Raw genomic sequence first — 55,328 nt, 5'->3', positions numbered from 1 at the left:
TCCCAAGCCCTATCGGCGGCCTGCAGGAGCTCGTGGATGGGCTCGCCGGGCACGTTGCGGTGGATGAGCACCTTGGGCAGGCGCTCGGCCACATCGGAAGGCCGAGCAACGTCGAAGGGATCCCACGCGAGCGTCAACGTCTTTGGGCCATGCTGATCGAGCAGGATCCACGCCGCGCGCCGGCCCAGTTCATCGCAGGTACCCTCCACGAAGAACCCGCCGGGGGCCAAGCGTGAGCACACCGTCTGCCACGCCTCCGCAACCTGGTCTACGTCGTATTGGCGCAGCACATTAAAGGCGCGCACCACCTGCGGCCGGTAGTCAGCGAGCTCAAATCCGCCCAGCTCAAAGCGGACGCCATCGCGCGGCGGCAGTACCCTGTCCGGGTGGATTTCCAACCCGCGCACATCCACGCGGGGGTTGATGCGGCGCAGCCACCGCGCCCACTCCACGGTGGTGGTATGGGAGGCGCCGTAGCCCACGTCGAGCGCGAGCGGGGTGCGCACGTGGCGCAGCAGGGCCGAAATCTCCGGGTGGGCTACTATCCACCTATCGCAGCGCCGCAGCCGGTTGTAGTTGGTGGTGCCGCGGGTAATAACGCCAAAAGGCCGACCCGCTGCTGCGCTGGCGCGCAGGTTATGAGCGTGGTCGGCCATGGGCGTGAAGGAATTCTAAGGGGTGAGTGCCTTAGGAGTTGTCAGAAATCCACTGTTCGGTCAGCTTGCCCTCGTTATCAAAGAGCTCTGCCAGGGATTCGCCCACCTTTGGCTCGATGGCTGCGCCCATCATCGGGATCTTGACGGAGATCTCGTTGGTGTAGGTCAGCTTGGTCATCTCGCCCTCGCCGGCCAGGGAAATCTCGCCCTTGAAGTCCACCGGGGTGCCCTTGACGTCTGCGGTGTAGTTGACGTCAGCGGCCTGGCCGTTGAGCTCGCCCACGGTGACCACGCGCTTGACCTTGAGGTCCTGCGAGACCATGGCGCGCACTGCCTCTGGCAAGAGGTTGGTCGGCAGGACCTCGTAGAGAGTTGCTACGTTATCGGAGAAATCGTGAACCTGGCCTGCCTCAGGGGAAAGGTTTGCCACGATGTACTCCCAGTACCCCTGGGTGAGCAGCGCCTTGTGAACCATGTCGATAGGCTGATTGATGGTTACGGTGTTTTCACTACGAGTTGACATGCTTAACAGACTACCTTGGTATACGTGCTTGATAAATTTTTTACGCAACAACTCACAGCAATCGACGGCGTAGACGTGGATCCCACGGCGAGCTTTGCCGATCTCACCACCTTGCGCGTGGGGGGAAAGCCGCGGGTCACGTTGCGTTGTTCGCGGCCTGAAGCAGCGGTTGCAGCACTGCGGTACCTCGAGAAAGAAAAAGTTCCTTTCATCGTGGTCGGCGGCGGTTCCAACCTGTTGGTTTCTGATGGCGAGGTAGACGTGGTCGCCGTCGTCCTCGACTTTGCCGTGGTGGACATGGATACCGAGACTGGCCTCGTGCGCGCCCAAGCCGGTGCGGTATGGGACGAGGTCGTGGCGGAATCCGTGGCACAGTCCCTGGGCGGCATCGAGTGCCTTTCCGGCATTCCCGGCACGGTGGGCGCGGTGCCCGTGCAAAACGTGGGTGCCTATGGAGCCGAGATTTCTGAGGTCTTGACCCGCGTGCGCCTGTATAACCTGCGCACCGATGCCGATGAGTGGGTTCCCGTCTCCGATCTTGATCTGGCCTACCGCTACTCCAACCTGAAATTCACCGGCCGCGCGGTGGTGCTCGAGGTCGAATTGCAATTGACCACCGATGGGCTGTCGCGCCCACTGCGCTTTGGGCAGCTTACCGATGCCCCCGGCGAGCGCCGCCCCGTCGCCCAGGTCCGCGAAGAGGTCCTCGCGCTGCGCCGCGGCAAGGGCATGGTGCTTGATGCCGCCGACCACGACACCTGGTCTGCCGGCTCCTTTTTCACCAACCCCGTGGTCGAGTCCAGCGTCGCTGATGCCGTCCAGGACAAGGTGCGCGCCACGCTTGGCGATGCCCTCGCCGACCGCATGCCCCGCCATCCCGCCACCGCTTCAGCACAGGGCGAACCGTCCCCGCACGAAAAGCTTTCGGCAGCCTGGCTTATCGATAACGCAGGATTCACAAAGGGCTACCCCGGCTCCGGCCCAGCAACGCTGTCCACCAAGCACACCCTGGCGCTGACCAACCGCGGAAACGCGACCGCCGCAGACATCGTCGCGCTGGCCCGCACGATCCGCGACGGCGTGCGCGAAGCCTTCGGCGTCGAGCTCGTGCCCGAGCCGGTGTGGCTGGGCGTATCCATGGACGAAGACTAGGCCGCACGCATATAAAAACGTCCAAAACAACCGCGTTCTTCTAAAATTCGTCCTCATTTTTGACGAAACGCGGTTGTTTTGGACGTAATCGTTGCTTGTGGCCGGCACAGGCAGCACGGGCGGCGCAAAAGCCGCCCCGGCGCAGTCTTAGGCAGCCATGACCTCGAGCCACTCCGGCTTGGCGTCCAAGAACTTGCGGGCCGCATCCTGTGCGCCCTTCAAGCTGTGGTGTGCGCCCCAACCGCACTGCTCCTCGTTGGCGGCGGGAACCTCGGTGGCGGTAAGGATATCGTTCAGCGCACCCTCAACGGCGCGCAGCAATTCATCCTGCTCCATGCCATTGGTAATGGCGTAGAAGCCGGTGCGGCAGCCCATGGGAGCAAAGCCGATGAGCTTATCGGTGTAGTTGCGCATAAAGTTGGCCATCATGTGCTCCACGGAGTGCAGCGCCTCCGTGTCCAGGTGCTCCTTATTGGGCTGGCAAAAGCGCAGATCGTACTTGATAATTTCTACGCCGCCGCCCAAATCGGTGCGGTCAGCCACGCGGATATAAGGCGCGCTGACGAGGCGGTGGTCGAGCTCGAAGGACTTGACGTTAATCTTTTCTTGGTTCTGTTCAGTCATACTCCCCAGCCTAATCGCTGCGAGTGTCACTTCCCAGAATAGATTCTTAAGCCGCATACGCTTCGTAACTATGAGTGCCTTGGACGATGCCCCCGCAACCGGCAACAAGCTAGCCCGGAAGCAGACTGCCCAACAGCAAAAGATTGTGCCAAGCACCGTTACCAGCCTGGTCACCGTGGAAAGCCCGGCCGCCGATGTTGATCCGTGGGCGCGTGGCAATCGTCTGTGCAAGGACAGCTGGGGCTTGGTGATGCGGCGCGTGTGGGCAGATTTCTTCCACGATGCCCTCATGGACCGCGCCGCCGCGATGACCTACTTCACCCTCATGGCCTTTGCCCCCACCGTCCTGGCGGCATATTCCATTGCCACGCTGATCTTTTCTTCGCGCCGGGGCGAAGTGGAGGCACTGACTGCGCAGTTCATCGATACGTACGTGCCCCGTTCTATGGCGGAGGAAGCCGGCACCATTGTCAGCTCCATTATCGGATCCACAAGGGAGGGTACGTTTGCGCTGGTGGTCTCCGTAATGATTTCGCTATTCGCCGCCTCGGCGTATGTGCGGGCTTTTTCGCGTACCGCCAATACGGTCTACGGACGGGTGGAAGGCCGCGGAACCATCCGCACATGGGCATTGATGTGGGCCATTACCGTGATCCTAGTCATCGGCGCGGTGGTGGTACTGTGTGCCAATTTATTGCGCGATACCGTCGTGGACAGCGTCATCGAGCCCGTGGCACTCCGGCTGGGGTTGCACGGCACAGTGGACTTTATCGGCGGCATTTTTATGCCCGTGTGGAATTGGTTGCGCTTCCCTATAACGGTCGTGGTGGCGCTGGCACTCATTGCCGTGTGGTACCACTTTGCACCCAACGTTCGACCTAGCCGCTTCCGCTGGATTACCTTGGGCTCGGTGGTAGCGCTTCTGACTAACCTGGTGGTGTGGGGCGTATTCTCCCTCTACATCAAGTATCTGGCCGGGGTGAGCATTTACGGGGCATTCGGTACGGTCATGGCGGTATTTATGACTGTCTGGCTGTCCAATACGATGCTGATTTTGGGTATCAAGATCGATGCGGAGGTCCTGCGCGCCAAGGAGCTACAGCTGGGGCTGCACGCCGAGCGCTATATTCAGGCCCCACCGCGCTCCGAATTCGCGGCGCAGCAGCAGGTGCGCGCGAAGAGGAAACTGGAAGAGCGCTCGGGGCGCATCTTTGCTGGTGCTACCCGCAGCGAGCACCGCACCCGCGCCGGGGAGTAGTTTCTCCGGCGCGAATTAGCGGGAAGCAACCTCTGCCATCAAGATCTCCTGCACCTGGCGGCGGCGCAGCTTGCCTAGCTGATCGGTGGGCAATTCCTCGCGCACCACGAAATGGCGCGGGACCTTATAGCGGGCCAGGAGGCCGCGGCAGTGCTCGCGCAGCGCTTCCGCATCGAAGGTGGCGCCGGGGTGGAGCACCAGGCAGGCGGCAACGTCCTCGGAACCATCGGCGCGCGGGACGCCTGCCACCGCTGCTTGGCCCACCGCGGGGTGGCTCAACAGTGCATGTTCCACCTCGCTGGGAAAGACGTTAAACCCACCGGTGATGATGACCTCTTTAATCCGGCCCACCAGCCGGAAATGGCCATCGGCCTCGCGCACCCCCATATCGCCGGTGCGCAGCCACTCGCCGTGGAATGCCTCCCGCGTGGCGGTGGGATTATCGAGATAGCCCGCAAAAACTTGGGGCCCGCGGGCGAGGATCTCACCGGGCGTGCCATCGGGTTGGCTGCGGTCCAGGTCACCCGGATCCCCGATGCGCAGGTCGGTATCGGCAAGCGGCTTGCCGATGGTCCCCACGCGCCGCCCCTCACCAAGCGGGTTAATGGTCAGCACGGGTGAGGCCTCGGTGAGCCCGTAGCCTTCGACGAGCATGCCGCCGGTGCGGTCTTGCCAGGGCTCGATGATGCGCGCGGGCAGCGATGCAGCCCCGGAAATGGCGTAGCGTACTCCGCCCAGGTCCGCGGCTGGTTCAGCGGCCTGCTCGTTCATGGCGCGCTCATAAATGGTGGGAACACCCGGCATCCACGTCGGGCGGCGCTGTGCCAAGGCGCTGACCACGGCCGCGGGGCGCGGGGAAGGCAGCAGGACGATCTCGGCGGCGCAGCGCATCGCGAGCAAGACGCTCATGGTCAGTCCATAGGAGTGGAACATCGGCAGCGTGGCGAGGAAGCGCTCGTGGCCGGGGCGCAGATCGACCTGGGCCTCCAATTGGATGCAATTGGCGGCGAGGTTGTGGTGCGTGAGCACCACGCCCTTAGGCTGGCCGGTGGTGCCGGAGGTGTAGAGGATAAGTGCGGCATCGGCAAGCGCGGCCTGGCGGTGGGGAACTGGGGCGCCGGAGAGGGGAAGGTGCACCTCCAAAGACACGGGGATCACCGTGCTGGCCAGGCCATCGACCACGGCGGTGACCTGATCCCAGACCAGGGCGATGCTGGCGCCGTGGTGGGCAAAGAGCGGGGCCAGCTCGTGGGCGGTGTACTGAGGGTTATGTTCGACTACGACCGCGCCCAGGCGCAGCACCGCGAAAAAGGCAATGAGGTGCTGCGGGGAGTTGGGCAAGACCAGCGCTACCCGGTCGCCGGGGCGGATTCCCATCTCCCGCAGGGCGCCGGCGGCAGCGGCGATGCGGGTATCCAGCTCCGCGTAGCTCAAGGTCTCGCCGCCGAAAAATGTGGCGGGACGGTCGGGGAAGTTGGCTACTGCGGTGGCGAGGAAATCCGTCAGCGTGGCTTCGTACTCGAGGTCTGACATGGTGGTTAATACTAAGCCTTCTGTTTGAGGAGATCGAGGAGATCCTGCTGCACCATGCGGCGGCGGACCTTGCCCAGCTGGTCCGAAGCCAGCTCCTCAAAGTGGTAGAAGGTGCGCGGAACCTTGTAGCGGGTCAGGCGCTCGCGGCAGAAGGATTTGAGGCCTTCTGGGTCCAAAACGGCGCCATCGCGCAGGATGAGACAGGCGACGACGTCCTCGGAGCCATCCTTGCGCGGGCGGCCCACCACGGCGACCTCCTTGACATCTGGGTGCTTGCGCACCACCTCTTCGACTTCGGCCGGGTAGACGTTAAAGCCGCCGGTGATGATGATTTCCTTGATGCGGCTAACCAGCTTGACCCAGCCGTCCTCATCCATGGTGGCCATATCGCCGGTGCGGAACCAGCCGTTGTGGAAGGACTCCTCGGTGGCCTTTTCGTTATTGAAATAGCCCTGGAAAATCTGCGGCCCGCGAGCCAGCATCTCGCCCGGCTCGCCATCTGGCTGGGTTTCATCGAGGTTATCCGGGTTGCCAATGCGCACCTCGGTATCGGGAAAGGGCAGGCCCACATAGCCCGGGCGGCGGTTGCCGTTCATGGGGTTGCCAATAAGCACGGGGGAGGTCTCGGTCATGCCGAAGCCCTCCACGAGGCGGCCGCCGGTCATGGATTCCCAGCGCTCCATCACGTCAACCGGCAGGGTAGCGGCGCCAGAGAACGCGTTGCTGATGCCGGCGAGATCCACGCCCTTGTCCTCGGCGGCGTCCATGATCTTCTCGTACAACGTGGGCACGCCCGGCAGCCAAGTGGGAGTGTGCTTCTTAATGATGTCCATGATGAGCGGCATCTGCGGGGACGGAACCAAGATCAGCTCGGCGCCGAAGTAGATGCTGAGCACGCACAGCGTGGTCATGCCGTAGGCGTGGAAGAGCGGCAAGGCGGCGAGGAAGCGCTGCTCGGTGGCGTCCATATTCGTCAGCCAAGCCTCGCCCTGCACGCAGTTGGCGATGAGGTTGCCGTGCGAAAGTAACGCGCCCTTGGGCTTGCCGGTGGTGCCGGAGGTGTAGAGGATAAGCGCGATATCGTCCTGCGTGACCTTGGCAATCTCGAGGTCCTTGCCGTCGCCGCCGATGGCAGAACCGATAAGCGTGGACCAGGCCACGGTATTCGGGGCCGCGCCGGTCAGTTGCTCGCGCTTGGCGGCCAACGGCGGTAGGGGAATCCGGAGCGCGAGGCGCTTGAGTGGTGGCATCGCGTCGATCATGTTGACGGACACGATGGTCTCCAGCGGGGTGGTGGCGCGAATCTTTTCCAAGGTGGTGGCGGTTTTATCCCAGGCGATGACCACGCGCGCGCCGTGGTCCTGGAAAAGCCCCTCGAGTTCGTGAGCGGTGTAGAGGGGATTGTGCTCTACCGCGGTGGCTCCCAGCAGCTGGATGGCATAAAACGCCACCACGTGTTGGGGGCAGTTGGGCATGACGATGGCGACCCTATCGCCAGGCCGAATGCCAAAGGCCTTAAGGCCTGCGGCGGCTGCGCGCACCTGTGCGTCTAGCTCCGCGTAGTTCTGCGTATTGCCAAAGAAGTAGGTAGCGGACTTATTCCCATTGATGCGGAGGTTATTGACGTAGTAGTCAACGATGGTTTTATCGCCATAATCAAGCGTGGCGGGGGTCCAGTCGCTGTAGTGCTTAATCCAGGCCCGGGATTCGTATGCAGACACGCGCTACCCTTTCGTTTGGTAAAGAAAAATATTACAAAGGGCGAGTATACCCAGAACGTTAGGAAATCCTCTAGTTTTCTTCGAGTGTCAGCAAAAAACGCTTGATATCCAGGCCGCCGGCATAGCCACCGAGCGTTCCATCGCTGCGCAGCACGCGGTGGCAAGGCCGAATGATCGGCAGGGGATTGGCGCCGCAGGCGGTGCCGACCGCCCGGGTAGCAGCGGGACGCCCCACGGCGGCGGCGAGCTCGCCATAGCTTGAGACCTCGCCGTAGCCGATGGTGTCCAGTTGCGCGTGAATTTGGGCGCGAAATTCCGTCGTTGGCTCCGGGTTGAGCGGCAGGTCGAACTCGCGGCGGCGCCCGGCGAAATACTCCGCGAGCTGCTCCTGCGCCGCATCTAAGATGTCTGCACCGCGCTTGTCGATGCCCCCATTCACCACGCCGCTCACCTCGCCGCGAACCTGATTGGTTTCGCGGTGTCCCTTGCTTTCCTCGTCGCGACCCGACTGGATCGCGACGAAGTCGACGCGGGACAGTCCGTCTGCGTCTGCGGTGAGCAGCAGCGGGCCGATGGGAGTATCGATGGTGCGCAGCATGGTGGTGTGAACGCTAGTTCTTAGGCGTTCTTCTCTGCTTCGAGGCGGTTGATGAGGTCTTCTTGTACCTCGCGGCGGCGGATCTTGCCCATTTGGTCCTTGGCCAGTTCCTCGAAGTGGTAGAAGGTGCGTGGGACCTTGTAGCGGGTCAGGCGCTCGCGGCAGTACTCCTTGAGGCCTTCGGGGTCGAGCGCGGCGCCATCGGCAAGATCGAGACAGGCCACGACGTCTTCGGAGCCGTCCTCGCGCGGGCGGCCCACCACGGCGGCGTCGTCGACGCTGGGGTGCTCGCGCAGGATTTCTTCGACCTCGCCTGGGTAGACGTTGAAGCCGCCGGTGATGATGATTTCCTTGATGCGGCTGACCAGGCGGATGAAGCCGTCTTCTTCCATGATGCCCATGTCACCGGTGCGGAACCAGTCACCGTGGAAGGCGGTATCGGTGGCTTCCTGGTTATTGAGGTAGCCCTTGAAAATCTGCGGGCCGCGGGCCAGCACTTCGCCCTCAACGCCGTCCGGCTGGGTTTCATCCAGGTTATCGGGGTTGGCGATGCGCACCTCGGTATCCGGGAAGGGAATGCCCACGTAGCCGGGGCGTCGGTCAGTGCTCATGGGGTTACCTACGATGATTGGCGAGCACTCGGTTAGGCCATAGCCCTCTACGAGCAGGCCACCGGTGGCGTTTTCCCACTTATTGACGGTCTCAGAAGGCAGGGTGGATGCGCCGGAGAAGGCTGCTCGCACGCCCTTGATGGGTACTTCTTGCTCCTCGGCGGCCTTGACGATGCGCTCGTACAAGGTAGGAACGCCCGGGACCCAGGTCGGGGTGTGCTTCTTCATCAGCTGCATGATGAGCGGGATCTGCGGCACGGGGAGAATGACCAATTCGCCGCCGATGAGCTGGGCCAAGGTGACGTTCATGGTCAGTCCATACGCGTGGAAGAAGGGCAGGGCGGCGAGCATGCGCTCTGGCTTATCGCCTAAGCCTGGCACCCACGCCTTGCCCTGGAGCAGGTTGGATACGAGGTTGCCGTGCGAGAGCATCGCGCCCTTGGGTGCGCCGGTCGTACCGGAGGTGTACATCACCAGCGCGATGGTGTCCTTATCAATGTCCTCCGGCGTCTTAATATCGCTGCCGTTGCCACCGATGGCATCACCAATCAGCGCCTCCCACGGCACGGTATTTGGTGCCGGGGCAGAAAGCTGCTCGCGCTTGGCCTTGAGCGGGGGAAGCGGCAGGCGCAGCGCGGCGCGCTGCAGGGTGGGCATGGCGTTGATCATGTTGATGGACACGACCGTTTCCAGGTTGGTGGTAGCCCGCAGCTTCTCCAGGGTGGGGGCGGCCTTGTCCCAGGCGATGGCGATGCGCGCGCCGTGATCCTGGAACAGACCCTCCAGCTCGTGGGCGGTATAAAGCGGGTTGTGCAGCACAACCTGGGCGCCGAGCTTCAAGATGGCATAAAAGGCCGCGATGTACTGCGGGCTATTGGGGGCAACGATGGCTACGCGGTCACCGGGGCGCACGCCAAAGGCCTTCAGGCCGGCTGCGGCGGCGCGCACTTGGCGGTCCAGCTCGGAATAGTTTTGGCTGCGTCCAAAGAAATACGTGGCTGACTTATCGCCATTGACCTTGAGGTTATTGTCAAACAGGTCCAACAGGGTGGTGTTGCCATAGTCGAGGCTATGCGGCGTCCACTCCGGGTAATACTGGAGCCATGCCTTTGATTCATAAGCGGACAATGCGTGACCTTTCGGTAGCGTAGGTTGTTGGCAGGGGTCAGTATAGCGCCGCTAAGATGAGTTACCATGCGCATCGCCATGATTTCTATGCATACTTCCCCCATTGAGCAGCCTGGCTCCGGGGATGCCGGCGGAATGAACGTCTACGTTTTAAATATTGCCTGCCAATTAGCCCAGCTTGGTGTCGAGGTGGATGTCTATACCCGCGCTACCCGCCCCAGCCACAAAGAAATCGTGGAAGTGGCCCCCAACCTGCGGGTGATCAACATCGTGGCCGGTCCCTTTGAGGGGCTAGAAAAAGAAGATCTACCTACCCAGCTGGCAGCTTTTTCCGGCGGCGTAATGCAATTTGCCAAGTGGCAGGGCAAAAAATATGACCTTATTCACTCCCATTACTGGCTTTCCGGCCAAGTGGGATGGCTGCTTCGCGATCTATGGGGCATCCCCCTCGTCCACACCGCCCACACCTTGGCAGCGGTGAAAAACGCTTACCGCACCGCCGAGGACACCGTGGAATCAGAGGCGCGGCGCATCTGCGAGCAGCAATTGGTGGATAATGCCGATCTCCTGGTGGTCAATACCGATCAGGAAGCCCGCGATCTGGCGGAGCACTACGATGCCGAGCGCGATATCATCCGCGTGGTCTCCCCAGGTGCTGACGTGGGGCTATTCACCCCAGGTACCGACCGCAACACTGAGCGTTCCCGCCGCGAGCTGGGCATCCCGTTGCATACCAAGGTCGTGGCCTTTGTGGGGCGGCTACAGAAATTCAAGGGGCCCGAAGTTCTTATCCGCACCGCCGCCGAGCTGTGCCACCGCGAGCCCACCCGCGATTTTAGGGTGCTCATCTGCGGCGGGCCATCCGGGGCCAATGCCTCGCCGGAGGCGTATAGGGAATTGGCGCGGGAGTTGGGCGTGCAAAAGCGCGTGCGCTTTTTAGGACCCCGCCCACCCGAGGAGCTGGTAGGTGTGTACCGCGCCGCGGATATCGTGGCGGTGCCCAGCTACAACGAGTCTTTTGGTCTGGTGGCGCTCGAGGCTCAGGCCTCTGGCACGCCGGTCGTCGCCGCGGCAGTGGGTGGGCTGCCCATCGCCGTCGTCGATGGCGAGACCGGGCTGCTGGTGCCGTCCCACGATCCGAAGGACTGGGCGGATTCCTTGAGCCAGCTGCTTGATGATGACGCCCGGCGCATCGCCATGGGCGAGGCCGCCGTCGCGCATGCCGCGCGATTTAGTTGGACCAACACGGCCCGAGAGCTGACGGAAATTTATGACGAAGCCCGGCAGATTCCCGTGCCGGACTGCCACCAACGTCGGGCGAAGGGAGACTAGCTTCACTGACGCGCCGGGCGGTTTCGTGGCATGCTGGAGGCATGACTAACGGAAAACTGATTCTTCTTCGCCATGGCCAATCCACCTGGAATGAATCCAACCAATTTACTGGTTGGGTCGATGTTGATCTGACAGAAAAGGGTGAGGCAGAGGCCAAGCGCGGCGGCGAGCTGCTCGCGCAAGAAGGCATCCTGCCCAACGTGCTGTACACCTCCTTGCTGCGCCGCGCCATCCGCACCGCCAATATCGCGCTGGATGCGGCCGACCGCCACTGGATCCCGGTCATTCGTGACTGGCGCCTCAATGAGCGCCACTACGGTGCGCTGCAGGGCTTGAACAAGGCCGAGACCAAGGAAGAATACGGCGAGGACCAGTTCATGGCATGGCGCCGTTCCTATGACACGCGCCCGCCCGAGCTTGCCGATGACGCCGAGTACTCCCAGGCAAACGACCCCCGCTACGCGGACCTGGACAAGGTCCCACAGACGGAGTGCCTGAAGGACGTAGTCGAGCGCTTCGTGCCTTATTTCGAGGAAGAGATTCTGCCGCGGGCTAAGAAGGGCGAGTCCGTCATGATTGCAGCGCACGGCAACTCCCTGCGCGCGTTGGTCAAGCACCTCGATGGCATTTCCGATGATGACATCGCCGGGCTGAATATCCCGACCGGTATCCCGCTGGTTTACGAGATTGCGGAGGATGGCTCCGTGGTCAACGAGGGCGGCACCTACCTGGACCCAGAGGCCGCCGAGGCCGGGGCCGCTGCCGTTGCCGCGCAGGGTGGCAAGTAACCCGCTACTGCATATAAGTCCCCGGGGAGGTGCTCCCTGGGGACTTTCTAATGATTAGGCTTAATCACGTGGAATTAATTTTTGTCTTTCTCGCGGGCGTGCTTGCCTGCGCGGTGGCGCTGCCATTAATTTCCCGGGTGCGCGAGCGTATGGCACGCCGCCAGCGCGCCAGCGACGCCCAGGCAAACCAGGTCACCAACGTGAGCCAAGGCCTGCACCTCGCGGTCCAGGGCTCTCCTACGGCGCTGACGGTGCTCGATAGGAATCAGGAAATCATCCTGTCCAATCCCGCGGCGCACGAGATGTCCGTGGTCCACGATCGCGCCGTCAATCCGGAAATCTGGAAGACCGCAGAGCAGGTCTTCGAGGATAAGGAAACCCGCACCGTGGACCTGGCAATCCCCAAGCGCCGCACTGGGCACCGCGTCACTCAGGTCAAGGCCGTTATCAAGCCGCTGACGCTTAACGATGGCCGCTTTATCATCATCTACGGCACCGATGAGAGCGAAAACGTGCGCATGGAATCCGCGCGCCGCGATTTCGTAGCTAACGTCTCCCACGAGCTGAAAACCCCGGTGGGCGGCATCGCACTGCTGGCCGAGGCCCTGCTGCAAGACCCCGAGGATCCGGAGCACGTGAAGTACTTCGGCAACAAGGTGCAAAAAGAGGCCAACCGCATGGCGGATATGGTCAGCGAGCTTATTTCGCTGTCCAAGCTGCAGGGCGCCGAAGCGCTGCCGGAAATGGAACCGCTTTACGTGGACGATCTCATTGACGAGGCGATTTCGCGCAATCAGCTCGCCGCAGACGCGCGCTCCATCAGGCTGACCCAAGGTCCCTCCGAGGGCGTGCAGATCAGAGGCGACCGTTCTCTCTTGGTAACGGCGCTGTCTAACCTCATTTCCAACGCGATTAATTATTCGCCGGAGGAATTGCCGGTCTCCGTCTCACAGAAAGTGGTGGGAGAGGACGTCGTGTTGATCCGGGTGACGGACCGTGGCATCGGTATCCCACCGGAGCATCATAAGCGCGTCTTCGAGCGCTTTTTCCGCGTTGACCAAGCCCGGTCGCGGCAGACGGGAGGCACTGGCTTAGGATTAGCAATTGTTAAACACGTGGTGGCGAACCACGGGGGCAATATTAAGCTGTGGTCGCGGCCTGGCACGGGCTCTACTTTTACCATCGAGTTGCCCATATATAAGGAAGAGAAGCCAGCGCACGAGGCCGACTTGCAGGATAATGAAGACAGGGATTCCGTCGATGCGGCGGCTCCTGGGCTCCAGCGTGCGGTAGCACGCGTTGCAGCACGTCGAAAGGATAAAGCACAATGACCACCATCCTCATCGTGGAAGATGAAGAGTCGCTGGCCGATCCGCTGGCATTCTTGCTCCGCAAGGAAGGCTTCGAGCCGATTATCGCCCTCGATGGCCCATCGGCGCTGGAGAAATTCGCCGATAATGACATCGACATCGTGCTGCTTGACCTTATGCTTCCCGGCATGTCCGGCACCGACGTGTGCAAGCAGCTGCGCGCCACCTCCTCCGTGCCGGTCATTATGGTCACCGCGCGCGATGCGGAAATCGACAAGGTCGTGGGCCTGGAGCTGGGCGCGGACGATTACGTCACCAAACCGTATTCCTCCCGCGAGCTCATTGCCCGCATCCGGGCCGTGTTGCGTCGCGGCAACGATCGGTCCTCCCACGCGGATGCTGCGGAGAGCACCGAGGCAGAAGACGAGCAGATCCTGTCCGGCGGCCGCGTGAAGATGGATGTGGAGCGCCACATCGTCACCGTGGCAGACGAGCCTGTGGCCATGCCGCTCAAGGAGTTTGACCTGCTGGAATACCTCCTGCGCAACGCCGGGCGCGTGCTGACCCGCGGCCAGCTCATCGATCGCATTTGGGGTGCCGATTACGTGGGCGATACCAAGACGCTAGACGTGCACATCAAGCGCCTGCGCACCAAGATTGAGGAGCACCCCTCCCGCCCGAAGCACCTGGTGACGGTGCGCGGGCTGGGCTATAAATTCGAGCTCTAATACCAGCCGGCCTTGATACTGGCTGGGTGCTGGCTAAGCTTTACGCCGTGCTCGGCGGCTTCCGCGCGGGCACGGCATTGTTGAGCCAAAATATCGTAGCTTTCGCGCCCCATGAGCGCGACGAGCTCGTCCTCGTGCGATTGCCACATCGGCAGCGGATTGGCGTGGCAGGCGCCATCGGTAGAGCAGTACCAATCAAAGTCTTCGCCGCCATTTCCCCAACCGCGGCGGTCATATTCGCCGATGGTGGTGCGCAAAATCTCCTGCCCATCGGGGCGTTCTTCATAATCCTCGTAGCGCCGCAGCGGCAGCTGCCAGCACACCTCCGGCTTGACCACGGTCAGCTCCTCGCCGCTATCGACGGCCCATTGGTGCAGCGCGCAGCCGGTGCCTGTTTCCCAGCCAGCGCGGTTGGCAAAGATGCAGGCGCCATCCACGATGGGCGTTTTTAGCGCCGGTTCCGGTTCGCCGTCCTCGCCATCGAGCTCGTCCCATTCCAACCAGGGCTCTAGCTCATTGGTGTTTTCTTGCGCCAGGAACTCATCTACCCCCGCTGGGCGCAGCTGCCAATAGCGCGCGGGCATGCGGGAGACGGCATCGTAAAGCTGGTCGTGGTCTTGTTCATCGGCCATATATGCACCGTGCACGCAGCAGCCCACATAGGGTTGGCTCTTATCGATGCCCCGGCACGCCGACGTGCCAAATTGGCAGCTGTAGTGCGATTCCACCCACGTGAGATCGATGGAAAAGACATGGTAAGGGTCGTTTGGGTTGGTAAATTCGAACCACTCCCGCGGAAAATCTGGGGCTTCTTCGCGCCCGGCTTTAATCGATGCCGCCGCTGGCGAGCTCGCGGGAAAACCTAGGTAAACGGTGTCAGATTTTGGGCGATTCACACCTAACCACGGTAGACCTACTACGCTATTAGTGTGCGATTAGGTGTATTAGACGTTGGAAGTAATACCGTCCACCTCGTTGCGGTCGATGCCGCAATGGGGGGACGGCCTACTCCGATGAGCGATTGGAAGACCCCACTCCGGCTGGTTGAACAGCTGGATAAGAAGGGAAACATCCACGAAAAGGGGCTTAAAAAGCTCGTGTCCGCCGTGGGTGAGGCAAGTGAGCTGGGTGAAAAACTCGGGTGCTCCGAATTTATTGCCTTCGCGACCTCCGCGGTCCGCTCTGCCCCTAACTCTGAAGCGGTACTCGATGAGGTGGAAAAGCAGACCGGTGTGCGCCTGCAGATCCTCACGGGCGTGGAAGAAGCGCAGCTTACCTTCCTCGCGGCTCGTCGTTGGTACGGCTGGTCCGCTGGGCGCATTACCAACCTGGACATCGGCGGTGGCTCCTTGGAGCTATCTACCGGTACCGATGAACACCCTGACCTGGCTTTCTCTCTCGATCTGGGCGCAGGGCGGCTGACCCACAACTGGTTCGATACCGATCCGCCTGAGAAGAAGAAGGTCAGTGCGCTGCGCGATTTCATCGATGCGGAGCTTGAAGATGCCGTCACACAGATGAAGGCGATGGGTCCTGCCGGCCTGGCCGTGGGTACCTCGAAAACCTTCCGCACCCTGTCGCGGCTGACTGGTGCGGCGCCCTCGTCTGCGGGGCCATACGTCAAGCGCACCTTGACCGCACCGGGCCTGCGCCAGTTGATTTCATTCATTACGCGCATGACTGCAGCAGACAGAGCGGACCTCGAGGGTGTAAGTTCGAACCGATCGCACCAAATCGTCGCCGGCGCTTTGGTTGCCGAGGCAAGCATGCGAGCTCTGGGTATCGAGAAGTTGGAAATCTGCCCATGGGCGCTGCGCGAAGGTGTTATTTTGCGCCGGACCGACAAGGGATTGGAATAGGAAGAGATCATGGCTGACGAAAAACAGTTGACCGTGGCCGAGCTGCTGGCTCGCAACAAGAAGGACCGCACGGACAAGGACGAGAAGACCTCTCGCCGCCGTCGGCGGAGCCTCGATGAGGGCGGCGTATCCGTTGCTGAGCTCACCGGCAGCCTGAAAAAGGTAAAGTCCACCCCGCCTGAGGCGAAGCACACCAACGTATCCATCGACGATGACGCCCCTGTCATCCGGGCGCCGAAGTCCAAGGACGAGCAGGCCGCTGAGAACAAGGCCGCGGAGTCCAAGGCCCAGCAGGCGAGCGGTTCCGCGGCGAAGCCGACCGGCTCCAAGCCTGCAGCGGGCAAGCCAGCCGCGGGCACGCAGGAAGGCTCGAAGCAGGGCGTGGGTCAGTCGGGCATCGGTAAGCCTGCGCAAACCAAGCCATCCCAGCCGCAATTCGCTTCACCCAAGCCGGCTGCAGAGAAGCCTTCCGCGGCTACCCCAACCGCGTCCCCGGCGCCGAAGCAGAACGGCAAGCCGAGCGGGCCTACCGCCTCTCCCAAGCCGGCAGCGGGGTCCGCCTCGCAGCCGACGGCTAAGCCTGCCCCAGCACAGAAGGCAAACGCGCAGGAGGAAAAGAAGCCTGCGCAGTCGAAGCCGGAGGACAAGGCGAGCGCAAAGGACGCCGAGAAGAAGTCCCATCAGCCATCCGCGGATGACACTGCGGTGATGCAGCGCATCGGCAAGTCGCAGTCCTTGCAGGACAAGCGGAAGGACGCCGCTGATGCCGCTGAATCCAGTGCTAAAGAAACAGCGGGCGCAGCTGGCGCTGCCGGGACAGGTGCCGCTGCAGCCACCGCAGCGGGCGCCAAGGACGCTGGAACCAAGGGCAAGGCCGCCGCGCCTGCGCAGAAGCCTGTGGCGGCCGCGAAGAAGCCTGACGATACCGGTGAGCTGTCTCAGGTGCGGGACGAGGAAGTTACCGAAGAGCACGAGAAGCTCAACCCCATGTCTATCCTCATCATGGTGGTCGTGGGCATTGTCTTGGCTATTGTTATCTTCAAGGGCTTTGAAGTTCTTTGGGATAACTTCCCGCGCATCGTTGTGGCCATCTTGGCACTCGGCGTGACCGCAATTATGGTCGGAGTTACGCATGCGCTACGCACCGCCCGCGATGGCTTCTCCATGTTCCTTGCGGGCCTTACCGGCCTTATATTGACCTTTGGCCCACTGCTTTTGGTCATGCTCTAAACCGGCGAATTGCTGAGAACCACCCGGCTGCTTCCTTCGTGGAGGTAGCCGGGTGGCGTTATTTTTGGCATTGTGGAGACCATGACAAAGATTGCAATTTTAGGTGGAGGACAAATCGGTGAGGCTTTGACCTCGGGTCTTGTGGAATCGGGCTTTAATGCTTCCGATATCACGGTGACTAACCGCACAGCCTCCCGCGGTGAAGAGCTCAAGAGCAACTATGGCGTTAATGTCACGACGGATAACGCCGAGGCGGTGGACGGCGCGGACTATATCTTCGCGTCCGTCAAGCCTTACGCCATCTTGGACCTGCTGGGTGAGATTAATCCAGCCAAGGACGCCGTGGTGGTCTCTATGGCAGCTGGGCTGACGCTGGAGGCCCTGCAGGCCGCTGCGGGCGAGGGCGTGCCGGTCGTGCGCGTTATGCCCAATACGCCGATGCTGGTGCGCCGCGGCATGTGCACCTGCGCCGCCGGCGAGCACGTCACTGAGGCCCAGATGCAGGGCGTGAGAGAGCTGCTCGAGGCCGTTGGTGAGGTCGCGGTCATCCCAGAGAAAAACATCGACGCTGCGACCGCCCTGGCTGGTTCCTCGCCGGCGTACTTCTTCTTCGTGGCAGAGGCGCTTGTCGATGCCGGCGTGCAGCTCGGCCTTCCCCGCGATATCGCCGAAAAGCTCGCCGCCCAGGCGGCTGCCGGCTCCGGCGATATGTTGGCCAACTCCGGCCGCTCGGCAACGCAGCTGCGCGCAGGCGTGACCTCGCCAGGCGGCACCACTGCCGCGGCCGTACGCGAGCTGGAAGAGTCCGGCCTGCGCGGTGCGTTCTACCGCGCCGCCGAGGCGTGCTCTGATAAGGCTAAGGAGCTGGGCTAGAAGCCCACCTAATGCGGCCAGTTCCCCGTGGTGGGGGTGTAGTTACCTCACACCACGCGGGGGCCGTACGGGAGCCATGGGGCGGTTGTTACGCAGCGCTTATGACGGTGAACTGAACAACTGCTGTGAAAAAATTTGGCACTTGGGTCGCATTAGTCACATGTTTCACGATAGGCTGGGACGAGCACGTGCGTGAAGTCCTGTGGGAGGGGAAGCCTACAGCGCGTAACGAGCTGAAGGGTTAGATAATTATGGCAAATGAAGAAAAAGGAACCTTTCTGACGATCGCGGAGGTCGCCGAAATCATGCGCGTCTCTAAGATGACTGTCTACCGTTTGGTTCACGCAGGCGAAATGCCGGCTGTGCGCGTCGGACGCTCTTTCCGCGTTCACGAGTCTGCCGTTAACGAGTACCTCGAGGCATCCGTTTACGGAGCGTAGGTTCTCGCGCCTTTAAGGCAGCGCCCACTTCTGTTGGCCACTCTTGGTCAGCGGTGGTGGGCGCTGTCTCGTTTTCCCGCGCGCTTCCTTTTGCCGGCGTCGCCATCGGGGCCACTTTTGGAGACGCGCTGGGGACTAGGTAAGATGGATCGCATTCGTGTCGGCATGCCGTGATGGCCCGCATATGTGCGGCCAAGGTGGCAAAGAGTGCACCTTTGTCGTTTCAGGCGCCGGCAGGTTCACAGTACGTACTAAAAGAAAGTGAGGACGCCTGTTATGGGTTCTGTCATCAAGAAGCGCCGCAAGCGCATGTCCAAGAAGAAGCACCGCAAGATGCTGCGCCGCACCCGCGTGCAGCGTCGTAAGTTGGGTAAGTAAACCCAATAGCCTAGGATTCCTCCGCACCGTGCCTTAGCGCGGCGGCGGAGGTTTTCTGGTTTTAACGCCGAGCTTGGATTTCCGGTCGTGCCTCCGCTGCACCTCTCCACATACGGTCGATTGTTTTGAGCTGTAGAATCAATTCAACCCAGAAAAGCTGGGTCATGCGATGCTTCATGTGTTTAGCATCTGTTTCAAGGGAGGTTCCTGAGTGGGGTCCTTATCTGTATTCGGTACGTATTTATTAGCCATCGTTTTGATCGGCGATGCCGTGCTTTCTGTGAAGCCGCCCAAGTTCATTAGTCGCTGCCTTAGCGGAGTCAATTTTCCGCAAGATTGGTGGTGGGCGCTTATCGGAATTAAGGCACTCGCTGCGCTTGGCTTGATCGTCGGAGCAGTTTTGAATAATCCGTCGATTACAACCACTGTCTCCGTCGGCGTACTTGCTTACTTTATTTTCGCCATTATCGCTCATATCAAGGCGAATTTCGTGGGTAAGGAGTTTTGGGTAAATTGCCTCGGGATGACGATTCTTAGTGCGGTTGTGCTCGTGTTGAACTTTGCGGCGATGGGGGAGCAATAGCCACACCGACGGGCTTAAGAAAGTAATTTGCTGAGCGACCGTTTAGAGTCGGCAGTGCTGGCTGTATTTCTACTTCCGGAAATAGCGCCAGCCGCCATAGGAAAAGGCGGCCGTGACAAGCGCTGGAAGGCCATAGGTGCGAATAGCGCGGCGGATGGAGCGGTAGTCGCGGACGATCCAGCCGCGCTTCTCTGCAATGTTGCGCAGCTTGCGGTCCGGGTTGATGGCTACGGGGGTGCCCACCATGGTGAGCATGGGCATGTCATTGGCGGAGTCGGAGTAGGCGGTACACCGGTCTAAATCTAGGCCCTCGATGGTAGCGAGGGCGGCCACGGCGTGCTTCTTGCCTGGGCCGTGGAGGATATCGCCCACCAAGCGGCCGGTGAACTTGCCGTCTTCTACCTCCGCGACGGTGCCGAGAGCGCCGGTAAAGCCAAAGCGGCGCGCCAAGACCTGGGCGAGCTGGACTGGGGTAGCGGTAACGAGCCACACCTGTTGGCCGGCGGCTAGGTGCATCTCAGCGAGCTGCGTGGTGCCGGGATATGCGCGGCGGGCGAGTGAGGCTTCGACAATATCCTCGCAGAGCTCAATGAGCTCGTCTACGCTGCGGCCTTTGACAAACTCCAAGGCCTGCGCGCGGCCTTCGGCAACGTCTTTTGCATTCTCCGCGCCAGAGAGGCGGAATTTTAGTTGCTTCCAAGCAACCGGAAGTATCTCAGAGATGCGGATATAGCGCCGGCGGGCGAGCCCAAAGCCGAATTCCACCAAGGAGGAACCCTGAACGAGGGTATTGTCTACGTCGAAAAAGGCGGCGGCGCCGACATCGACGGGGACGTCCGGATCCTGGTCCGTGATGCGCTGGGAGCCTGCGGCGTCATAAGAGCCGGAGACGGAGGCTATGCCGGAGGCGAAGTCCTCGAGCTCTAGCCCGAACTCTTCTAAAGCGGCGGCAGCGGCCGCCTCACCTGCGGCGCGCTGTTCTTTTTCGCCCAAGGGGGCCAGCGCTTGGTTTTCTAAGAAGTTGCGCAGATTGCCGCGCGAGGCCGTCCAATTGGCCAAAAAGTCGCGGGGAGATTCGGGGAATCCGGGGGGAGGTATAGCGGACACGAGTGGAATAAACAGCTTTCGCAAACGCGGGGTGGACTAATATGTCCATAGTAAACGTTTCCACCGTCGGCGTCCTTATGAGGAGAATCCCGCCCCTATGTCCCAGCATCTAGTCGAGCTCATGGTGCGCCCCACCTGCGGTTCCTGTAAACGGGTAAAAGAGCAGATTACCCCCGTTATCCAGGAGGCCGGTGCCCAGCTGGAAGTGCGCAACGTGGAAGATAGCCGCGAGCTCGAGATGGAATTCGGTGACCGCGTTCCCGTTGTAGTGATAGACGGAGAAGAATTCGCCTGCTGGGAAGTCGATAACGAAGAGTTGGCTGCGGAGCTGCGCTGACGATTCGGGTTCCGCGCCCACGCGGGGTAGTCTTTGGAACCATTGCGGTCAATCAAAAGGTTGAGGAGTGTGGAGCATGAGCGTGCTCGTTGTGGGAATGTCCCACCAATCGGCACCCGTGGCGTTGCTGGAAAAATTGAGTATGGACGATGTGGTGCAGCATTCCGCTTGCGGGCGGTTGGTTGACACCGAGTCCCTTACTGAGGCGATGATCATTTCCACGTGTAACCGCCTCGAGGTCTATACGGTGACCAATTCCTTCCACACCGGCGTGCAGGACGTCATCCGGGTGCTGCAGGAAGTCTCCCACGTCGATGAGGAAGAGCTGCGCAATTACCTTTACGTGCGCTATGCCGATGCCGCCGCGGAACACCTCATGTCCGTTACCTCCGGCCTGGATTCGATGGTGGTGGGCGAGCAACAGATCATCGGTCAGGTGCGTTCTGCCTACCAGTCCGCCTCCGAGCAGGGCACGGTTGGCCCGCGTATCCACGCCTTGGCGCAGTCCGCGCTGCGTGCCGGCAAGCGCGTGCACTCGGAAACGGAGATCGATAAGGCCGGCGTCTCGATGGTGACTTTCGCCTTTGACCAGGCGCTGCAGCGCCTGAATGTGGAGGATCTGCAGGGCAAGTCCGCGCTCGTGCTCGGCGCCGGGGCGATGGCCTCGCTTGCGGCTACCCACGCCGGCAGGCTGGGCATCGGCGAGCTGGTGATTGCCAACCGGACTCGCGAGCGCGCCGAGCGCCTTGCCGGCCACGCTGAGGAGGCCGGGGTCCACACCCGCGTGGTGGATTTTGAGGATCGCGCCGCCGCGCTTGCCGATGTCCACCTCGCCATCTCCGCCACCGGCGCCGAAGGCTTTACCATTACCGCGTCCGACATTCCGCCCGCGCACCTGCTGATGCTCATTGACCTCTCCCTCCCGCGCGATATCGATGACGCGGCAACTGAAATCGATGACGTGGACCTGGTGAATATCGAGCGCCTCAGCAAGTCCCTGTCGGCGGCAGCGACTGATGTCGCGGCGGGCACGGACCCGCACGAGCAGGCCCGCACCATCGTGGACGAGGAGCTTGCCGCCTATACCTCTGCCCAACGCGTGCGCGATGTGGCACCTGCCGTTAGCGCCCTGCACCGCCGCGCGGCGGATCTCGTGGAGTGCGAGGCGGCTCGCCTGCAGCAAAAGCACCCGGAGCTAGAGGGCAAGCAGCTTGCCGATGTCCAAGGTGCCCTCAAACGCGTCGCCGACAAGCTGCTGCATGAACCGACGGTGCGGGCGAAGAAGCTGGCGGCATCGGATAGCAGTTTTAGCAGCGAAAATGCCCTGCAGGAACTCTTTGGCCTGCAGCTGGAAGGCTCTGGCGTTGCCGTGGCCGTCAATGAATTGCCCACGCTGAATAAGGAGGCGTAAATGTTCCAGATTGGTACCCGTGGCTCCAAGCTTGCCACCACCCAGGCAGGACACGTCCGCGATTGGCTTATCGATGCCGGATTCGATTCCGAACTTCACATCGTCACCACCGCCGGCGATACCAATATGGCCCCGGTCGAGCGCATCGGCGTGGGCGTATTCACCCAGGCGCTGCGCGAGGCGCTGTACAGCGGCGAATGCGATATCGCCGTGCACTCTTTCAAGGACCTGCCCACAGCCGAGGATGATCGCTTCCGTTTGGTCATCCCGCAGCGCCAGGACAGCCGCGAGGTGCTGGTCGCCCGTGACGGGATGAGCCTGATGCAGCTGCCGGAGGGCGCGCGGGTGGGAACCTCGGCGCCGCGCCGCATCTCCCAGCTGGCCGCCCTGCGCCCGGACCTGGAGATCCGCCCGCTGCGCGGCAATATCGATACCCGCATGTCCAAGGTGACCGATGGCGAGCTCGATGCCGTGGTGTTGGCCTATGCTGGCTTGCTGCGCGGCGGCTACGAGGACCGGGCGAGCGATATCTTTGACCCAGAATTATTCATGCCCGCTCCTGCCCAGGGTGCGCTCGCCATCGAGGCCGTCGCCGGCACTGAGGCGGCCGCGGCGCTTGACGCTGTTGTCGATGTTCAAGCCACCTCCGCTGCCCTTGCCGAGCGCGCCGTTCTCGCCCGCCTCGAGGCCGGCTGCACCGCGCCCGTGGCCGCTACGTCCCGCTGGAACGGCGATCAATTAACGGTGCGCGGCGGCGTCTTTGCGCTGGATGGTTCCCGCCAATTGACCGTCACTGCCTCCGGTACCGCGGCGGAAGCTGCGGAGTTGGGCGCGCGGGTCTCTGATGAGCTTTTCGCCCAAGGCGCGGCCGATCTGCTAGGTCAGTAATTTCTACTTTAAGCGCTAATAATTTAAGGTGTAGATACCATAGATCATTTTTTGCAATGATACCCGGCCCCCTTTAAGGGCATCCCAGGACGTAGCGCCTGGGATTTTGGCCGTTATGACCTTGATACCCACCGACGGCGCGGGGAGAAACACTGCAGGCGATCATGTCCGTGTGCGGTGCCGCGGGCCCAGATCTAGAAAAGAACTTTATGAGCAATGCTGTGTCAGACACCCAGTTGGGCAAGATCGTCTTCGTGGGCGCTGGTCCGGGAAACCCAGACCTGCTGACCGTCCGCGCCCGCGAAGTTCTGGCCAATAACGCTATCGCCGTGACCGATCCGCAGGTCATGCAGGGCGTGCGCGATGCTGTCGCCACCGCGCTGCCCGTCCCGCAAGAGCTGCTGGATGCCGCGGAAGAGGAATACGCGCAGATGTGCGCCGATGCCAAGGCCAAGGGCGCGCGCCGCAAGCCGCCCCGCCCACCGGCACCGACCGCCGCGGTGCTCTACGCACCGGGCGAGGACATCGTAAGCCAGCTGCGCGAGTGCCTTGCCGAGGCCGATGGCGAGGACGTCATCCGCCTCGTAACCGGTAACCCGCTCAACCGCGAATCCATCAAGGCCGAAATCAACGCCGTGGCCTCCGCAGGCCTGGAATTCCAGGTCGTGCCGGGCATGTCCCTGCCCTCGACCGTGCCGTCTTTTGCCGGACTGGCCCTGGGGTCGACGTACACCGAGGCCGATGTCACCGATGGCGCCGACTGGGACGCGCTCGCCAATGCCACCCAGCCCATCGTCTTGCAGGCCACCAAGGACGACCTCGCGGAGATTTCCACCGAGCTGCAGCAGCGCGGCATGCCGGCGGAAACCGAGGCGTTTGTGACCGTCCACGGCACCACGCGCCTGCAGCGCACGTATGAGGCAACGCTGGGGACCATCGCCAAGCTGGACGCGGACCTGTCCGGCCCGCTGGTGGTCACGCTCGGCCGCAGCATCGATGACCGCACCAAGTACTCGTGGTGGGAAAACCGCCCGCTCTACGGCTGGTGCGTGCTGGTGCCGCGCACCAAGGAACAGGCCGGGCCCATGTCCGCGCGCCTAGCCGGCTACGGCGCCATCCCGCAGAACGTGCCGACGATTTCCATTGAGCCGCCTCGCAACCCGGCGCAGATGGACCGAGCCATCAAGGGCATCGTCGAAGGCCGCTACAAGTGGATCGTTTTTACCTCCGTCAACGCCGTGACCGCCGTGTGGGATAAGATTTCCCAGCTCGGCCTGGACGCCCGCGATTTCGCTGGCGTGCACCTTGCCGCCGTGGGCACCAAGACCGCCGATGCCATCCGCGCCAAGGGCATGGTGCCGGAGCTTTTGCCGCACAAGAAGAAGCAAAACGCCGAGGGCCTGCTCGAGGTCTTTCCCAATTACGTCGAAGACATCGACGCCGTTAGCCGCGTCCTCCTGCCGCGCACCGATATCGCCGCCGATACGCTTGTCGATGGCCTCCAGGCGCTCCAGTGGGACGTCGATGACGTCGTGGCCTACCGCACCGTGCGCGCCGCCCCGCCTTCGGCCGAAATCCGCGACATGATTAAGACTGGTGGCTTCGACGCCGTGGCCTTTACCTCCGGATCCACCGTGCGCAACCTGGTGGGCATCGCCGGCAAGCCGCACCAGCGGACGATCATTGCGTGCATCGGGCCATCGGCAAGCGCGGCCGCAGAAGAGCTGGGCCTGCGCGTCGATGTCGTGCCGGATGTTGCGGACGTGCCCGCGCTTGTCGATGCCCTCGCTAGCCACGTCGCCGCCCTCCGCGCCGCCGGTAACCTGCCCGCGCCCCGCAAGAAGCGTCGCGCGCGCAAGAAGACTACTAAGGTCGAGAAGGCGTAAGTTTTTAGTCTCGCTCTAAGGAGTACCCAATGAGCTCATTTCCTGCCCGCCGCCCCCGCCGCCTGCGCTCCACGCCGCAGATGCGCAACCTCGTGGCCGAAACCACGCTGCGCCCATCGGACTTAATTCTGCCGATGTTTATCGCAGACGGCCTCGATGAGCCGAATGAGATTTCCTCCATGCCCGGCGTGTACCAGCACACCTTTGATTCGTTGCGCCGCGCGACCGAAGAAGCCCTCGAGGCCGGCGTTACCTGCGTGGACCTCTTCGGCGTTCCGCTGGAAAAGGACAAGGACGCCACCGGCTCCGTGGCCTGGAATCCCGACGGCATTTTGAACCGCGGCATTGCCGCCCTGCGCGAGGAATTTGGCGATGACCTCATCATCATGGCCGATACCTGCCTCGACGAGTTCACCTCGCACGGGCACTGCGGTGTCCTCGATGACCAGGGCCGCGTGCTTAACGATGAATCCGTCCAGCTCTACCAAAAAATGGCCCGCTCCCAGGCCGAAGCCGGCGCGCAGATCATTTCGCCGTCTGGCATGATGGACGGCCAGGTTGCCGCCATCCGCGCTGATCTCGATGAAGCCGGCCGCGATGACGTATCCATCATGGCCTACTCCGCGAAGTACGCCTCCGCCTTCTTCGGCCCCTTCCGCGAGGCCGTCGGCTCCTCCCTCGAGGGAGACCGCCGCACCTACCAGCAGGACCCGCGCAACTTCCGCGAATCCCTGTTGGAGGCCGAGCTCGATATCGAAGAAGGTGCCGACTTCGTGATGGTCAAGCCGGGCCTGCCGTATTTGGATGTCCTGTCCGCAATAGCCGAGACCTCTTCGGTACCCGTCGCCGTGTACCAAGTCTCCGGCGAGTACGCGATGATCAAGGCCGGTGCCGCCAACGGCTGGGTCGATGGCGAGGCCATCATGCTCGAATCGCTCACCGCCTTCAAGCGTGCCGGTGCCGATCAGATCCTGACGTACTTCGCCACCGAAGCCGCACGCCTGCTCAAGTAAAGGATTCTTGTGACACAGCCTTCTTCTCGTCCGTCGCCGCGCCCCGAGTCGCCGCAGCCCGAGTCGCCACAGGCCGGCAATCCTGGGCCACAGCGCGATAAGCAGCGAGAGCCTCAACGAGAATCGCGGCCTAAGCTGCAGCCTGGGTCGCCGCAGCCCGGTGACCCGCGTGAACAGCGCGGCAAGGGCTCGCAGGGCGGTTCCAAGCGCCCCGAGACCGTGGTCTACATGCTGTGGCTTTGGCTGGGCGTCGTCGCCGGGGAGACCGTCCACCAGATCCTCAACGTGGTGCTGACCCTGCTCAACCACGATGTGCTCATGGCACAGGCCAAGCAGATGGTCGAAAGCACCTCGGGTGGCGAAGACGGCGAAGAAGTTTCGGACTCCTTAATTGAAATGGCCGCCTATGGGTCGGTGGCGCTATCGGCTGCCATTGCCATCGGCGTGCTGGTGCTGCTGCTCTTTTTGCTGAAGTCGCTGGCGGGGCCATCAAAACGCGCGGGCACTTCGCGCCGCATCTGGTTCGCCTTTTCCATTTACTTCGGTTTCCGCATCCTGCTGACTTTCATGGTCACGCCCACGGGTGCTGACGTCCCCGACTGGCTCTTTGCCGCTGACGGCATGGTACAAATCTTGGTCGGCGTCGCCGCCGTATTGGGGCTCATTTTTTCCATTAAGCCCGACACCCTCGACTACACTGGCGAACTCGCGCAAATGCGCGAGCTGGAAAAGGAACTCGAGCAGGCGCGCCGGGATAAAGAGCGTGAGAAGCGCGAAAAGCAGGAAGCCAAGGAGAAGGGTGCCAAGGATCGGGGTAAGGAAACTTCCTCCCAGCAATCGCTTGGCGATGACCACAAGGACAACCGATGACCAGTATGTTCCCCGGCCACGGCCGGCGCGATGACGGTCAAAGTGACGATGCTGCGGATAAGAATCAACGCCCAGGCCCCCGCGACTATAACCGCCCCGTACAAAACATCACCCAGGAACAAGACCTGTCCGTGTGGCCGCGCCCTCTCCAGTGGGCGTATTGGGTGCTCGTTGTTGCAGCCGTCATCATGCTGGTTAGCGGCATGGTCGGTATCTTCGGCGGGGGCGGCGAGCAGATGGAGCCCTCGGATTCGGGCATCGCCGAGTACGTGCGGTCGAACCGCTTATTCGTCTCGGTATTTAATATCATCGGCGCAATCATTCTGGCGCTCTTTTCCGCGCAACTCGCCAATGGATCGAAGTGGGCGCGCCGCATTATTTCAGTCGTCATTGCGATTGCCCTCTTTTTCAATATCGCAGCTTTGGCGCTTGGTATCGGTGGTCTCGGCCTGCTACTGATCGCCGTGACGCTGCTTATCGCGGTGGTCCTGCTCTTCCGGCCCCAGTCCAACCGGTTCATTGCCCACCGCAGCCTCCACGGGAGCGACTGACGCCTGGCTTGCGCACAGGGAACGCAAGACCCGCGGCGCGGCTAATTAGCCCCTGCTCCAACTTTTGATTCATAATGAGGAGTATGTCTCGACTTAACCGCGCCCCCATTATCGATGCCGCGCTCGGCCGCACCCCCTCCCGTCCGCCAGTATGGTTGATGCGTCAAGCTGGTCGCTCACTGCCGGAGTACCGCGCCGCCCGCGAGGGCATCGGCATGCTGGACTCTTGCTTCATGCCGGAACTCCTCGCAGAAATCACCCTCCAGCCGGTGCGCCGCCATGACGTGGACGCGGCCATCCTCTTTTCCGATATCGTGGTCCCGCTCAAGGCAGCCGGCGTCAACGTCGACATCGTGCCCGGCCGCGGGCCGGTGATGGAGAAGGCGGTGAGGGAGAAGGGGGACATCGGCAAGCTGCCTATTCTTGATACCGACGTGCCCGAAGTTGCCCAAGGCATTGCGGGAATCCTCGGCGAGTTGACCGAGACCCAAGCGCTCATCGGATTCGTCGGCGCGCCATTTACCCTGGCCAGCTACCTTATCGAGGGCGGGCCATCCAAGAACCACGAGCGCACCAAGGCGCTCATGCACGCCGAGCCCGAAACGTGGCACATGCTCATGCGCCGGCTCGTGCCCACCATCATTAACTTCCTGCGGGTGCAGGTCGATGCCGGCATTGACGCCATGCAGCTTTTCGATTCCTGGGCCGGCTACCTCAACGAGCGCGACTACCGCGAGTTCGTGCTGCCATATTCGCAGGAAATCCTGGCCAGCGTCGATATTCCGCGCATCCACTTCGGCGTGGGCACCGGCGAGCTGCTGCCGGCGATGTCCGAAGCCGGCTCCGAGGTCATGGGCGTGGACTACCGCGTGGCCATGGACGCCGCCGCCCAGCGCGTTAGCTCCCGCGTGCTGCAGGGCAACCTCGACCCAGCGCTGCTTTTCGCCGGCGACGATGCCGTGCGCCAAGCCGTGCGCACCATCCGCGGCGAGGTCGAGCGCGCCCAGCAGCGCGGCGATATCGACACCCACATTTGGAACCTTGGGCACGGGGTGCTGCCCACTACCGACGCGGAGGCCATCACCCGCGCCGTATCCATCATTCACGAGGAGGGCTAAATGCGTATTGCCATCATCGGTGCCGGCCTCGCCGGCCTTACCGCCGCCTACGAACTGCGCGATCACGACGTCGAGGTTTTCGAGGCCGCCGGGCGCATCGGTGGGAAGCTGTATTCCGTGCCGTTTAATGACGGCCCCACCGACATGGGTGCCGAGGCATTCCTCGCCCGTCGGCGCGATGCCGTGGACTTCTTCCACGCCCTCGGCTTGGGCGGCAGTTTAGTTGACCCGTCAGGTTTGCGCTCGCTGGTCTACAGCGGGGAGCTCAAGGCCCTGCCGCAGGGCGGGGTGATGGGCATTCCGTCGCATTCCGAGCCGGTCGCACACCTAGTTTCGGAGGACACGGTGCGGCGCATCGATAACGAGCAGCCCTTCGCGTGGACCGTGGGCGGCGACGTCTCGGTCGGTGAGTTGGTGCGTCAACAATACGGCGGCGACCTGGTGGACCGCGTTGTTTCCTCGCTGCTGGGCGGGGTGTACTCATGCACCGCCGATGACCTGGGCCTGCGCGCCACCATCCCCACGCTTGCCGATGCCCTCGATACCCTCGCCGCCTCCGGCCCCGTCACCCTCTCTGCGGCCGTGCGCTCCCTCGAGGAATCCCGTGCAGAGAACCCCAGCGCCGGCGGGCCTGTTTTCCAGACCTTCCGCGGCGGCTACGCCGAACTCTATGAGACCCTGGCCGAAAAATCCCGCGCCAAGATTTTCGTTGACACGTTCATTTCTGGCATCACGCGCGAGGGCGATAAGTTCCGCCTGGCCGGCGCGCCGGGCGATACTGCGCCCTTCGACCGCGTGCTGGTAGCTACCCCGGCACCGACCGCCGCGCGCCTGCTGCCCAAGGTGGCTCCGGATGCGGCAACGCGGTTGAAGGGGGTGAAGCTGGCGGCATCGGCAGTCGTGGGCCTCAAATTCGACTCCGACACCGATCCCTCCGGTACCGCGTTGCCACAAAACTCCGGCATCCTCGTCGCCACCGACCAAGATGACGTGCACGCAAAGGCATTCACGCTGTCATCGCGCAAATGGCCGCACCTGGCAGAGCGCGGCGGGGCGCTGGTGCGTGCCTCGTTCGGCCGGTTCGGCGGCGACGCCATCGTCCGCGCCGAAGAAGACGACCTCGTGGACTACGCCCTCGATGACCTGCAGCACCTGACCGGCTTCGACGGCCGCGCTGCTGGCGTCGCCGAAATCTTCACCCAGCGTTGGTTCGGCGGCCTGCCGCGCTTTGATGCCACCCACCTCGACACTGTGGCGGCCGTGCGCGATGCCTTGTCTCAATCCCCAGGCGTCGACGTCACCGGTGCCTGGGCCGGCGGCGTGGGCGTGCCTGCGGTCATCGCGGATGCACGCGCTGCCGCCGCCCGCATCGCTAGCAGCTAGCTCGCGCGGCTGCAATTAACGTTTGCTTGCCATTGGCACCACTTGCAGTCCGTGGTGGTTGAAACTAACCCCGGCTGTAGTTGACTCCACTGGGAGCCAGCGCCGGTTGCAGCTAGCGAAGTTGGTGGTTGGTGCTGGCGGTAGTTAAGCATCACCGGCGATGGCGCGGCTGAACCGTGATACGGTTCGGAATAAGCAGCGAGGCGGATTTGGGCATGCCTAAACAGGCAGCAGGGTTACTGCTGCCTGACCAGGCGCTTGTGGCCAATGCACGCGCGTGCGGGAACCTGATATGCGCGCAGATAATTGGCATGTGCGAGGGCCTGACCCCTCGGCCGGGAATGCCGGTTGGGGCCTGGGCGCTAGGATTCGGCGCTGGGGCCGGGCACGGCATCGGGCACGGTGTCGGCCCATGGTGGTTGCCACACCACCCGCCCGCGTCTGCGGGCGAGGTGACCGCGGCGCGGTGGGGCATTCGGGTCATCGTCGTTGACGCCGTTGTGGTACGGGCAGCAGGCCGCAAGGTTGGCCATATTGGTATCGCCGCCGTGCTGCCAGGCTTCTAGGTGGTGGATTTGGCACTTATCCGCGGGATAATTGCACCGCGGCCACGGGCAGACAGGATTTTCGGCGGCGGCCATGAGCCGCTGCTTCTCGTTGGCCATGCGCTCGGTGCGGTAGAGGTTCACCGCCCCCTCGAAGGGATGCACGAGGGTGATAAGGCCACGCTCGGAAAGCGTGCGCGCGACCAATTCGGCGCCGGTAAGCCGCGCACCATTGGTGAGTTGGATGGTGATTTCTTCGCCGTCACCGTCGATGATGCGGTCGAGCTCGTCGAGCGTGATGATCGCATTGGTCGTCACCGTCGGCCGCGGGGTGGCGGCGCCGGAGAAAAGCCCCGCGACGGAATCTAAAGGCGCATCCTCGTCCAGGTTGGACTCTAAGTCCGCGATGAGGGAGGATGGCCCGGTAATCGCGAGCGTCCACGGCGCGTCCTTGCGGCGGCGAATGCGCACGCCGGGGCGCGGTGGGGTGGGTGGATTGATTTCACGCAGCTTCTTGCGCGCGAGCTTTTCCATCTCATCGGTATCCGCAGCGGTGCGGCAGAGCTCCACCCGCAGCTGCCACGCCTGGCGCTTGGTCTTGGCGCGCGTGGCGTAGCGCTCGATAACCTCCAGCGTTGGCAGCGCGTGGGCGCGTTCGCGGGCGGCGGCCACGGCGCGGCGTTGTTGCCGGGAAAAGGAGGTGGGGGAGAAGAAGGCATCGGCAAGCGTGAGCAGCGTGCGCGCCGTCCGATTCGGCGCACCGGCCGCGCGCAGCTCGCGGGCGGACATGCCTGTGCACCCGGCGACGATGTCGATGCCGGGCGCCAGGGCCGCGAGGTATGCCTGAAGTGCTGTCATGCCACGCAGCCTAAGGTGATAGCGCAACTAAAGCGCGGCGCGCGAGCGCAGCCTGTGGATAACTCGCCCGAAAAGCGCTAAAAGGCCGCGGTTCGTTGACGCGACATGTGAATAACTAGCCCTTATTGCGGAAAACGAAGATGGACGAGAAGTCCTGATTCCCGTGGCCCATGTCCTGCATCTCGGCGAAGCGCTCGATGGCAGCGGATACGGCGGGCAGGGGCTTATCGGAGGTGCTCTCCATGAGCTTGGCGTCCTTGGCCAGGGCGTCGACGGTGAAATCGCCGGGGTCGGTATTGCGTTCGCCGGTGATGAATGGGCCTTTCATATTCGACATGAACGACAGGCCGGTGATGTCGAGCATCTGCAGGATGACCTCGGAATCGAGCCCCTCGGATTCGCCGAGCTGCAGGGCTTCGAGCAGGCCTTCGGCGGTCACGGCTAGGGCAAGGTTGGCCAGCAGCTTGCCGATGGCCGCCGTCGCCGCCGTTTCCACCCCAATCAGCTTCTCTTCGCCGGCCCAGGCCTCGGCAAGGCCGAGGGCGACCTCGCGGCGGTCATCGTCGGGCGTGCCGACATAAACGCCCAGGTTGCCCTCGCGCGCCGGCCCCAGCGAGCCCACGACGGGGGAGTGGACGTAGGAGCCGACGGCGGCGGCGAACTCGCGGGCATCGTCAGGCGAGACGGTGGTGGTGTCGATCCAGGTAATGCCCTCGGGGATAAGCTGCGGCTCGATGATCACCTCGCGGATCTGGTCGGGGCCGAAGAGGGAGGTGATGATGACCTCGGCGCCCTCGATGGCCGCGGCAGGGGTATCGGCGCGCGCCGCGCCCTCGTCCACGAGCGGTTGCGCGCGCTCAGCGGTGCGGTTCCACACCGTCACCTCGTGCTCGGATAGTAGGTGGCGGGCAAGCTCGGTGCCCATGCGTCCGGTTCCTAAAAATGCAATCTTCATACCTCCCCAGTGTGCCATCTCAGTGGGAATGCTGTTTCTATGACGTGTCACGGAACCGCGGGGAAGCTTAGTGGGTTGCTGTGAATTACGCCGACATGCACAGTCAAACTTTTGTATGTCGCGCGAGTCGCTAGAATGACAGACATGCCTAATACTTCCCAGTCGCAACAGTGGTTCGAGCGTTCCTCCAAAGTGATCCCGGGCGGGGTGAACTCGCCGGTGCGCGCTTTCGGCTCCGTGGGCGGCCAGGCCCGCGTGATTGAGCGGGGCGAGGGATCACGCCTGTGGGATGTCGATGGCAATGAGTACGTCGACCTCGTGAGCTCGTATGGCCCGATGATCCACGGCAATGCGCACCCGGAAATCGTGGAGGTCGTGCAGCGGGCTGCCACCGGCGGGCTGAGCTTTGGCACGCCGACGGAGGGGGAGGCGCTGCTGGCGGAGGAAATCGTCAAGCGCACTGCGGCCGATAAGGTGCGCATGGTTAACTCCGGCACGGAGGCGACCATGTCGGCGGTGCGTTTGGCCCGCGGCTATACGGGCCGCGCGAAGGTGCTGAAGTTTGAGGGGTGCTACCACGGGCACGTGGATGCGCTGTTGGCATCGGCGGGCTCGGGCGTGGCGACGTTCGGCCTGCCGGATTCGCCGGGTGTTACGGGGGCGACGGCGAAGGATACCATCGTCGTTCCTTATAACGATCTGGATGCGGTGCGCGAGGCTTTTGCGGAGAACGAGGGCCAGATTGCCTGCATCATTGCGGAGGCCTCTGCCGGCAATATGGGCACCGTGGCCCCGAATGAGGGCTTCAACGCGGCGCTGAAGGAGATCGCGCATGCCGATGGCGCCCTGCTCATCCTCGACGAGGTCATGACCGGCTTCCGCACTTCGTATAAGGGTTGGTACGGCGTCGATGGCGTGGCGGCGGACTTAGTGACCTTTGGCAAGGTGGTCTCTGGTGGCTTGCCGGCTGCGGCCTTTGGTGGTCGCGCCGAGGTCATGGACTACCTGGCACCGGATGGTCCGGTTTACCAGGCGGGCACCTTGTCCGGTAACCCGGTGGCGATGGCTTCGGGATTGAAGTCGCTGCAGCTTGCCGATGAATCCCTTTACCCCCGCCTGCAAGAAAAGGCCGACCAGCTCGGCGCGATGATTTCTTCCGCGCTGGAGGCTGAGGGCGTGGCGCACCACATTCAGCGCGCGGCATCCATGTTCTCCATTCGCTTCGCAGAGGGCGAAGGCCGCAACTTCGCGGATATGCAGTCCGCGGAGAACTTCCGCTTTGCCCCGTTCTTCCACGCGCTGCTTGAAAACGGCATCTACGTGGCACCGAGCGCGTTCGAGACTTGGTTCGTCTCTGATGCTCTTGGCGATGCCGACTTTGAGCGCATCGATGCCGCCCTCAAGCCCGCCGCGAAGGCCGCGGCCGCAGCGCGTCCCGCACAATAAGGCCTGCGCAACTAGGCCTGCACAATTAGGCCTGCTCAACAAGGAGAGACATGACACGCACCATCGTTCACCTCGTGCGCCATGGCGAGGTACACAACCCAGGAAAGATCCTGTACGGGCGCATTCCGGGCTATCACCTATCCTCGCGCGGGCATTCCATGGCCGCGCGGACGGCGGAAAGCTTCCGCGATCATGATGTGACCTATTTGGCGGCCTCGCCGCTGCAGCGCGCGCAGGAAACGGCGCGGCCGATTGCGCAGGTGACGGGGTTAAATGTGGACGTCGATAAGACGCTCATTGAGTCCGGCAACCAATTCGAGGGCTTGCGCACCAAGGGCCTGCGATCGGCGCTGTGGAACCCGCGGCACTGGCCCAAGCTGACTAACCCGCTGGAGCCGTCGTGGGGTGAGGCGTATGAGGGCATCGCCGAGCGCATGCTCGGTGCGGTCGACCGCGCGCATACCGCGGCAGAAGGCCACGAGGCCGTGCTGGTGAGCCACCAGCTGCCCATCGTGATGGTGCAGCGCACGGTGCTGGGCCAGCGCCTGCCGCATGCGCCGTGGAATCGCGAGTGCGCGCTGGCCTCGGTAACCTCGCTGCTCTTTGAGGATAACCAGGTCACCGATATCTTCTACTCCGCGCCGGCGCAGGAGATTTAATGGCACGCACACGCACCCGTGCGGCAACGCGCGTTGTGGCAGCCGCGCTTTCTGCAACCGCCTTGACCCTTTCTGCCTGCACACAGGACGCCGAAAACGCCCAAAACGCGGTGGCCACCGGCGGCGAGTTCGAGTTCATCTCCCCGGGCGGGGAGCGGGAAATCCACTACGAGGAAGCCGATAGGAAACCGCTGCGCAGCTTCAGCGGCGCCGATGTCCGCGATACGGATAAGACCATTTCCTTGGATGACTACGAGGGCGAAGTCGTGGTCTTGAATTCCTGGGGTCAGTGGTGCGCGCCGTGCCGCGCTGAGGCCGATGATCTGCAGGCGGTGCACGCCGAGCTGCAAAAACGCGACTTGGGCACGGTCTTAGGCATCAACGTGCGCGACTATAACCCGCAGGTATCCAATGACTTCTTGGACGATAACGGCCTGGACTACCCCTCCATCTATGACCCGCCGTTTAAGACGGCCGCCGCGCTCGGCGGCGTACCTACGTCCGTGGTGCCGACCACGATCGTCTTGGATAAACAACACCGCCCGGCTACCGTTTTCTTGCGGTCCATCACCACCGATGACGTGATGGATGTTGTGGATGAATTAGAAAAGGAATAAATGGAATACGCAGCAAATATCGGCGGCCAGTTTGCCGAAGCTGCCACCTCCGGCCCGTTGATCCTCGGCATCCTCGCCGCGGCTCTGGCGGGTCTCGTCAGCTTTGCCAGCCCCTGCGTCATCCCGCTGGTGCCCGGCTATATCTCTTACCTCGCTAGCGTGGTTGGCGGTGAGGTGAGCTATGACGAGAAGCTGGGGGTGGGCGTCGGCAAGCGCAGGCAATGGGCCGTCGTGCTGGCGGCAGCGCTGTTCATCTTGGGCTTTACCGTGGTCTTTGTACTGGCGACGGTCTCGGTCTTTGGCGCGATTTCCGCGCTCACGCTCAACGCCGATACGCTGATGCGCGTGGGCGGTGGCGTCACCATCTTGATGGGCGTGGTCTTCCTGGGGGCTATTCCAGCGCTGCAGAAAGACACCCGCCTGGCGCCAAAGCGCTGGACTACGTGGCTGGGCGCGCCGCTTTTGGGCGGTGTTTTCGCGCTGGGGTGGACGCCGTGCCTGGGCCCCACGCTGGCAGCGATTGTGTCCATTTCCGCCGGCACCGAAGGCATGACCGCCGCCCGCGGCGCCCTGCTCATCGTGGGGTATTGCCTGGGCCTTGGACTGCCGTTCCTGCTGGTGGCGCTGGGGTCCGCGCGGGCGATGCGCACCATTTCGTGGGCCCGCAAGCATTCGCGCACCATTCAGATCATTGGCGGCGTGGCGATGATCCTCGTGGGCCTTGCTCTGGTTACCGGCCTGTGGGGCGAGTTTATTTCCTATATCCAGAAATGGACCGTGGACTACGGCGCAACCCTCATTTAGGAGAAACGTGAAATATATCCGCAAAGCCTGGCGCTGGCTTACCAGCATGCGCACCGCGCTGGCCCTGCTTTTCCTGCTGGCGCTCGCCGCCATCCCCGGCTCCCTCTTGCCGCAGCGCGACCTGAACGAGCAGAACGTGCAGGAGTTCATCGAATCCAATGGCACCGTAGCGGAAATCTACGATAAGCTGCAGCTTTTTGATGTCTTTTCCTCCATCTGGTTCCAAGCCATCTTCCTGCTTTTGGCGGTCTCGCTCATTGGCTGCATCATTCCGCGCTCCATCGATCACTACAAGGCGTGGCGCACGCAGCCCACGCGCGCGCCGAAGTACCTGCACCGCCTGCCGCTGAGCGCCGAGGGGCATTCGGAAAAGAGCGAGGAAGAACTCAGCGCGGAGATCCACAAGCGCCTGAAAAAATGGCGCGTGGCCGAATACAGCCCGGATAAGGATCGCGCCGGGGTGCACGCCTTTTCCGCCGAGCGCGGCTACGGCCGCGAGCTGGCCAACCTCATTTTCCACGTCGCGCTGGTAGCGATCCTGGTCACCGTGGCCGCCGGCCGCCTGGTCAACTACGAGGGCCAGGTCATCGTGGTGACGGAGTCCGGCTCGCAGGGCGGCAATACCTCGCTGGAGCAGTCCACGGAGTTTTGTAATACCTCCACCTCGAACTTTGACTCCTTCCGGGCAGGGCCGCTTTTCGATGGCACTGGGCTCCACCCCTTCTGCATGACCGCGCACGACTTCACCGCGAAGTACCTGCCCAATGGCCAGGCGGAGATGTTTACCTCCAACGTCTCCTACGCGGAGGGTGACGATATTTATAAGGACTCTTCCGAATGGAAGGACTATGAGCTCAAGGTCAACCACCCGCTGCGCTTGGCGCAAAACCGCGTCTACCTGCAGGGCCACGGCTATGCACCGACGGTGACGGTGGAGTGGCCGGATGGTGAAAAGCGCACGCAGACCATCCAATTCCAGCCCACTGACACGACCTTCTTCCTATCTTCGGGCGTGCTGCGCTTTGACCCGCCGGCAGGCATGTACCCGGACCTTTTCGAGCGCCGCCAAAACCAGCTGGCCATCCAGGGGCTTTTCGCCCCGACGGCCGAGTGGAGCGGTGAGAACGGCAAGCTTTTGCAGTCCTCCCACCCGGGCCTGAATGATCCGGCGTTGGCGGTCGATATCTACCGCGGTGATGCCGGCCTCGATACCGGTACGCCGCAGTCGCTCTTCTCGCTGGATTCAAACCTCGTGCACTCGGGGCAGCTGCAGAAGATCGACCGCGTGAACCTGAGCCAAGGCGATGACGTCACGCTTGATGATGGCACCAAGATCACCTTTGACGGTGCCAATGAATTTGCCAATTACCAGGTCTCCTATGACCCATTCCAGAATTGGGTGCTGGCATCCGCGCTGGTCATGTTGGTATCCCTCGTGGCCTCGCTGATGATTAAGCGCCGCCGCGTCTATATTCGCCTGCAGCCGGAGTCTGCCGGCGGCACCACCCTCGAGATGGGTGGTCTCGCCCGCACCGACCGCGCCGGCTGGTCTGAGGAATTCCACGAGCTGCACCGCGCGCTCTTGGAGCTTCCGGATCCAGATGAGGTGGAAGAAGACAAACTCTATACTGATGATTGATCCAACTATAGTTGGATCCCGCTGTGTGCATGAGTAAGGTAATCAGCATTATCCCGCACGTGTGAAGGCTAGGTGGACTCCCTTGCAGATTGATCAGAATCTGTCGAACTTCTCGGATCTCGCGGTGCAGACCGCATTCGTGGTGTACTGCGTCGCGCTATTGATGTCGCTGTTGTACTACGGCCGCATACGCAGCCTCATCGAGGCGCGCCGCGTGGGCCGCTCGGAGGCGTCCAAGGTATTGGTCGGCGCAGGGGCCGAGGCTGGCACCGCTACCGGCTCTGACGCTGCAACCGGCACGGGCGCAACGGATGCCAGCACCGATTACGAAGCTGAGGCAGCCTCCGCGGCAGCAACTATGAGCGAGGAAAAAGTCGCGGAAAAGGAACGCAAGCTGGATAAGCTCGGCGGCATGACCAGCTCGCTGATGTGGGTTGGCATTGCCCTGCATGCCGCTGCCATCGTGCTACGCGGTCTGGCGACGGGCCGTTTCCCATTTGGCAACCTCTACGAGTACGTGTTGATGGTGAGCTTTGGCGTGCTGCTGGTGGGCAATATCGCCATGCAGCGCAAGGAATGGCGCACGGTCTGGCCGTGGATCCTTACCCCGGTACTGGCGCTGATGTTTTACGGCTCCACCAAGCTCTATGCGGAGTCTGCACCGGTGGTGCCGGCCCTGCAATCGCACTGGCTGCCCATCCACGTCACGGTGGTGTCCTTGGGCGCGTCCATCGGCATCATTTCCGGCATCATCTCGCTATTGACCCTGTTGCGCCAGTGGCAGCCAAAGAACGCGGAGCGCGGCATCTTTGGTGCTCTGGCTTATCCGCTGCCATCTGCGGCCAAGATTGACCGTTTGGCGTACCGCTTGGCCGTTATCACCCTGCCCACCTTGGGCCTCGGCATCATCTTGGGCGCCATCTGGGCCGAATCCGCGTGGGGTCGCTTCTGGGGCTGGGACCCGAAGGAAACCATGTCCTTTGCCACCTGGATTCTCTATGCGGCCTACCTGCACGCGCGCGCGACCCCGGCCTTCCGCAAGGCGGCGCCGTGGATCAACGTTTTGGCCATGGCGGCGATGGTATTCAACCTCTTCTTCATCAATATGGTGGTCTCCGGCCTGCACTCCTATGCGGGGCTGAACTAAATGGCCACCAACCATAGCCCGCGCAATAAACAGGGAAAGCCGGCCGGCGATAACGAGCTCATCTTGGGCTTGGGCGCGCAGATTGCGCAGCGGAGGCGTGAGTTGGGCATCGTCCAGCAGCAGCTTGCCGATGCCGCCCAGGTCTCCCGCTCCACCCTCCACACCATCGAGCACGGTGGGGCAGGCGTGCGGTGGGAGAAGGTTACCGCCGTGGCAGAAGCGCTGGGACTTGAGATGCGGTTCGTGCCAAAGGATTAATCCTGGTTGTCGTTCGGGCCCTTTGAACCATTGTTGCCGTCGGCGTCGCGAGTGCGGCGCTGGCGGCGTTTTTCTTCCTCGGCCTCCTGCTTGCGGCGCTGCTTGAAGCGCTCCTTTTCCAGGTTCCACAGGAATTCCTCGTCATCATCGGGGCCCTTGATGGAACGCGGTTGTTCTTCAACCTGGCGGGACTTCCAGGACGATGGCCCAAAGGCCTTCCACACCAGGTAAGCGGCGAGGACAAAAAGCAGTAGGAGGATTAGTCGACCCATGCGGATTATTCTACCTGTACGGCGTACAATCGACCCCCATGACGCACAACCCTGAGCCACCGAAACCAGACCCCGAACTGCGCCGTCGTTCGCGCAAGGCGCTATGGAAATACGGGCTCGCGCGCGTGGTGCTTTTTCTCGCGCTCACCGCGGTCATCGAGCTGCTGGCGGTAGGGATTGGTTTCCCCATTCCCGTACTCGTGGCAGCGCTCCTAGCGCTCTTTGTGGCCCTGCCGCTATCGATGCTGATATTTAAAAACTGGCGCATCGAGGCCACGCAGACGCTGGCGGAGTACTCCGCGCAACGCAAGGCGCACAAGCGCTGGGTACAGGCCGAATTGGAAGGCCGCGCGGAGGCCTAGGCGCGCAAAGCCTAGCCCTGGACTAGATGAGGGCGACGGCGATGGCCTCGATCACTGCCCAGATGAGCATGGCGCGCCCGGTCAGCCCCAGCACGGGGATGAGCTGATGTCCGGTGGCGCCGCGATTGACCGTGCGCACCGCGCGGAGTGCAAACGGGAAGTAGACCAGGCCAGCCAGCGCGAGCCAGCTGCCGAAGGCAACCGCGATGGTAAGTACGAAGGGCAAGAGCAGTAGGCCCGTAAAAAGCAGGCGGGCGTTCTTATTGCCCAGCCGTACCGCGAGGGTGATCTTGCCGGCCTCGGCATCGGAGGGAATATCGCGGATATTATTGACCAGGTTCACCCCGGAGCTCATGGCGCCGATGCCGATGGCCAGGGCTAGGCCCGTCCAGGAAATGCGGCCGGCTTGGGTAAATTCGGTGCCGAGCACGGCGACGAGTCCGAAGAAGACAAAGACGGCGACCTCGCCCAAACCGCGGTAGCCGTAGGGGTTCTTACCGCCGGTATAAAACCACGCACCGGCGATGCACAGCGCGCCGATGAGGATGAGCCACCAGGCACCAGCGGCCAGGGATAGGATGATTCCGGCCAGGCCGGCGACGGCGAAGCAGCCAAAGGCGGCGTATTTCACGTGGCGCGGCTGCGCAAGCCCGCTGCCGGTCAGCCGCTGCGGGCCGGTGCGGTCATCATCGGTACCGCGGATGCCATCGGAATAGTCGTTGGCATAGTTCACGCCGATAATAAGCGCCCACGCCACGATGAACGCGAACACCGCGCGGCCGATATGCCCGCCGCTAATACCGAAGGCCGCGCCCGTACCTGCGATAACGGGTGCGAAGGCGTTGGCCCACGTATGTGGGCGAGCACCATTGATCCAATCCTTGGCGGTCGCGGAATAATTACCGGCTGATGAAGTCATAGCCACCATTGTGCCACTGCGTAGTGGGCGTAAAGCAATCAGGAAGCTGGGGCCTGCGGTGGGGGCTAGGCGTTAAAGACTGCGGCGACGGCCTGGCGGTCTACCTTGCCGGGGCCGGTGGTGGGAAATTCCGCAAGGTGCTTTAAATCTTTAGGCAGCTGCCAACGGGGAAGTTCGGCGTCTTCGAGGGCCTCGAAGATATCGCCAAGCTCGGCATTACCGGTATAGGCGGCCACGATGGCTTGGCCCAGCCGCGGGTGCGGGATACCGACGACGCACGCCTCGGCAACACCGGGCACCCGGAGGATTTCGCGTTCCAAGACCTCTGGGTGCAGCTTCAACCCGCCGGAGTCGATGACATTATCGAGGCGCCCGGTGACGGTGAGGATGCCATCTTCGATGACGCCGGCATCGGAAGTGGCGAACCACCCGTTTCCGGGAAACGCCTCGTGGCTTGGGGCATTGCGGTAGCCCTGCGCGATGGTGGGCCCGCCGAGTAAGATGCGGCCGTCCTGGACGCGGGCCGTCGTACCGGGCAGTGGGCGGCCATCGTAGACGCAGCCGCCGGCGGTCTCGGAGGAACCGTAGGTGGTGGTGATAGTGATGCCCTGATCCGCGGCCGCGGCGTGCAGGCGCGGGTGGATGGCGGCACCGCCCACCAAGATGGCATCGAAACTCTGGAGCGCATCGATGCCCTCCGGCACATCCATGGCTTTGGCCAGCTGCAGCGGGGTGAGCGCGGTGTAGGTGCGGTCGCCGGTGCGGGAGAGCTCCGCGGCGGCGCGGGCGAAGGCTGAGATATCAAAGCCTTCGCTGAGATCGAGGCAGAGCGGATCCACCCCGGCCACCAGGGAACGGACGAGGACCTGGATGCCGGCGATGTGGTGGGCGGGCATCGCCAAGAGCCATTGCCCAGGGCCACCGAGGACCTGGTGGGTGGCATCGGCGCTGGCCACCAGGTTGGCTGGCGTTAATTGCGCGCCCTTTGGGGTGCCGGTGGACCCTGAAGTGGAGACCACGAGCGCGATGTCCTCTGCGATGGGCTCGCCGGCGCGCTGGGAATTGCGCAGGAGGGTGGCGCGGGTGGCATCGGCAAGCGGCAGCGGCAAAAAGCAGGACCTGCCGACAATGGCGGATTCGAGGTCCGGCAGGATGGCCGCGGGGTCATGCGGATCGACGGGCAAGGGGGCGAGGATAGTCACGGCACTAGATCTTAAGGCCACGGCGGGACAAACCCCGGTTGCGGCCGGGGTGAGTCGATACAGGGATCAGCGGTAGGTGTCCTCCTGATCAAAGGGACGTTCGTTATTGGCCTCGGCCTCCTTAATGCGGCGCAGCATCCACACGCGCGAGCCGAGCACGCCCGCGACGGCGAGGACCGCGAGCAGGATACAAAATGCGATGAGCACGGTGCGGGGCACTCCTTAGTAGTAATAGGGGAACTCGTCCCAGTTGGGCTCGCGCTTGTCCAGGAAGGACTGCTTGCCCTCGACGGCCTCATCGGTCATATAGGCCAGGCGGGTGGCCTCGCCGGCGAAGACCTGCTGGCCCATCAGGCCATCATCGGTGAGGTTGAACGCGAATTTCAGCATGCGCTGGGCGGTGGGGGACTTCATATTGATTTCCTGGCCCATGCGGATGGCGGCATCCTCGAGCTCGCCGTGGTCTGCCACCTCATTGACCGCGCCCATCTCATACATGCGCTGGGCATCGTAAGTGCGGCCCAAAAAGAAGATCTCGCGGGCGAATTTCTGGCCCACCATCTTGGCTAGGTAGGCCGAGCCATAGCCCGCATCGAAGGATCCAACGTCCGCGTCCGTCTGCTTAAAGCGCGCCTCCTGGCGGGAGGCCACGGTCATATCGCAGACCACGTGCAGCGAGTGCCCACCGCCGGCGGCCCACCCATTGACCACGGCGATAACCACCTTGGGCATGGTGCGGATGAGGCGCTGGACCTCCAGGATGTGCAGGCGGCCGCCTTCAACCTTGGCGCGGGCCTCATCGACGCTGGATTCATCCGCCGTGGCATCATCGTGGGCGTGCTCAGTGGCGTAGCGATACCCCGAGCGGCCGCGAATGCGCTGGTCGCCGCCGGAACAAAAAGCCCAGCCACCATCTTTTTGCGAGGGCCCATTGCCGGTAAGCAAGATCGTGCCCACATCCGGGGTGCGGCGGGCGTGATCCAAAGTGCGATACAGCTCATCCACGGTGTGCGGCCGGAAGGCATTGCGCACCTCCGGCCTGTCGATGGCGATGCGCACGATGCCATTCTTCCGACCGTCTGCCGCCAGACGGTGGTAGGTGACGTCTGTGAGATCCCCAAAGCCCTCAACCGGGCGCCACAATTCCTCACGGAATGGATTTTCGGTGCTGTATTTCTTTTGCTCGCTCATAGCGCCCAGCATAGTGGGCGCGAAAAAGTTTAGTCCCCATTCCCAACCCTCACCTCTACGCACTGCCCAGCATGCTGGTAATAATCGATACTCAATAACTGCGAGGGGTTACCCCGCAATGTACCCGTGTACCCTGTGCTGGCGCGGTCATCAATACGGTGGGAAGACTCGAACTTCCTCAACCCTTTAACGCCAAAGGGTGCCTAGATGTCCTCGAATTTCCCCTCGAAGGCGGGGGCATACTCGCTGCAAGTGCGTAAAGGCTACCGCCACGCGCGCGGCGTGGCATGACTAAAGCTTCGCTATGGAGTTATCAGTTCCGTATTCCAGTTCAACTGCTGGATGCGGGTATCAAGCTCCCGGTACTGCTTGGAGAGGTCATCGACCCGCTTGCGCAGCTCTGCTACCGGAAGCGTGGCCACGAACTTAATCTCCGCGCGGGAGTAGCGGTCCTGGCGCGCGCCCGCGGCCTGGGCGAGGTCGTGGTAGATGCGGCGGGTGCGCACGAGGCCATCGCGAAGCGCCAGCGCCTGCATCAAGTTCTTCTCGCCATCAAAATCGGTGGCCACGTTCGTGGCATTGATGGCCTGCACGAGCTTATCGATGCGCCCAGTAATGCCCTCCAACTCGCGCAAAAGCTCGGCCGGATCCTCGTCCGGGGTATCGCCCTCCTGCACGCGCACGACGGAGAGCAGGCGCTCGCGCAGCTCATTGAGCCGTTCCTGCGCCTGCGCGCGCTCTGCTAATGCCTCTGCCAGTAACATGGTTCCTCCTTCAGGGTAGGTAAGAACCAACGTAGCCTGGGTGGGCGTTGGGGTCAATGGTTTCTGAGGCACCAGTTGGAATACCGCGGACACAAAACTGCATAAGTTCTGGCAGCAGAAGCTTCGTTTTCATTATTCCTATTGGATTCCGCGTGCTGCGACGCCACCATATAACGGCACTGGGGTTCAGTTCTCATTACCCCTGATATACTTCTTAACCATCGCCAATCCCAGTGTGAACGGCTGGGGTTCAGTTCTCATTACCCCTGATATACTTCAAACCAAAAGGCGCTGGTCGCCCGCGTAGCTGGGGTTCAGTTCTCATTACCCCTGATATACTTCTAGACGACTGCGTACGAGTCTGGCAGCAGCTGGGGTTCAGTTCTCATTACCCCTGATATACTTCAGTGCGGCCCGAAAAGGGCCGTTTAACTGGAGTTTATTGGCGATCCTGCCTTAAAAAATTACGAGTTGGGACGGTTTTTCCTCTACTTCAGAGGGCTCTGCCTTAGAAAATCTGATGGCTTTTGCCCATTGATTATCAGTGACGGAAACTATCCTGATATCGCCACCTTCTGGGAGAGCAGTCTTTATTTGTTTGACGGTCGAAGCGATCCTGGAAGACAATGGGAAGTACTGGACATAAACGCTTAGTTGGGATCTACAAAATCCGAGGTCCAAGAGATGGTTTCGGAATTTGTTCGCTTCACTAGTTTGTTTCTTAGACTTAACGGGCAGGTCGAACATCACCACACACCACATTGGTTCACTATCCTTCGCTGGCATCGAGGATTCCTTCCCATCGGGGCACGCTTAAGTCACGAACTGATCCCTCGACGTAGAGACCATAGTGTTGACCGAATTCATTAAAAACGGTGCTTAGTGATTTTCCTCCAGCGTTGAAAGCAAGAGTTAGTGCAGTAGAAAGTGTGGTCTTTTGTGCAGCATCTAATTCCGCGCCATAGTTGATGTTTGTGAACACGATTTGGTCCACCATAGGTCTGAATGGCTCCATGAGATCGTCCACAAGAGCCCAATTATTTCCACGGCCATGATGAAACACACCCAGTGTTCCAGACAACCCAGCACCAGCGATGGCACGAATCCCGTAGCCGCGCAAGAGTGTATAGCCGTAATCTAAAGCGGAATTCCAACCAGGATCGCCAGCGCCAGGTAAACGTGAGAATGCGTGATCATGCGAAAGACAAGACCAATATTTTCGGGCAGCTAAGGCCTCTCGATTCTCAGAATCTCCGGACTTTACAGTGCGAGAAAGTTTAATCAGTTCATCGGCTCCGGTCTTTTGCAAAGCTTTCAACACGGACGCCTGACCGTGGATTTTGGCGGCGACTATCCGGGTCCACGCCTGCTTCTTTTTAGGGACTGAAAGTTGTGCTTGTGCTTGCTGTCGTGCGCCCAATCTTGAGTGCTGATTCCACGGATAAGCTCCAGATACTGGAACTCCCCTCCAATCGCAGACAATCAATGCGATGTCATAGTCACCGAATTTCTGAAGTACGGCACCACTGATTGAGCTCCTAGAACCGATAAGAACCACTGCAATTTGAGATAGGGGTATGACGACATCGTCAGCATCGTCCTTGCTGATGACGAGTTGACCTCGAGAATATCGAAGTGAACCGTGAAGATTCAGACAGTCTATTACTCGCCATCCAGCATTCATTTTCTTACTCTGCCTTCCATGAGACCGGGAGGTGAGCATTGCTGGTTAGCCTTGCTCTGCCTAGTGCGTCTCTTCTGATCACAGTGACATTTACGCCACTGAGCAACTTGTTAACAGAGGGACGCCATCCTGGCGCATCAATTATCTTCTTGGATCCTGCTGAAGCATCACTGGATAAACCCTCAGCACTCATTTGGAGGGGCCGAAGTCTTAACCTTGATGGGGAGTAGAAGCCATCTAACCGCCAACGTCGGACTTGACCGAATTCGCTTTGCATCTCTGCGATTTGGCCGGTATTGAACTTAGACGTATCAATGACCAACTCGTCATCGGTGACGAGCCAACCTAGGTACTCTGCTGTATTTTCTGCCAGTGCCTTTCGCAACTTTGGTTCTGCTTGTCGGACAGACATGGTTTGCGGCTTGATTTCAACAGAAAACAGGTCTTCGTGACGGTATTGAGCGAGATCGGCGTTATAGACGCGAAGCATGCAGTAAACCGGTGCTTTCTTGCCGGGAATCTTGTAAATGCGTGCATGGTGGAAGCGGCTCAGCTCGGCATAGCCGCCACGAACCTTGATGGCTCCCGCACCTATAGGGAAGACTTCAATGTCATCTTCTGCGGTATACCAAGTACCGTGAATGCGGATCCGGCGATCTGGATTTTCTGGGAGTCCGTTATTTTCATCGAAGTCCGGTTTTCGGGTAAGCGCACACCACAAAGCTTCACTAGAGGCACGGTCGATATCGGTGACGGAGATGGCGTCGCCGACTCGGATGGTCTTCAATTCGCCAATGGTATCTTCGTGTGCACGCCCATTTCCTAGGCGTAAACGCAAGTTGGAGGTGACGGCGATGCGATCTTCATCCAGTGTCTTTTGCAGCAGGACAGCCAGTTTTTGCATTTTGGGAAGCCAAGCATTCCACGCAGCGCGGTGCTCTGCATCGGATCCGGTGAATTCTTTCCATTGTGAGGTAGCCTGTAGAAGCTGAGCTTCACGCTTTTTATTGGAACGAATGGCTAGGGTTTCCGCGACATAGTTTTGGGTAAACGCAACGACTGCCGCATCGACTGCATGGTGACGTCGGTCGAGTCGGGACTTTCCAGTTCCGTCAATAAACCGTAGCTTGTCGGAGATGCCTGCAGCTCGGCGCGCTTCTGCAGTAAGCTCACCACGGTAGACGTTGACCACAGTATTTTCTTCCTGGAACCGTTGCGCCACTCGGCCGCGCAGCTCATTTGCCATCCACGCTACTGATTCCATGGAACGAGCATCTAAAGGTTCATCGACAACGGTGCGTTTTAACCGGTCGCAGACGTTCTTGCGGAATTTCTTGAAGTCTTTTGAAGTCATTCCGGAGTCTTCTGACCAGTGTCGTGTCCTATCAAGTGCCTCTTTGACGCTGACCCCTGGAATATTGGTTTGCGCAGCCCACACAGCAAAAGGAATGTTCTTCTTTGCAAGGTTGCAGCGGTGGCAAGCGGCAACCAAGTTGTCCCTGGTATTTGTAGAGCCTTCGCCCGCACGCGGAACAATATGGTCCATCTCGCAGGTTGTGTAGGTAATAGGAGAACCGCAGTATGCGCATTGGCAGTTCTGCCTTTGTACGGATTGGTAGCGCCACAAGTCTGAACTACGCAGTTTTCCGTCGATGCCTAGGTTTTCCTGCATTTGCTTGAAGAGCTCTCGGTTCCGCTTGTGGCGGGTGTTGTTAGCTCGGTCAATTTCATTGGCTTTAGATTTACTGATGAAGCCATCGCGAACATGCTCAATGACCACAGATTTGGGAGCCCCCCATTCATCTGCTGCAGCTTCTAACCACCGTGCCACTCCTTTAAGGACACGATCTACAGCTGGATTTCCAACGGGTTCGCCAATTCTAGGTGCGGGAGGTGCCCAGTCTTTGGGGATATCAAACTCAGCTAGGCGGGCTTCATAAAGATCCAAATTCTCGTCGAGCATTCGGCTAGTCAGACGCATCAAGGTGTCTTCACTGTATGCAGCACGCCCAATTGGGAGGTGAAGAGAATCTAGTTTCTCTTGTTCAGATTCATCCAAATTCGCGAAGAATGCTTGAACTTGTGCTCCGGCTGGGGAGTCGAAGTCGTCTACCTCGGAGTTAGATAGGGACTTTAACATTGCAGCACGCTCATCGTCGTTGGCACCTTCCCACCAGTGCACGAGAGGTTTTACCTTGCATCCCAGGATAGTTCTGTTGGTGTCGTGCACCGGGGGCGTAGCTCCGGCGCGTTCACCATCATCGGTCATCGTGGCAGTACCACGGAGCTGGCCTCTGTCGATGTTTAAGACCTCGGCAACCTTGAGCCACGACGGCTCCTCTTTATGTGAGAGGTTGATTAGGTAGTTAAAGACGATGAGTTTTTCGTCTCGGTCGAGAGGGATAGAAACACCGTCGCGGTAGATACGCAGGTTTCCAGTCAAAGCGGCGATTCGGTATTGCTGAAAAGCATCGGAAGCCTTTAGAGCACGGGGTAGCTTTGGTTGCAGCGGGTCTTTCCCTACGCGCCCAATTTGTGCGCCCTTGGGAGATTCTGCGGCGAAAACAAGATCTAAAATCTGCTTTCGCAGGGTGTCATCAATTTTCTGCACTCGGCAGATTTCGTTGATTTCACGAGCGTGATCAATCTGATGAAGCCGGGCCGATATCACGGCCTGATTAACCTGCTCCTGTGGTTTCTTTTCATCCTTTTTCTTCCCACCACCGCGTAGCCTGTCCTTGCCAAACTGGGCAAATGAAATTAATTGGCCAACGGTAATGGTCTCCGGGATCTTGCGGCCAGTAGACTTCTCGAGTTCTTTGCGGATCTGTTCAAAGGCATCGCTCGGCTTGTCGGGGGAGTACAAGCTCGATACTTTCCAGTACGGATTCCGCCAGCCACGGTGGTTGGCAATATGGCGAAAAGCGATAGAGAGGTACCTTCCGCGTTGGGCATCATCGGCGATATATCCATTGACTAACGCAACGCGTGCGTTCCAAGGGAGATAGGGATCGGAGTAATGCTCAAAGGGGCGAGTTTCCCATCCTTGGGAGGTGAGAAATTTTTCCAGTTTTATCATGCGGCGACGACGGCGACGATAAAGGCGACGAGTTCGTCGAGCTACGCCAGAAGAAGCAAGCCTCGTTACCGCCCGCTTTTGCTGATCTGGATCTAGTCCAGAATCGTGGATAAGCGATACCGAGCTCAGGATATTGATTGGCTGGTCTTTATCGTCTACTTCAATGGCGGTGCATCCCAAGGAGTAGGTGCCAACATCGATACCAACGCGGTAGGAGAGGGACAAGGGGAAAGACCTTTCAGATATGAGAAAAGCCGAACCCGAAGGTTCGGCTGGAGCATTCAACGTCGGAAACGAGCCGACGCTTACTGAGGTTCAGTTCTCATATGAGAATATATCTTATTATCCGTAGCATTTGTAGATTAGGCAGAATATATCCACCCATTGGGGGTAAATATTAACCCTGCTGAGTGTCTCCGATGAGTGACTGCGGCCATCTCAACTTAGGTGGGGGTGAGTAATGGCGGATAGTATGGCTCTATGAACATAGATGACGTTCTCGACCGCGCCCACGTAGTCTCCCTCCCGCTGGCCGTGAAGTTTCGCGGCATCACCACGCGGGAGGCGTTGCTGATTGAAGGGCCTGCCGGTTGGGGTGAATTTGCGCCGTTCCTGGAATACGGGCCTGCGGAGTCGGCCGCGTGGCTGCGCGCCGGGTTGGAGGCGGCCTACGAGGGCTTTCCGGAGCCCGTTCGCGAGTGGGTAGAGGTCAACGCCACCATTCCCGCCGTTCCCGCCAGCGAGGTGCCGGCGATTGTGGATCGCTATCCCGGCTGCCGGACGTTCAAGATCAAGGTGGCGGAGAAAGGCCAGACGCTTGCCGATGACATCGCGCGCGTCCACGCCGTCCGCGATCACGTCAGCGCCCGCGGCGTTATTCCTGTGCTGCGCGTGGACGCCAATGGCGGCTGGAGCGTGGCCGAGGCGGTAGAGGCCGCCCAGGCACTCATGCCGCTGGACTATATGGAGCAACCCTGCGCGAGCGCGGAAGAACTGTTGGAGGTGCGCAGGCAGCTCATGCGCAATGGGCTTTTTGTGCGCGTGGCCGCGGATGAATCCATTCGCAAGGTTGAGGATCCGTACCGCGTGGCGGATCTGCAGGCGGCAGATGTAGCGGTGGTGAAACCCGCGCCGCTGGGCGGGGTGCGCCGCGTCCTCGACGTGGCACAGCACCTGCGCGAACGGCATATGGATATTACGGTGGCCTCGGCGCTGGATACCTCCATCGGCATCAATATGGGCATAGCGGCGGTGGCGGCGTTGCCACAAATCTATGACGACGAGGACATCGATGTCACCCCGGCCGCCGCGGGCCTGGCCACGGGAAGCCTTTTCGAAGAAGACGTCACCGCGCCCCGCCAGCTACACGACGGCCACCTGCGCGCCGAGATCCTTGCCCCAGAACCGGACCGCCTGTCCGCCTTGGCCGCCCCGGCTAGCCGCCGCGAGTGGTGGTTCGAGCGCCTGCGGGAATCGTGGCAATTCCTGTAGTTGCGCCCGAAACCGCAAACTACTGGTGCTTAACAGCTAATCTTGCGTTGAGAGGGTCGTTGCAACACTTTCCCTTAGGTGCATGTTGCAACGGCCCCTAGAATCCAAGGTTTATTGTTGCTGCTTGGGCTTTTTTCTGGAGACCAAATATTCAATGAACACTAGGCCAAACCAAACAATGATAACCGTTGCAATTACCTGCCACTCGATTGCAAAATAGAGTGCCATTCCTAGAAAGACTAGTGGTGGTATAAAGTCGCGAGCTTTTAACGGCATTGTGATCCTCGTAGTCGTCCTGCCCTCGGAAAGTGGACACGTCGGGGTTAGCTATGCTGCTATAGTCAGTGTAGCTGAAGTCTCGGCTTCAAAGACATCCGGCGCTACAAGATTGCACCAGGAGTGCCGTCGGCGCGTGTTGTAGCGCATGCGCCACCGGAAGACTTCCCGGGACGGCATCAAAATACATCTTTAAACTGCGAGTTTTACGGGTTTGGGCCCATTAATAAAACGAGGAACGATTAAGCTTTAAAACGTGGCACATCCGTATAAGCCGAGTATTCGGTTCGGTGGTCATAGACACACTGGAAGCAGAACTCCAGTGAGTTGCTTTAAGCAAAATATGTGGCGGCATTGCGCAGGATGTCGCGTTCTTCGCGCAGCTTAGAGACTTCTTTTCTTTCACTGGCGGATCCGTTCGGAATCATTCGCCGCTTGGGCTTGATCGTGCACTGCTTTTATGCGGGCACGTTTGCCGGTGCCGTACTTTTTGACCCAAGAATGCAGCGAGGCTCGATTGATACCGAGCTGGGCTGATGCTTTGTTCAGCGAGAGGTCCTCATTGTTCTCATAGAGGGCCACGGCATCGCGTTTGAACTGTTCTCAGTACCTGGACATGGTGGTAGATTACCAATCTTGCCAGCTCGACTGGGTTGGATATCAGGTGTCCACCAAACAAGCGGGTCAGATCCCGAACTCATCCATACATGCTGGTGGGATGATGTTATTGAGATAGAAGTAGCCACGTTTGAGTGGGTCCCGTGGCGGAATTAGGTAAGGCTCCACCTGAGCCTGGGATATCGAATCCCGGCCGAGGCGGAAACCGAATTGTGGAAGCAGACCCGCAACAGGAAATAATTGAAACCAAGGCAAATGCCTAGGAACAAAACTCGGGGCACTTCACTTTTATCTATCTAAACCTTAGACCAACTCGTGAGTGAGGTTGGCCGGGCGGGTGTAGGTATTAACAACCGGGGACCACTTGATGGCGTCGTCCACGATCTTCTGCAGGGTCTCCTTGTCGGCGTCGCCGTCGATGTCGACCTTAACGTTGACGTCGGAAACGCCTGGGCGCTTGTCTTCGCCCAAGTCACCAACGCCCCAGGTTGGGGAGAGGTCGATGTCGCCGACGATGTCGAGCTCCAGCTTGGTCAGGGTAACGCCACGGTGCTGGGCGATGGCCTGGATGCCAACGTTGATGCAGGCACCAAGACCAGCCTGAGCGACCTCGGTGGGGTTAGGTGCGGAGTCATCGCCAAGCAGCGGCAAAGGCTCGCCCACCTTAATGGTGTGGCCGCGCACGGTGGTGTTATTGCGGAAGAGACCGTCTGCCTCAGTGTGGGAGCGGACGTGCTTCTTAGCGCCCTCAGGGTTGTCGATGTTCTTCTGCGCTAGGTCGTTGAGCTTCTCGCCGTCAATCGGCTCGAGAGCGTCGCCTTCTTTGTGGTTCGGGGTGAGATCAGACATTAAATTGCTCCTTGTATCAGATGATTATTTACTGATGGCGCCATGGTAGCTCGAAGGTAAATATAAATCTAGAACGAGAGGTCTATTTTGTAGAGAAAGGCAGGTCTGTGATGAATAAAAATAAGGACACTGCATTTCCTAGCTTGTGAATTTAGAAATTGACACCATAGTGCACCTGGCCTAGGTTCATTCTGAACAAACCACTTGGTCTAGTTGAGAAAGAACATATGGTGCACAACCGAAACCTGTCGCGACGGCAGATACTGCGCAGTGCAGTGGCAATGGGTGGGGTAGCAGTAGGCTCGCAGGTGCTATCTGCATGCTCCTCGCCGCGGCAGGAAGACAAGGCCCAGTCCGGAAAATCTGGGCAGGGCGGGGAAAGCCTCACCATCGGATTCGTGCCCATCGCATGTGCGTCACCGCTGGTAGCGGCCGATGGCTTGGGTGCCTTCGCAAAGCAGGGCCTCAACGTTGAGCTGCGCAAATTCGCGGGGTGGGCGGATCTCTGGACCGCCTATGCCACCGGCGCCTTAGACGTGGCGCACATGCTCTCGCCCATGCCGCTGGCCATCGATGCCGGTGCCACCAACGCCTCCCGGCCCACCGAGTTAGCCTTTACGCAAAACACCAACGGGCAGGCACTGACCTTGTCCACCTCCCACCTGGATACCGTGTCGCGGCCTGAGGATCTAAAGGGCATGGTGCTAGGCATCCCCTTTGAGTATTCGGTGCATGCCCTCTTATTGCGCGATTACCTTGTGGCCGGCGGGGTCGATCCGGTCTCTGATGTGGAACTGCGCCTCCTGCGCCCGGCCGATATGGTGGCACAACTTTCGGTAGGCACCATCGACGGGTTTATTGGCCCAGAGCCCTTCAACCAGCGCGCCCTGACTACCGGCTCGGGCCGCGCCTTTGTTCCCACCCGCCAGATGTGGGAAAACCACCCGTGCTGCTCGGTTGCCGTGGCCAAGGAAGTGGACCGAGACGTGCGCGACCGCGTGGTCGCGGCGCTGCACGAAGGTGCGCAGTACGTCGATAGCCCGCACCACGTCCACGAATCGGCCTCCATGCTGGCCAAGGAGAAGTACCTGAATCAGAAGGAAAAGCTGATCTCGCGGGCGCTGGCCGGAAATTACACCACCTGGGACGGTAAAGACCTGGTGGATCCACAGATGATCAAGTTTGGCGGCAGCACCTCTGCCACCGCAATTACGTGGATGGCCGCCCAAATGGCCCGCTGGGACCTGGGCGGAAAGGCAATGCCGCTGGATGACCAAGCGCTGCTAGATGTCACGAAATCCGTTTTGCCGCGCGAGGCCGATCTCACTACGGACCCAGTAGAGATCAACGGCCATACCTTCGATCCCCTGCACCCCACCGCCGGATACCAGCGTTAAGGACTCTTGCCTTATGACCACAGTAAAAAATGACAGCGCCAGCACCAGTACTAGCACTGCATACTCCACTGACACCCAAGCAACGTCCCGTCCAGGTCGCACCGCCAACGCCAGCCGCAAGAAGCGGCGGGATAGCCCGTGGAAGGCGATGGGCCTGGGCATCGCGCTTTTTATTGTTTTTATCGGCATCTGGCAGGCGGTCGCAGCTGCGGGCTGGCTTTCAGATATCGCCCCCACTCCCGCGCGCACCTGGGATAGGGCCGTAGAGATCCTTTCTGATCCCTTCTACCGGGATGGGTCGGCCTCGGTGGGCATCTTTTGGCACATGGTGGCCTCCCTGCGCCGCGTGCTCATTGGCTTTGTCATCGCCATGGTGATAGCTATTCCGCTGGGCTTTTGGCTGGGGTCCTCGGACACCTTCCGCCGCGCGACCGATCCCTTTGTCCAGATCCTGCGCCCTGTATCCCCGCTGGCATGGCTGCCGCTAGGCCTGGCATTGCTTCGCGATGCCGAGAATACCGCCGTCTTTGTCATCATCCTTTCGGCCTTGTGGCCGACGCTGCTCAATACCATCGAGGCGGTCCGCGGGATTCACCCCACGTATAAGAACTTGGCGGCCACGCTCGGCACGAACCGGATGCAACAGCTCCTCTATATCGTCGGCCCGGCGGCGCTGCCGGGGATTATCACTGGCATGCGGCAATCGCTATCGACCGCCTGGTTGGTCATCGTGGCCGCGGAAATGCTCGTCGGCGGCCAGGGCGTCGGCTTCTTTGTTTGGAATATGTGGAACCGTCTTGATATTGACGCCATCGTTGTGGTCATCGTGCTTATCGGTGTCATCGGATTGGCCCTGGATTACCTCGTTGCTTCCCTGCAGAAAGTGGTGCGCTATGACTAATGCCCATATCGAGTTTGCCGGTATTACTAAAAGCTACGGCCCAACCAAGATCATTGGGGATACCTCCGTATCCATTGGAGAAGGCGAGTTCGTATCCCTGCTGGGACCATCGGGCTCTGGCAAATCCACCATGCTGAATATGATCGCGGGCCTCGCTTTTCCCTCTACCGGCGAGGTGCGCGCGCGAGGCGAGGCCGTCACCGGCCCAGGTCCAGACCGCGGCGTGGTATTTCAAAATCACGCGCTCCTGCCGTGGATGACGGCGCGTGGGAATATCGAATTCGGACTGCGTTCGGCCCGCCCGGAACTATCCAAGGCGGAGCGCACCCAGATTGCACAGGATTTCCTCGATGAGGTCAGCTTGGGCCATGCGGCAGATAGGCGCCCGTCGCGGTTATCCGGTGGCATGCAACAGCGCGTCGGTTTGGCGCGCGCCTTTGCCATTGGCTCGGATATTCTATTGCTCGATGAGCCCTTCGGCGCTTTGGATGCGCTTACCCGCCGCCAGCTGCAGTCGCTGCTGCTAAATGTGTGGGAAGAAAACCGCCGCACGGTGGTCATGGTCACCCACGACGTGGATGAGGCGGTGCTGCTCTCGGATCGCATCTTGGTGATGTCGCCGGGGCCAGAGGCCACCATCATCGAGGACATCGAAGTAGGGCTGCCCCGCCCGCGCAGCGGCAGCGAAGACTCCGCGGTGGTGGAGCGCAAAAATGAGCTGCGCGAACGGCTCCTTGGGCTGCTCGAAAACGGCTAGAGCGAGAGGATGTTCCTATATAGGTTGTCAACTTCGTGGGTGGGCTTGTTGGGGGTGTGTTGACTTTAGGTTGCTGCGGCGTTGAGTCTTTTGCCTTCTTTGCGTTTTCGTTCATAGAATTGCCGGGAACGCTCGTGGAATCTGATCGATGCAAAAGACGATTGCCATAGGGCGTTCTTTAATTTTTTGTTGCCAGCCCGATTGGGCGAATTCGACATAAGGGCCTGACCCCCGAAATGTGGACACGTCGGGGGTAGCTGTGCTGCTTTAGTTAGTGTAGCTGAAGTCTCGGCTTCAAAGACATCAGGAGCTACAAGATTGCACCAGGAGTGGCACCTTCGGGTGTTGTAGCCCATGCACCACCGAAAGACTTCCTGGCGGCAGCTGATTGGACTTTCAAAGAGTTTCCTATCACGCAGTACTTCCCGCTTTAAGGTGGCGTTAAATGATTCTGCCAGGGCATTATCGGCACTCGTTCCAACCGCGCCCATGGACTGGCGTACACCTAACGATGAGCAGTAGTTTCTAAATGCTTGTGTGAAGTGTCCCAGGTTTTGTTCCGTTTGAGTAGATGGGAAAATCTGGAACGTGCCGAGAAAATTTGACCAGGATGCCAAGGATCGTGTGGTCCGTCTCGTGGAAGACCGCATCTTGGCGGAAAACATGTCGATGTGGGCCGGGCTGGTTTTTAAGACCGGGCGGTTTGAGTGCCTTCCTGGGTGTGGTGCCATTGGTTGGCGTACTCAGTC

54 protein-coding genes and 3 pseudogenes (1 of these 57 running past the window's edge) are annotated in these 55,328 nt (G+C 61.0%); 33 read left to right on the top strand and 24 right to left on the bottom strand.

Going from position 1 to position 55,328, the window contains the following annotated elements:
* Nucleotides 1-656: the 5' portion of a class I SAM-dependent methyltransferase gene (locus tag ABRP95_RS08590; RefSeq protein ID WP_284770989.1), read on the bottom strand. 154 nt of this gene lie to the left of the window's left edge; only the first 656 of its 810 coding nucleotides appear in the window; its start codon is at nt 654-656; its stop codon lies beyond the left edge, outside the window.
* Nucleotides 657-687: 31 nt separating this feature from the next.
* Nucleotides 688-1,179, bottom strand: coding sequence for a DUF2505 domain-containing protein (locus ABRP95_RS08585; protein ID WP_284770990.1), 492 nt, complete (start codon nt 1,177-1,179; stop codon nt 688-690).
* Nucleotides 1,180-1,203: 24 nt separating this feature from the next.
* Here ABRP95_RS08585 and ABRP95_RS08580 point away from each other — a divergent pair, with 24 nt between their 5' ends.
* A complete protein-coding gene (locus ABRP95_RS08580; protein WP_284770991.1) occupies nt 1,204-2,331 on the top strand; it encodes a UDP-N-acetylmuramate dehydrogenase in 1,128 nt (375 codons plus the stop codon).
* 147 nt (nt 2,332-2,478) lie between these two features.
* Here the strand turns inward: ABRP95_RS08580 and ABRP95_RS08575 are convergent, their stop codons facing one another.
* Entirely contained in the window at nt 2,479-2,955 is a 477-nt protein-coding gene (locus ABRP95_RS08575; protein WP_023025084.1) for an S-ribosylhomocysteine lyase, read from the bottom strand.
* 70 nt (nt 2,956-3,025) lie between these two features.
* Here ABRP95_RS08575 and ABRP95_RS08570 point away from each other — a divergent pair, with 70 nt between their 5' ends.
* Entirely contained in the window at nt 3,026-4,213 is a 1,188-nt protein-coding gene (locus ABRP95_RS08570) for a YihY/virulence factor BrkB family protein (RefSeq protein ID WP_284770992.1), read from the top strand.
* Nucleotides 4,214-4,228: 15 nt separating this feature from the next.
* On the opposite strand, the gene ABRP95_RS08565 is transcribed toward ABRP95_RS08570, so the two are convergent.
* The 4 genes from ABRP95_RS08565 to ABRP95_RS08550 all read right to left on the bottom strand — a co-directional run bounded on the left by ABRP95_RS08565 (nt 4,229) and on the right by ABRP95_RS08550 (nt 9,804).
* Nucleotides 4,229-5,746, bottom strand: a complete 1,518-nt coding sequence (locus tag ABRP95_RS08565; protein WP_284770993.1) for an AMP-binding protein — start codon at nt 5,744-5,746, stop codon at nt 4,229-4,231.
* Between the two features lie 11 nt (nt 5,747-5,757).
* A complete protein-coding gene (locus ABRP95_RS08560; protein ID WP_284783247.1) occupies nt 5,758-7,467 on the bottom strand; it encodes a long-chain-fatty-acid--CoA ligase in 1,710 nt (569 codons plus the stop codon).
* A 70-nt stretch (nt 7,468-7,537) separates the two neighbouring features.
* A complete protein-coding gene (locus ABRP95_RS08555; RefSeq protein ID WP_284770995.1) occupies nt 7,538-8,065 on the bottom strand; it encodes a methylated-DNA--[protein]-cysteine S-methyltransferase in 528 nt (175 codons plus the stop codon).
* A gap of 20 nt (nt 8,066-8,085) precedes the next feature.
* Nucleotides 8,086-9,804 carry a long-chain-fatty-acid--CoA ligase gene (locus ABRP95_RS08550; RefSeq protein WP_284770996.1) on the bottom strand — a complete coding sequence of 573 codons (1,719 nt, stop codon included), beginning with the start codon at nt 9,802-9,804 and terminating at the stop codon, nt 8,086-8,088.
* 66 nt (nt 9,805-9,870) lie between these two features.
* Between ABRP95_RS08550 and mshA the strand changes: the two genes are divergently transcribed.
* From mshA to ABRP95_RS08530, 4 genes are all read left to right on the top strand, one after another.
* The gene (mshA, locus tag ABRP95_RS08545) at nt 9,871-11,136 is read left to right on the top strand and encodes a D-inositol-3-phosphate glycosyltransferase (RefSeq protein WP_284770997.1); all 1,266 of its coding nucleotides are present in this window, start codon (nt 9,871-9,873) and stop codon (nt 11,134-11,136) included.
* Between the two features lie 41 nt (nt 11,137-11,177).
* A complete protein-coding gene (locus tag ABRP95_RS08540) occupies nt 11,178-11,924 on the top strand; it encodes a phosphoglyceromutase (RefSeq protein ID WP_005276632.1) in 747 nt (248 codons plus the stop codon).
* A 68-nt stretch (nt 11,925-11,992) separates the two neighbouring features.
* A complete protein-coding gene (locus ABRP95_RS08535; RefSeq protein ID WP_410762157.1) occupies nt 11,993-13,255 on the top strand; it encodes a sensor histidine kinase in 1,263 nt (420 codons plus the stop codon).
* Nucleotides 13,252-13,962 carry a response regulator transcription factor gene (locus ABRP95_RS08530; RefSeq protein ID WP_284770999.1) on the top strand — a complete coding sequence of 237 codons (711 nt, stop codon included), beginning with the start codon at nt 13,252-13,254 and terminating at the stop codon, nt 13,960-13,962. Before ABRP95_RS08535 ends, ABRP95_RS08530 begins: the two co-directional genes overlap by 4 nt.
* Here ABRP95_RS08530 and ABRP95_RS08525 read toward each other — a convergent pair.
* Nucleotides 13,959-14,858: a DUF3109 family protein gene (locus tag ABRP95_RS08525; RefSeq protein WP_349839225.1), complete on the bottom strand. Its 900-nt coding sequence runs from the start codon at nt 14,856-14,858 to the stop codon at nt 13,959-13,961. The two genes, ABRP95_RS08530 and ABRP95_RS08525, sit on opposite strands and share 4 nt — an antisense overlap.
* 33 nt (nt 14,859-14,891) lie before the next feature.
* Between ABRP95_RS08525 and ABRP95_RS08520 the strand changes: the two genes are divergently transcribed.
* The 6 genes from ABRP95_RS08520 to ABRP95_RS08495 all read left to right on the top strand — a co-directional run bounded on the left by ABRP95_RS08520 (nt 14,892) and on the right by ABRP95_RS08495 (nt 19,325).
* Nucleotides 14,892-15,821, top strand: a complete 930-nt coding sequence (locus ABRP95_RS08520; RefSeq protein WP_349836907.1) for a Ppx/GppA family phosphatase — start codon at nt 14,892-14,894, stop codon at nt 15,819-15,821.
* Nucleotides 15,822-15,830: 9 nt separating this feature from the next.
* Complete coding sequence (locus ABRP95_RS08515; protein ID WP_349839224.1) at nt 15,831-17,051, top strand: Rv0497 family membrane protein; 1,221 nt, start codon at nt 15,831-15,833, stop codon at nt 17,049-17,051.
* A gap of 81 nt (nt 17,052-17,132) precedes the next feature.
* Nucleotides 17,133-17,924, top strand: coding sequence for a pyrroline-5-carboxylate reductase (gene proC / locus ABRP95_RS08510; protein WP_349839223.1), 792 nt, complete (start codon nt 17,133-17,135; stop codon nt 17,922-17,924).
* A gap of 251 nt (nt 17,925-18,175) precedes the next feature.
* Nucleotides 18,176-18,364 (top strand): helix-turn-helix domain-containing protein, encoded by a 189-nt coding sequence (locus tag ABRP95_RS08505; RefSeq protein WP_005276651.1) that lies wholly within the window; start codon nt 18,176-18,178, stop codon nt 18,362-18,364.
* Nucleotides 18,365-18,640: 276 nt separating this feature from the next.
* Entirely contained in the window at nt 18,641-18,742 is a 102-nt protein-coding gene (locus ABRP95_RS08500) for a 30S ribosomal protein bS22 (RefSeq protein WP_003855542.1), read from the top strand.
* A gap of 211 nt (nt 18,743-18,953) precedes the next feature.
* Entirely contained in the window at nt 18,954-19,325 is a 372-nt protein-coding gene (locus ABRP95_RS08495) for a DoxX family protein (protein WP_284771004.1), read from the top strand.
* Nucleotides 19,326-19,394: 69 nt separating this feature from the next.
* Here the strand turns inward: ABRP95_RS08495 and ABRP95_RS08490 are convergent, their stop codons facing one another.
* Complete coding sequence (locus ABRP95_RS08490; protein WP_284785374.1) at nt 19,395-20,432, bottom strand: HAD family hydrolase; 1,038 nt, start codon at nt 20,430-20,432, stop codon at nt 19,395-19,397.
* A 97-nt stretch (nt 20,433-20,529) separates the two neighbouring features.
* Here ABRP95_RS08490 and ABRP95_RS08485 point away from each other — a divergent pair, with 97 nt between their 5' ends.
* From ABRP95_RS08485 to ABRP95_RS08445, 9 genes are all read left to right on the top strand, one after another.
* Nucleotides 20,530-20,769, top strand: coding sequence for a glutaredoxin family protein (locus ABRP95_RS08485; RefSeq protein WP_239268840.1), 240 nt, complete (start codon nt 20,530-20,532; stop codon nt 20,767-20,769).
* A 76-nt stretch (nt 20,770-20,845) separates the two neighbouring features.
* The gene (locus ABRP95_RS08480; RefSeq protein WP_284796283.1) at nt 20,846-22,180 is read left to right on the top strand and encodes a glutamyl-tRNA reductase; all 1,335 of its coding nucleotides are present in this window, start codon (nt 20,846-20,848) and stop codon (nt 22,178-22,180) included.
* On the top strand, nt 22,181-23,068 hold the full coding sequence (gene hemC / locus ABRP95_RS08475) for a hydroxymethylbilane synthase (RefSeq protein ID WP_349839222.1): 888 nt from the start codon (nt 22,181-22,183) through the stop codon (nt 23,066-23,068).
* A 209-nt stretch (nt 23,069-23,277) separates the two neighbouring features.
* Nucleotides 23,278-24,954 (top strand): bifunctional uroporphyrinogen-III C-methyltransferase/uroporphyrinogen-III synthase, encoded by a 1,677-nt coding sequence (locus tag ABRP95_RS08470; protein WP_349839221.1) that lies wholly within the window; start codon nt 23,278-23,280, stop codon nt 24,952-24,954.
* 29 nt (nt 24,955-24,983) lie between these two features.
* The gene (gene hemB, locus ABRP95_RS08465) at nt 24,984-25,967 is read left to right on the top strand and encodes a porphobilinogen synthase (RefSeq protein ID WP_284623966.1); all 984 of its coding nucleotides are present in this window, start codon (nt 24,984-24,986) and stop codon (nt 25,965-25,967) included.
* Nucleotides 25,968-25,976: 9 nt separating this feature from the next.
* The gene (locus tag ABRP95_RS08460) at nt 25,977-26,837 is read left to right on the top strand and encodes a hypothetical protein (protein ID WP_349839220.1); all 861 of its coding nucleotides are present in this window, start codon (nt 25,977-25,979) and stop codon (nt 26,835-26,837) included.
* Nucleotides 26,834-27,388 carry a tellurium resistance protein TerC gene (locus tag ABRP95_RS08455; protein ID WP_284783265.1) on the top strand — a complete coding sequence of 185 codons (555 nt, stop codon included), beginning with the start codon at nt 26,834-26,836 and terminating at the stop codon, nt 27,386-27,388. The genes ABRP95_RS08460 and ABRP95_RS08455 overlap by 4 nt, the downstream gene beginning before the upstream one ends.
* Nucleotides 27,389-27,471: 83 nt before the next feature.
* Nucleotides 27,472-28,506, top strand: a complete 1,035-nt coding sequence (gene hemE / locus ABRP95_RS08450; protein WP_284771012.1) for a uroporphyrinogen decarboxylase — start codon at nt 27,472-27,474, stop codon at nt 28,504-28,506.
* Nucleotides 28,507-29,889 (top strand): protoporphyrinogen oxidase, encoded by a 1,383-nt coding sequence (locus ABRP95_RS08445; protein WP_349839219.1) that lies wholly within the window; start codon nt 28,507-28,509, stop codon nt 29,887-29,889. It abuts the gene before it with no gap.
* 362 nt (nt 29,890-30,251) lie between these two features.
* Here ABRP95_RS08445 and ABRP95_RS08440 read toward each other — a convergent pair whose 3' ends face one another.
* A complete protein-coding gene (locus tag ABRP95_RS08440; protein ID WP_349839218.1) occupies nt 30,252-31,292 on the bottom strand; it encodes an HNH endonuclease signature motif containing protein in 1,041 nt (346 codons plus the stop codon).
* 115 nt (nt 31,293-31,407) lie between these two features.
* Nucleotides 31,408-32,247 (bottom strand): NAD(P)-dependent oxidoreductase, encoded by an 840-nt coding sequence (locus ABRP95_RS08435; protein ID WP_284771014.1) that lies wholly within the window; start codon nt 32,245-32,247, stop codon nt 31,408-31,410.
* Between the two features lie 135 nt (nt 32,248-32,382).
* Between ABRP95_RS08435 and hemL the strand changes: the two genes are divergently transcribed.
* The 7 genes from hemL to ABRP95_RS08400 all read left to right on the top strand — a co-directional run bounded on the left by hemL (nt 32,383) and on the right by ABRP95_RS08400 (nt 38,817).
* Nucleotides 32,383-33,693 (top strand): glutamate-1-semialdehyde 2,1-aminomutase, encoded by a 1,311-nt coding sequence (hemL, locus tag ABRP95_RS08430; RefSeq protein ID WP_284771015.1) that lies wholly within the window; start codon nt 32,383-32,385, stop codon nt 33,691-33,693.
* A 50-nt stretch (nt 33,694-33,743) separates the two neighbouring features.
* Entirely contained in the window at nt 33,744-34,352 is a 609-nt protein-coding gene (locus ABRP95_RS08425) for a histidine phosphatase family protein (protein ID WP_284771016.1), read from the top strand.
* The gene (locus ABRP95_RS08420) at nt 34,352-34,969 is read left to right on the top strand and encodes a TlpA disulfide reductase family protein (RefSeq protein WP_284783272.1); all 618 of its coding nucleotides are present in this window, start codon (nt 34,352-34,354) and stop codon (nt 34,967-34,969) included. Before ABRP95_RS08425 ends, ABRP95_RS08420 begins: the two co-directional genes overlap by 1 nt.
* A complete protein-coding gene (locus ABRP95_RS08415) occupies nt 34,970-35,773 on the top strand; it encodes a cytochrome c biogenesis CcdA family protein (protein ID WP_284771018.1) in 804 nt (267 codons plus the stop codon).
* A 7-nt stretch (nt 35,774-35,780) separates the two neighbouring features.
* The gene (locus ABRP95_RS08410) at nt 35,781-37,412 is read left to right on the top strand and encodes a cytochrome c biogenesis protein ResB (RefSeq protein WP_284771019.1); all 1,632 of its coding nucleotides are present in this window, start codon (nt 35,781-35,783) and stop codon (nt 37,410-37,412) included.
* A gap of 82 nt (nt 37,413-37,494) precedes the next feature.
* Nucleotides 37,495-38,559, top strand: coding sequence for a c-type cytochrome biogenesis protein CcsB (gene ccsB, locus ABRP95_RS08405; RefSeq protein WP_284771020.1), 1,065 nt, complete (start codon nt 37,495-37,497; stop codon nt 38,557-38,559).
* Nucleotides 38,560-38,817 carry a helix-turn-helix domain-containing protein gene (locus ABRP95_RS08400; RefSeq protein WP_023016668.1) on the top strand — a complete coding sequence of 86 codons (258 nt, stop codon included), beginning with the start codon at nt 38,560-38,562 and terminating at the stop codon, nt 38,815-38,817.
* Here the strand turns inward: ABRP95_RS08400 and ABRP95_RS08395 are convergent.
* Nucleotides 38,814-39,089, bottom strand: a complete 276-nt coding sequence (locus ABRP95_RS08395; protein WP_284771021.1) for a hypothetical protein — start codon at nt 39,087-39,089, stop codon at nt 38,814-38,816. The genes ABRP95_RS08400 and ABRP95_RS08395 overlap by 4 nt on opposite strands.
* A 38-nt stretch (nt 39,090-39,127) precedes the next feature.
* Here ABRP95_RS08395 and ABRP95_RS08390 point away from each other — a divergent pair, with 38 nt between their 5' ends.
* Nucleotides 39,128-39,451 (top strand): DUF4229 domain-containing protein, encoded by a 324-nt coding sequence (locus ABRP95_RS08390; RefSeq protein WP_284771022.1) that lies wholly within the window; start codon nt 39,128-39,130, stop codon nt 39,449-39,451.
* A gap of 22 nt (nt 39,452-39,473) precedes the next feature.
* Here the strand turns inward: ABRP95_RS08390 and ABRP95_RS08385 are convergent, their stop codons facing one another.
* From ABRP95_RS08385 to cas9, 8 genes are all read right to left on the bottom strand, one after another.
* Nucleotides 39,474-40,379, bottom strand: a complete 906-nt coding sequence (locus tag ABRP95_RS08385; protein ID WP_284771023.1) for a 1,4-dihydroxy-2-naphthoate polyprenyltransferase — start codon at nt 40,377-40,379, stop codon at nt 39,474-39,476.
* A 56-nt stretch (nt 40,380-40,435) separates the two neighbouring features.
* Nucleotides 40,436-41,572 (bottom strand): o-succinylbenzoate--CoA ligase, encoded by a 1,137-nt coding sequence (gene menE / locus ABRP95_RS08380; protein ID WP_284785382.1) that lies wholly within the window; start codon nt 41,570-41,572, stop codon nt 40,436-40,438.
* Between the two features lie 66 nt (nt 41,573-41,638).
* On the bottom strand, nt 41,639-41,779 hold the full coding sequence (locus ABRP95_RS08375; RefSeq protein ID WP_023028231.1) for a hypothetical protein: 141 nt from the start codon (nt 41,777-41,779) through the stop codon (nt 41,639-41,641).
* 15 nt (nt 41,780-41,794) lie between these two features.
* A complete protein-coding gene (locus ABRP95_RS08370) occupies nt 41,795-42,763 on the bottom strand; it encodes a 1,4-dihydroxy-2-naphthoyl-CoA synthase (RefSeq protein ID WP_034653771.1) in 969 nt (322 codons plus the stop codon).
* Nucleotides 42,764-43,065: 302 nt separating this feature from the next.
* A complete protein-coding gene (locus ABRP95_RS08365; protein ID WP_284628522.1) occupies nt 43,066-43,527 on the bottom strand; it encodes a DIP1984 family protein in 462 nt (153 codons plus the stop codon).
* Nucleotides 43,528-43,983: 456 nt separating this feature from the next.
* Nucleotides 43,984-44,289, bottom strand: coding sequence for a CRISPR-associated endonuclease Cas2 (gene cas2 / locus ABRP95_RS08360; RefSeq protein ID WP_269116756.1), 306 nt, complete (start codon nt 44,287-44,289; stop codon nt 43,984-43,986).
* 7 nt (nt 44,290-44,296) lie between these two features.
* Entirely contained in the window at nt 44,297-45,211 is a 915-nt protein-coding gene (gene cas1 / locus ABRP95_RS08355; protein ID WP_296089433.1) for a type II CRISPR-associated endonuclease Cas1, read from the bottom strand.
* Between the two features lie 4 nt (nt 45,212-45,215).
* Nucleotides 45,216-48,515, bottom strand: coding sequence for a type II CRISPR RNA-guided endonuclease Cas9 (gene cas9, locus ABRP95_RS08350; protein ID WP_349839217.1), 3,300 nt, complete (start codon nt 48,513-48,515; stop codon nt 45,216-45,218).
* A 255-nt stretch (nt 48,516-48,770) separates the two neighbouring features.
* Here cas9 and ABRP95_RS08345 point away from each other — a divergent pair, with 255 nt between their 5' ends.
* Nucleotides 48,771-49,781 (top strand): o-succinylbenzoate synthase, encoded by a 1,011-nt coding sequence (locus ABRP95_RS08345; protein ID WP_296089437.1) that lies wholly within the window; start codon nt 48,771-48,773, stop codon nt 49,779-49,781.
* Nucleotides 49,782-50,459: 678 nt separating this feature from the next.
* On the opposite strand, the pseudogene ABRP95_RS08340 reads toward ABRP95_RS08345, so the two are convergent.
* Both ABRP95_RS08340 and ABRP95_RS08335 read right to left on the bottom strand, forming a co-directional pair.
* Nucleotides 50,460-50,648 (bottom strand): annotated as a pseudogene (locus tag ABRP95_RS08340) (transposase); the annotation flags it as partial.
* A gap of 330 nt (nt 50,649-50,978) precedes the next feature.
* Nucleotides 50,979-51,524, bottom strand: a complete 546-nt coding sequence (locus ABRP95_RS08335) for an OsmC family protein (protein WP_284771027.1) — start codon at nt 51,522-51,524, stop codon at nt 50,979-50,981.
* Between the two features lie 227 nt (nt 51,525-51,751).
* Between ABRP95_RS08335 and ABRP95_RS08330 the strand changes: the two genes are divergently transcribed.
* Genes ABRP95_RS08330 through ABRP95_RS08320 form a run of 3 tightly spaced genes read left to right on the top strand, consistent with a single transcriptional unit; the run spans nt 51,752 to nt 54,579 of the window.
* Nucleotides 51,752-52,921 (top strand): ABC transporter substrate-binding protein, encoded by a 1,170-nt coding sequence (locus tag ABRP95_RS08330; protein WP_349839215.1) that lies wholly within the window; start codon nt 51,752-51,754, stop codon nt 52,919-52,921.
* A 13-nt stretch (nt 52,922-52,934) separates the two neighbouring features.
* Nucleotides 52,935-53,822, top strand: a complete 888-nt coding sequence (locus tag ABRP95_RS08325; RefSeq protein WP_284785387.1) for an ABC transporter permease — start codon at nt 52,935-52,937, stop codon at nt 53,820-53,822.
* Nucleotides 53,815-54,579 (top strand): ABC transporter ATP-binding protein, encoded by a 765-nt coding sequence (locus ABRP95_RS08320; protein WP_237801468.1) that lies wholly within the window; start codon nt 53,815-53,817, stop codon nt 54,577-54,579. The genes ABRP95_RS08325 and ABRP95_RS08320 overlap by 8 nt, the downstream gene beginning before the upstream one ends.
* 74 nt (nt 54,580-54,653) lie before the next feature.
* On the opposite strand, the pseudogene ABRP95_RS08315 reads toward ABRP95_RS08320, so the two are convergent.
* Together ABRP95_RS08315 and ABRP95_RS08310 are read right to left on the bottom strand one after the other, a co-directional pair.
* Nucleotides 54,654-54,803: pseudogene (locus ABRP95_RS08315) on the bottom strand (IS110 family transposase); the annotation flags it as partial.
* A gap of 99 nt (nt 54,804-54,902) precedes the next feature.
* Nucleotides 54,903-55,130: pseudogene (locus ABRP95_RS08310) on the bottom strand (integrase core domain-containing protein); the annotation flags it as partial.
* Nucleotides 55,131-55,328 lie beyond the last annotated feature (198 nt).

Origin of the sequence: Corynebacterium sp. KPL2895, assembly GCF_040225815.1 — a bacterium.
In the GTDB taxonomy this organism is placed as follows: Bacteria; Actinomycetota; Actinomycetes; order Mycobacteriales; family Mycobacteriaceae; genus Corynebacterium; species Corynebacterium rhinophilum.
This window is presented reverse-complemented; position numbering and strand designations above follow the sequence as displayed.

Excerpts from the sequence above, each read along its gene's own strand:
- ABRP95_RS08555 (WP_284770995.1), bottom strand. The coding sequence starts at position 8,065 with ATGCTGCGCACCATCGATACTCCCATCGGCCCGCTGCTGCTCACCGCA.
- ABRP95_RS08390 (WP_284771022.1), top strand. The coding sequence starts at position 39,128 with ATGACGCACAACCCTGAGCCACCGAAACCAGACCCCGAACTGCGCCGT.
- proC (WP_349839223.1), top strand. The coding sequence starts at position 17,133 with ATGACAAAGATTGCAATTTTAGGTGGAGGACAAATCGGTGAGGCTTTG.
- ABRP95_RS08345 (WP_296089437.1), top strand. The coding sequence starts at position 48,771 with ATGAACATAGATGACGTTCTCGACCGCGCCCACGTAGTCTCCCTCCCG.
- hemB (WP_284623966.1), top strand. The coding sequence starts at position 24,984 with ATGAGCTCATTTCCTGCCCGCCGCCCCCGCCGCCTGCGCTCCACGCCG.
- ABRP95_RS08500 (WP_003855542.1), top strand. The coding sequence starts at position 18,641 with ATGGGTTCTGTCATCAAGAAGCGCCGCAAGCGCATGTCCAAGAAGAAG.
- ABRP95_RS08565 (WP_284770993.1), bottom strand. The coding sequence starts at position 5,746 with ATGTCAGACCTCGAGTACGAAGCCACGCTGACGGATTTCCTCGCCACC.
- ABRP95_RS08370 (WP_034653771.1), bottom strand. The coding sequence starts at position 42,763 with ATGAGCGAGCAAAAGAAATACAGCACCGAAAATCCATTCCGTGAGGAA.
- ABRP95_RS08585 (WP_284770990.1), bottom strand. The coding sequence starts at position 1,179 with ATGTCAACTCGTAGTGAAAACACCGTAACCATCAATCAGCCTATCGAC.
- mshA (WP_284770997.1), top strand. The coding sequence starts at position 9,871 with ATGCGCATCGCCATGATTTCTATGCATACTTCCCCCATTGAGCAGCCT.
- ABRP95_RS08480 (WP_284796283.1), top strand. The coding sequence starts at position 20,846 with ATGAGCGTGCTCGTTGTGGGAATGTCCCACCAATCGGCACCCGTGGCG.
- ABRP95_RS08365 (WP_284628522.1), bottom strand. The coding sequence starts at position 43,527 with ATGTTACTGGCAGAGGCATTAGCAGAGCGCGCGCAGGCGCAGGAACGG.
- ABRP95_RS08455 (WP_284783265.1), top strand. The coding sequence starts at position 26,834 with ATGACCAGTATGTTCCCCGGCCACGGCCGGCGCGATGACGGTCAAAGT.
- ABRP95_RS08575 (WP_023025084.1), bottom strand. The coding sequence starts at position 2,955 with ATGACTGAACAGAACCAAGAAAAGATTAACGTCAAGTCCTTCGAGCTC.
- ABRP95_RS08325 (WP_284785387.1), top strand. The coding sequence starts at position 52,935 with ATGACCACAGTAAAAAATGACAGCGCCAGCACCAGTACTAGCACTGCA.
- ABRP95_RS08540 (WP_005276632.1), top strand. The coding sequence starts at position 11,178 with ATGACTAACGGAAAACTGATTCTTCTTCGCCATGGCCAATCCACCTGG.
- ABRP95_RS08320 (WP_237801468.1), top strand. The coding sequence starts at position 53,815 with ATGACTAATGCCCATATCGAGTTTGCCGGTATTACTAAAAGCTACGGC.
- ABRP95_RS08485 (WP_239268840.1), top strand. The coding sequence starts at position 20,530 with ATGTCCCAGCATCTAGTCGAGCTCATGGTGCGCCCCACCTGCGGTTCC.
- ABRP95_RS08470 (WP_349839221.1), top strand. The coding sequence starts at position 23,278 with ATGAGCAATGCTGTGTCAGACACCCAGTTGGGCAAGATCGTCTTCGTG.
- hemE (WP_284771012.1), top strand. The coding sequence starts at position 27,472 with ATGTCTCGACTTAACCGCGCCCCCATTATCGATGCCGCGCTCGGCCGC.
- ABRP95_RS08385 (WP_284771023.1), bottom strand. The coding sequence starts at position 40,379 with ATGGTGGCTATGACTTCATCAGCCGGTAATTATTCCGCGACCGCCAAG.
- ABRP95_RS08425 (WP_284771016.1), top strand. The coding sequence starts at position 33,744 with ATGACACGCACCATCGTTCACCTCGTGCGCCATGGCGAGGTACACAAC.
- ABRP95_RS08420 (WP_284783272.1), top strand. The coding sequence starts at position 34,352 with ATGGCACGCACACGCACCCGTGCGGCAACGCGCGTTGTGGCAGCCGCG.
- ABRP95_RS08330 (WP_349839215.1), top strand. The coding sequence starts at position 51,752 with ATGGTGCACAACCGAAACCTGTCGCGACGGCAGATACTGCGCAGTGCA.
- cas1 (WP_296089433.1), bottom strand. The coding sequence starts at position 45,211 with ATGAATGCTGGATGGCGAGTAATAGACTGTCTGAATCTTCACGGTTCA.
- ABRP95_RS08530 (WP_284770999.1), top strand. The coding sequence starts at position 13,252 with ATGACCACCATCCTCATCGTGGAAGATGAAGAGTCGCTGGCCGATCCG.
- ABRP95_RS08445 (WP_349839219.1), top strand. The coding sequence starts at position 28,507 with ATGCGTATTGCCATCATCGGTGCCGGCCTCGCCGGCCTTACCGCCGCC.
- ABRP95_RS08570 (WP_284770992.1), top strand. The coding sequence starts at position 3,026 with ATGAGTGCCTTGGACGATGCCCCCGCAACCGGCAACAAGCTAGCCCGG.
- ABRP95_RS08440 (WP_349839218.1), bottom strand. The coding sequence starts at position 31,292 with ATGACAGCACTTCAGGCATACCTCGCGGCCCTGGCGCCCGGCATCGAC.
- ABRP95_RS08415 (WP_284771018.1), top strand. The coding sequence starts at position 34,970 with ATGGAATACGCAGCAAATATCGGCGGCCAGTTTGCCGAAGCTGCCACC.
- ABRP95_RS08395 (WP_284771021.1), bottom strand. The coding sequence starts at position 39,089 with ATGGGTCGACTAATCCTCCTACTGCTTTTTGTCCTCGCCGCTTACCTG.
- hemL (WP_284771015.1), top strand. The coding sequence starts at position 32,383 with ATGACAGACATGCCTAATACTTCCCAGTCGCAACAGTGGTTCGAGCGT.
- ABRP95_RS08505 (WP_005276651.1), top strand. The coding sequence starts at position 18,176 with ATGGCAAATGAAGAAAAAGGAACCTTTCTGACGATCGCGGAGGTCGCC.
- ABRP95_RS08435 (WP_284771014.1), bottom strand. The coding sequence starts at position 32,247 with ATGAAGATTGCATTTTTAGGAACCGGACGCATGGGCACCGAGCTTGCC.
- hemC (WP_349839222.1), top strand. The coding sequence starts at position 22,181 with ATGTTCCAGATTGGTACCCGTGGCTCCAAGCTTGCCACCACCCAGGCA.
- ABRP95_RS08400 (WP_023016668.1), top strand. The coding sequence starts at position 38,560 with ATGGCCACCAACCATAGCCCGCGCAATAAACAGGGAAAGCCGGCCGGC.
- ABRP95_RS08335 (WP_284771027.1), bottom strand. The coding sequence starts at position 51,524 with ATGTCTGATCTCACCCCGAACCACAAAGAAGGCGACGCTCTCGAGCCG.
- cas2 (WP_269116756.1), bottom strand. The coding sequence starts at position 44,289 with ATGTGGTGTGTGGTGATGTTCGACCTGCCCGTTAAGTCTAAGAAACAA.
- ABRP95_RS08515 (WP_349839224.1), top strand. The coding sequence starts at position 15,831 with ATGGCTGACGAAAAACAGTTGACCGTGGCCGAGCTGCTGGCTCGCAAC.